Source organism: Vogesella sp. XCS3 (genome assembly GCF_020616155.1).
Lineage (GTDB): Bacteria > Pseudomonadota > Gammaproteobacteria > Burkholderiales > Chromobacteriaceae > Vogesella.
On sequence record NZ_CP085530.1, the window covers coordinates 2,602,501 to 2,658,606 of the forward strand.

General features: G+C 63.0%; 51 protein-coding genes. 14 read left to right on the forward strand and 37 right to left on the reverse strand.

The window, feature by feature from the left end; translation table 11 throughout:
* Positions 1–76: 76 nt before the first annotated feature.
* The 8 genes from LCH97_RS12430 to LCH97_RS12465 all read right to left on the reverse strand — a co-directional run bounded on the left by LCH97_RS12430 (position 77) and on the right by LCH97_RS12465 (position 10,507).
* Positions 77–1,057 (reverse strand): carbonic anhydrase, encoded by a 981-nt coding sequence (locus LCH97_RS12430; RefSeq protein WP_227301959.1) that lies wholly within the window; start codon positions 1,055–1,057, stop codon positions 77–79.
* A 138-nt stretch (positions 1,058–1,195) separates the two neighbouring features.
* Positions 1,196–2,074, reverse strand: coding sequence for a DMT family transporter (locus LCH97_RS12435; protein ID WP_227301960.1), 879 nt, complete (start codon positions 2,072–2,074; stop codon positions 1,196–1,198).
* 110 nt (positions 2,075–2,184) lie between these two features.
* The gene (locus LCH97_RS12440; RefSeq protein ID WP_227301961.1) at positions 2,185–3,792 is read right to left on the reverse strand and encodes a methyl-accepting chemotaxis protein; all 1,608 of its coding nucleotides are present in this window, start codon (positions 3,790–3,792) and stop codon (positions 2,185–2,187) included.
* A gap of 98 nt (positions 3,793–3,890) precedes the next feature.
* Positions 3,891–5,210, reverse strand: a complete 1,320-nt coding sequence (locus LCH97_RS12445; protein WP_227301962.1) for a sigma-54 dependent transcriptional regulator — start codon at positions 5,208–5,210, stop codon at positions 3,891–3,893.
* Positions 5,207–6,991 carry an ATP-binding protein gene (locus LCH97_RS12450; protein ID WP_227301963.1) on the reverse strand — a complete coding sequence of 595 codons (1,785 nt, stop codon included), beginning with the start codon at positions 6,989–6,991 and terminating at the stop codon, positions 5,207–5,209. The genes LCH97_RS12445 and LCH97_RS12450 overlap by 4 nt, the downstream gene beginning before the upstream one ends.
* A 3-nt stretch (positions 6,992–6,994) precedes the next feature.
* Complete coding sequence (locus LCH97_RS12455) at positions 6,995–7,363, reverse strand: DUF1850 domain-containing protein (protein WP_227301964.1); 369 nt, start codon at positions 7,361–7,363, stop codon at positions 6,995–6,997.
* Complete coding sequence (locus LCH97_RS12460; protein ID WP_227301965.1) at positions 7,363–9,390, reverse strand: TRAP transporter permease; 2,028 nt, start codon at positions 9,388–9,390, stop codon at positions 7,363–7,365. Before LCH97_RS12460 ends, LCH97_RS12455 begins: the two co-directional genes overlap by 1 nt.
* A gap of 175 nt (positions 9,391–9,565) precedes the next feature.
* Positions 9,566–10,507, reverse strand: coding sequence for a TAXI family TRAP transporter solute-binding subunit (locus LCH97_RS12465; protein WP_227301966.1), 942 nt, complete (start codon positions 10,505–10,507; stop codon positions 9,566–9,568).
* 274 nt (positions 10,508–10,781) lie between these two features.
* Here LCH97_RS12465 and LCH97_RS12470 point away from each other — a divergent pair, with 274 nt between their 5' ends.
* Positions 10,782–11,873, forward strand: a complete 1,092-nt coding sequence (locus LCH97_RS12470) for an NAD(P)/FAD-dependent oxidoreductase (RefSeq protein ID WP_227301967.1) — start codon at positions 10,782–10,784, stop codon at positions 11,871–11,873.
* Here the strand turns inward: LCH97_RS12470 and LCH97_RS12475 are convergent.
* From LCH97_RS12475 to LCH97_RS12485, 3 genes are read right to left on the reverse strand one after another with little or no spacing between them, the layout of a single operon-like run.
* Positions 11,823–12,407: a hypothetical protein gene (locus LCH97_RS12475; protein ID WP_227301968.1), complete on the reverse strand. Its 585-nt coding sequence runs from the start codon at positions 12,405–12,407 to the stop codon at positions 11,823–11,825. The two genes, LCH97_RS12470 and LCH97_RS12475, sit on opposite strands and share 51 nt — an antisense overlap.
* Entirely contained in the window at positions 12,404–13,183 is a 780-nt protein-coding gene (locus tag LCH97_RS12480) for an ABC transporter substrate-binding protein (protein WP_227301969.1), read from the reverse strand. The genes LCH97_RS12475 and LCH97_RS12480 overlap by 4 nt, the downstream gene beginning before the upstream one ends.
* Entirely contained in the window at positions 13,176–13,976 is an 801-nt protein-coding gene (locus tag LCH97_RS12485) for an MOSC domain-containing protein (protein ID WP_227301970.1), read from the reverse strand. Before LCH97_RS12485 ends, LCH97_RS12480 begins: the two co-directional genes overlap by 8 nt.
* Before the next feature lie 228 nt (positions 13,977–14,204).
* On the opposite strand from LCH97_RS12485, the gene LCH97_RS18805 reads away from it, so the two are divergent.
* Positions 14,205–15,509 (forward strand): PAS domain-containing methyl-accepting chemotaxis protein, encoded by a 1,305-nt coding sequence (locus tag LCH97_RS18805; RefSeq protein WP_304956714.1) that lies wholly within the window; start codon positions 14,205–14,207, stop codon positions 15,507–15,509.
* A 53-nt stretch (positions 15,510–15,562) separates the two neighbouring features.
* Here the strand turns inward: LCH97_RS18805 and LCH97_RS12500 are convergent, their stop codons facing one another.
* Positions 15,563–16,516 (reverse strand): questin oxidase family protein, encoded by a 954-nt coding sequence (locus tag LCH97_RS12500; RefSeq protein ID WP_227301971.1) that lies wholly within the window; start codon positions 16,514–16,516, stop codon positions 15,563–15,565.
* Positions 16,517–16,668: 152 nt separating this feature from the next.
* Positions 16,669–17,469: a helix-turn-helix transcriptional regulator gene (locus LCH97_RS12505; RefSeq protein ID WP_227301972.1), complete on the reverse strand. Its 801-nt coding sequence runs from the start codon at positions 17,467–17,469 to the stop codon at positions 16,669–16,671.
* A 93-nt stretch (positions 17,470–17,562) separates the two neighbouring features.
* Between LCH97_RS12505 and LCH97_RS12510 the strand changes: the two genes are divergently transcribed.
* Positions 17,563–18,777, forward strand: coding sequence for an MFS transporter (locus LCH97_RS12510; RefSeq protein ID WP_227301973.1), 1,215 nt, complete (start codon positions 17,563–17,565; stop codon positions 18,775–18,777).
* A gap of 96 nt (positions 18,778–18,873) precedes the next feature.
* On the opposite strand, the gene LCH97_RS12515 is transcribed toward LCH97_RS12510, so the two are convergent.
* The 8 genes from LCH97_RS12515 to hutC all read right to left on the reverse strand — a co-directional run bounded on the left by LCH97_RS12515 (position 18,874) and on the right by hutC (position 29,768).
* Complete coding sequence (locus tag LCH97_RS12515) at positions 18,874–19,575, reverse strand: BPL-N domain-containing protein (RefSeq protein ID WP_227301974.1); 702 nt, start codon at positions 19,573–19,575, stop codon at positions 18,874–18,876.
* A gap of 93 nt (positions 19,576–19,668) precedes the next feature.
* Positions 19,669–20,991, reverse strand: coding sequence for a hypothetical protein (locus LCH97_RS12520; RefSeq protein ID WP_227301975.1), 1,323 nt, complete (start codon positions 20,989–20,991; stop codon positions 19,669–19,671).
* Positions 20,992–21,604: 613 nt separating this feature from the next.
* A complete protein-coding gene (locus LCH97_RS12525) occupies positions 21,605–22,609 on the reverse strand; it encodes a hypothetical protein (protein ID WP_227301976.1) in 1,005 nt (334 codons plus the stop codon).
* A gap of 341 nt (positions 22,610–22,950) precedes the next feature.
* Complete coding sequence (hutH, locus tag LCH97_RS12530) at positions 22,951–24,486, reverse strand: histidine ammonia-lyase (RefSeq protein WP_227301977.1); 1,536 nt, start codon at positions 24,484–24,486, stop codon at positions 22,951–22,953.
* Positions 24,487–24,720: 234 nt separating this feature from the next.
* Positions 24,721–26,409 carry a urocanate hydratase gene (hutU, locus tag LCH97_RS12535; protein WP_227301978.1) on the reverse strand — a complete coding sequence of 563 codons (1,689 nt, stop codon included), beginning with the start codon at positions 26,407–26,409 and terminating at the stop codon, positions 24,721–24,723.
* Between the two features lie 204 nt (positions 26,410–26,613).
* Positions 26,614–27,546, reverse strand: coding sequence for a formimidoylglutamase (gene hutG, locus LCH97_RS12540; protein ID WP_227301979.1), 933 nt, complete (start codon positions 27,544–27,546; stop codon positions 26,614–26,616).
* Between the two features lie 75 nt (positions 27,547–27,621).
* Positions 27,622–28,857, reverse strand: coding sequence for an imidazolonepropionase (hutI, locus tag LCH97_RS12545; protein ID WP_227301980.1), 1,236 nt, complete (start codon positions 28,855–28,857; stop codon positions 27,622–27,624).
* Positions 28,858–29,039: 182 nt separating this feature from the next.
* Positions 29,040–29,768 carry a histidine utilization repressor gene (gene hutC, locus LCH97_RS12550; protein ID WP_227301981.1) on the reverse strand — a complete coding sequence of 243 codons (729 nt, stop codon included), beginning with the start codon at positions 29,766–29,768 and terminating at the stop codon, positions 29,040–29,042.
* Between the two features lie 113 nt (positions 29,769–29,881).
* Between hutC and LCH97_RS12555 the strand changes: the two genes are divergently transcribed.
* Positions 29,882–30,748 carry a D-hexose-6-phosphate mutarotase gene (locus LCH97_RS12555; RefSeq protein WP_227301982.1) on the forward strand — a complete coding sequence of 289 codons (867 nt, stop codon included), beginning with the start codon at positions 29,882–29,884 and terminating at the stop codon, positions 30,746–30,748.
* A 39-nt stretch (positions 30,749–30,787) separates the two neighbouring features.
* Positions 30,788–31,369 (forward strand): hypothetical protein, encoded by a 582-nt coding sequence (locus tag LCH97_RS12560; protein ID WP_227301983.1) that lies wholly within the window; start codon positions 30,788–30,790, stop codon positions 31,367–31,369.
* 78 nt (positions 31,370–31,447) lie between these two features.
* Here LCH97_RS12560 and LCH97_RS12565 read toward each other — a convergent pair whose 3' ends face one another.
* The 3 genes from LCH97_RS12565 to waaC form a co-directional block, all read right to left on the reverse strand.
* Positions 31,448–31,978, reverse strand: coding sequence for a GNAT family N-acetyltransferase (locus tag LCH97_RS12565; protein ID WP_227301984.1), 531 nt, complete (start codon positions 31,976–31,978; stop codon positions 31,448–31,450).
* A 76-nt stretch (positions 31,979–32,054) separates the two neighbouring features.
* Entirely contained in the window at positions 32,055–33,302 is a 1,248-nt protein-coding gene (waaA, locus tag LCH97_RS12570) for a lipid IV(A) 3-deoxy-D-manno-octulosonic acid transferase (RefSeq protein ID WP_227301985.1), read from the reverse strand.
* Complete coding sequence (gene waaC / locus LCH97_RS12575) at positions 33,302–34,261, reverse strand: lipopolysaccharide heptosyltransferase I (RefSeq protein ID WP_227301986.1); 960 nt, start codon at positions 34,259–34,261, stop codon at positions 33,302–33,304. The genes waaA and waaC overlap by 1 nt, the downstream gene beginning before the upstream one ends.
* A 415-nt stretch (positions 34,262–34,676) precedes the next feature.
* Here waaC and LCH97_RS12580 point away from each other — a divergent pair, with 415 nt between their 5' ends.
* From LCH97_RS12580 to LCH97_RS12600, 5 genes are all read left to right on the forward strand, one after another.
* The gene (locus LCH97_RS12580; RefSeq protein ID WP_227301987.1) at positions 34,677–34,856 is read left to right on the forward strand and encodes a hypothetical protein; all 180 of its coding nucleotides are present in this window, start codon (positions 34,677–34,679) and stop codon (positions 34,854–34,856) included.
* On the forward strand, positions 34,849–35,607 hold the full coding sequence (locus LCH97_RS12585) for a glycosyltransferase family 2 protein (protein ID WP_227301988.1): 759 nt from the start codon (positions 34,849–34,851) through the stop codon (positions 35,605–35,607). The genes LCH97_RS12580 and LCH97_RS12585 overlap by 8 nt, the downstream gene beginning before the upstream one ends.
* A 298-nt stretch (positions 35,608–35,905) precedes the next feature.
* Positions 35,906–36,922 carry a S66 peptidase family protein gene (locus LCH97_RS12590; RefSeq protein WP_227301989.1) on the forward strand — a complete coding sequence of 339 codons (1,017 nt, stop codon included), beginning with the start codon at positions 35,906–35,908 and terminating at the stop codon, positions 36,920–36,922.
* Positions 36,919–37,362, forward strand: coding sequence for an inner membrane protein YiaA (gene yiaA / locus LCH97_RS12595; RefSeq protein ID WP_227301990.1), 444 nt, complete (start codon positions 36,919–36,921; stop codon positions 37,360–37,362). The genes LCH97_RS12590 and yiaA overlap by 4 nt, the downstream gene beginning before the upstream one ends.
* Positions 37,359–37,862, forward strand: a complete 504-nt coding sequence (locus LCH97_RS12600) for a GNAT family N-acetyltransferase (protein ID WP_227301991.1) — start codon at positions 37,359–37,361, stop codon at positions 37,860–37,862. The genes yiaA and LCH97_RS12600 overlap by 4 nt, the downstream gene beginning before the upstream one ends.
* 67 nt (positions 37,863–37,929) lie before the next feature.
* On the opposite strand, the gene LCH97_RS12605 is transcribed toward LCH97_RS12600, so the two are convergent.
* Positions 37,930–38,658, reverse strand: coding sequence for a 16S rRNA (uracil(1498)-N(3))-methyltransferase (locus tag LCH97_RS12605; RefSeq protein ID WP_227301992.1), 729 nt, complete (start codon positions 38,656–38,658; stop codon positions 37,930–37,932).
* A 115-nt stretch (positions 38,659–38,773) separates the two neighbouring features.
* Here LCH97_RS12605 and LCH97_RS12610 point away from each other — a divergent pair, with 115 nt between their 5' ends.
* A complete protein-coding gene (locus tag LCH97_RS12610; RefSeq protein ID WP_227301993.1) occupies positions 38,774–39,565 on the forward strand; it encodes an inositol monophosphatase family protein in 792 nt (263 codons plus the stop codon).
* Between the two features lie 148 nt (positions 39,566–39,713).
* Here LCH97_RS12610 and LCH97_RS12615 read toward each other — a convergent pair whose 3' ends face one another.
* The 5 genes from LCH97_RS12615 to LCH97_RS12635 all read right to left on the reverse strand — a co-directional run bounded on the left by LCH97_RS12615 (position 39,714) and on the right by LCH97_RS12635 (position 45,560).
* On the reverse strand, positions 39,714–40,529 hold the full coding sequence (locus tag LCH97_RS12615) for a hypothetical protein (RefSeq protein ID WP_227301994.1): 816 nt from the start codon (positions 40,527–40,529) through the stop codon (positions 39,714–39,716).
* Positions 40,530–40,543: 14 nt separating this feature from the next.
* On the reverse strand, positions 40,544–42,109 hold the full coding sequence (locus LCH97_RS12620) for a hypothetical protein (RefSeq protein WP_227301995.1): 1,566 nt from the start codon (positions 42,107–42,109) through the stop codon (positions 40,544–40,546).
* Positions 42,110–42,118: 9 nt separating this feature from the next.
* On the reverse strand, positions 42,119–43,999 hold the full coding sequence (locus tag LCH97_RS12625; RefSeq protein ID WP_227301996.1) for an OmpA family protein: 1,881 nt from the start codon (positions 43,997–43,999) through the stop codon (positions 42,119–42,121).
* Positions 44,000–44,148: 149 nt separating this feature from the next.
* On the reverse strand, positions 44,149–45,039 hold the full coding sequence (locus LCH97_RS12630; protein WP_227301997.1) for a DMT family transporter: 891 nt from the start codon (positions 45,037–45,039) through the stop codon (positions 44,149–44,151).
* A complete protein-coding gene (locus LCH97_RS12635) occupies positions 45,039–45,560 on the reverse strand; it encodes a MarR family winged helix-turn-helix transcriptional regulator (RefSeq protein WP_227301998.1) in 522 nt (173 codons plus the stop codon). Before LCH97_RS12635 ends, LCH97_RS12630 begins: the two co-directional genes overlap by 1 nt.
* 93 nt (positions 45,561–45,653) lie before the next feature.
* Between LCH97_RS12635 and LCH97_RS12640 the strand changes: the two genes are divergently transcribed.
* Entirely contained in the window at positions 45,654–46,529 is an 876-nt protein-coding gene (locus tag LCH97_RS12640; RefSeq protein ID WP_227301999.1) for a carboxylate/amino acid/amine transporter, read from the forward strand.
* A gap of 5 nt (positions 46,530–46,534) precedes the next feature.
* Here the strand turns inward: LCH97_RS12640 and LCH97_RS12645 are convergent, their stop codons facing one another.
* From LCH97_RS12645 to rarD, 6 genes are all read right to left on the reverse strand, one after another.
* Positions 46,535–46,903, reverse strand: coding sequence for a VOC family protein (locus LCH97_RS12645; protein WP_227302000.1), 369 nt, complete (start codon positions 46,901–46,903; stop codon positions 46,535–46,537).
* A gap of 115 nt (positions 46,904–47,018) precedes the next feature.
* Positions 47,019–47,672, reverse strand: a complete 654-nt coding sequence (locus LCH97_RS12650; RefSeq protein WP_227302001.1) for an alanyl-tRNA editing protein — start codon at positions 47,670–47,672, stop codon at positions 47,019–47,021.
* Positions 47,669–48,544 carry a GNAT family N-acetyltransferase gene (locus tag LCH97_RS12655; protein ID WP_227302002.1) on the reverse strand — a complete coding sequence of 292 codons (876 nt, stop codon included), beginning with the start codon at positions 48,542–48,544 and terminating at the stop codon, positions 47,669–47,671. Before LCH97_RS12655 ends, LCH97_RS12650 begins: the two co-directional genes overlap by 4 nt.
* Positions 48,545–48,553: 9 nt before the next feature.
* Positions 48,554–49,834 (reverse strand): GNAT family N-acetyltransferase, encoded by a 1,281-nt coding sequence (locus LCH97_RS12660; protein WP_227302003.1) that lies wholly within the window; start codon positions 49,832–49,834, stop codon positions 48,554–48,556.
* Entirely contained in the window at positions 49,828–50,034 is a 207-nt protein-coding gene (locus LCH97_RS12665) for a hypothetical protein (protein ID WP_227302004.1), read from the reverse strand. The genes LCH97_RS12660 and LCH97_RS12665 overlap by 7 nt, the downstream gene beginning before the upstream one ends.
* 253 nt (positions 50,035–50,287) lie before the next feature.
* Positions 50,288–51,196 (reverse strand): EamA family transporter RarD, encoded by a 909-nt coding sequence (gene rarD, locus LCH97_RS12670; RefSeq protein ID WP_227302005.1) that lies wholly within the window; start codon positions 51,194–51,196, stop codon positions 50,288–50,290.
* A 416-nt stretch (positions 51,197–51,612) separates the two neighbouring features.
* Between rarD and LCH97_RS12675 the strand changes: the two genes are divergently transcribed.
* Positions 51,613–55,104 (forward strand): indolepyruvate ferredoxin oxidoreductase family protein, encoded by a 3,492-nt coding sequence (locus LCH97_RS12675; RefSeq protein WP_227302006.1) that lies wholly within the window; start codon positions 51,613–51,615, stop codon positions 55,102–55,104.
* A 56-nt stretch (positions 55,105–55,160) separates the two neighbouring features.
* Here LCH97_RS12675 and LCH97_RS12680 read toward each other — a convergent pair whose 3' ends face one another.
* Positions 55,161–55,478, reverse strand: a complete 318-nt coding sequence (locus LCH97_RS12680) for a hypothetical protein (RefSeq protein ID WP_227302007.1) — start codon at positions 55,476–55,478, stop codon at positions 55,161–55,163.
* A 117-nt stretch (positions 55,479–55,595) separates the two neighbouring features.
* On the opposite strand from LCH97_RS12680, the gene LCH97_RS12685 reads away from it, so the two are divergent.
* Positions 55,596–56,057 carry a GNAT family N-acetyltransferase gene (locus tag LCH97_RS12685; protein WP_227302008.1) on the forward strand — a complete coding sequence of 154 codons (462 nt, stop codon included), beginning with the start codon at positions 55,596–55,598 and terminating at the stop codon, positions 56,055–56,057.
* Positions 56,058–56,106 lie beyond the last annotated feature (49 nt).

Below are 56,106 nucleotides of genomic sequence, written 5' to 3' on the forward strand. Positions count from 1 at the left end.
GATAAGCGGTAGCACAGTAGCCTGGGTGCCGGCTGTACACCGCCGCTTATCTGGTCAAATGATAAAACTACCCCGATTAGTGGCCGCCTGCCGGTGCTGCGCTCATGCCGGTAGCGGCATTGAAGAAGTTGCCGGCCTTGGTTAGCGCTGCCAGCTTGGCCGGGTCGGTCTCACCGTTGATATTGGTGATGATGAGTTTGCCCTTGCCTTGCTTGTAATCATTGCGGAAGTCGTAAAAGGCACCGATAACGGCGAGCTTGCCGGATTCCACTTCGCCACCGAATTTCAGCATGGCGGATTCCACCTGGTTGTTCACGTTCATCAGTACGCCTTCGTTGACGTTGATGCCTTTGGGGATATTGATGGTGAGCAACTCTTTCTGGATGGGGCGCTCCAGTTTGCTGAAGTCACCGCTGGCCGCCGCCACGGCACCGCAAACCGCGTGGCCAATGAACATCAGCAGCGGGGTGTTGAGGTGGCGTACGCCATATTCGATCGAGCCTTCCGAGGTAGCCAGCTGGTTACCGATATTGCGCACCATGAACAGGTCGTTAACCGCATCAGGGTGGAACGCATTGCTTTGCACTCGGGAATCGGCACAGGTCACCACGGTGGCGCGCGGCGTTTGCTTGCTGGCGAATTTGTCGAAATAGCTGCTGTTATTGCGCTTCATGTAATTGGTGTTGGCCGCCAGCATGGCTTTTACCAGGTTTTGGACTTTGCCGGCTTCGCTGTCATGGCCGTGGCCATCGTCCTGGGCATCACCATGCCCTGCAGCAGCACCGTGCGCACTGACTTTGCCATGGCTGGCCGCAGGCTTGTGGCTGCTAGCCGGACGGGCGTGGCCGGTGGTCGTAGCTGGCTTATGCACCGCCGAGGCTGTATGGATAGCCGGGCGGCGCAGCGGATGGATGGATGGTGCCAAGGCTTCGGGTGCTTTGGCCTCTGCCGGTGCGCCATGGCCAGCCGCCTCTGCAGGCTTGGCGGCCTCGGCAGGGGCGGCGTGGCTGGCCGCTGCTTTTGGCGGGGCGGCGGGGGCATGCGCGTCGTTTGCCATGGCCGCTGTGGTGCCGAGTGTAAGTAGCGCGCCAAGCAGCGCTTTAACCATCCCCTTGTATTCCATATGGACACCTTGCAAATTTATGTGAGCTTTTAACAGTATCGGCGTTAGCCGGGAAAACTCAATTGTCTGATATCAGTCTTTTGCCGTGCGTGGGCGCATCTGGCTAAGCAATACGCCGCCTAACACCATGGCGCAGGCAAACGCCTGGGTAGTATTAAGTGTTTCGTCCAGATACAGCCAGGCCAGTACCAGCGTAAACAGCGGGATGAGGTTGATAAACGCACCGGCCAGCGCAACGGGCACTTTGCCCACCGCCCAGGTATACATGCCGTAAGCGCCCAGCGTGATACAGGCGCCCAGGTATAGCACCCATAGCATGGCGTCCAGCGGGTAGTGTTGCGGCCAACTACCCCATGGCGTGAGCAGCGCCGCGCCAAACCATACACTGCCCATCAGGGTTTGCGTGGCGGTGATGACCAGCGCGGAATAACGGGTAGAGAGCTTCTTGGCAATCAACACGTAGCCGGTTGCGCAGAGCATGGCGAGGAACTCCAGCAAATTACCCAGTACCGGGTTGGGGGCGCTCGCCTGCGCTTCGCTACCGCCGGTCAGTACCAGCACCCCGCCCAGCGATAGCGCCAAGCCCAGCCAGACCGTACGCGGCTGCCGGTCTTTCAGCAGAAAATGCGCGCCGACCGCCACCAGTAGCGGCAAGGTGGCCGTAATCATGCCGGCTTGCGATGCGCTGGTATGCAGCAGCGCTTGCGCCTCGAACAAGAAGTACAGGCAGGGCTCGCACAGCCCCATCAGCAGTAGCCAGCGCCAGTCGCCGGCCTGGTAGCGCCAGCGTTGGCCGCGACGCAGCAGAAACGGCAGCATGCAGACACTGGCGATGATCATGCGGCAGAACAGCACGAATAGCGGGTCGAAGACGGCAAACACCGTCTTGAGGGCGATAAATGAGCTGGACCACAGCAGCATGGCTGCGGTGAGGGCGATATAGGGCAACATGGTGACGCCTGTCATGCGTAGAGCGAGCGGGCGAGTGTGACGCAGCGGCATGCTGGCGTCAAAACGACTGCGGCCAACCCCAGGGTTGGCCGCACACGGGATGAATAGCCTTACAGCTTATAAGCGGAAACGGTTTGCTGCATGCTGGACGCCAGCTCGCGCAGGCGCTGCGCCTGGCTGGATGCCTCGCCGGCAGCGACCGCGTTGTCGGTAGCCATGCTGGCTACCGCCTCTACCTGATGGGCAATGCCATTCGTGGCAGCGCCCTGTTCGCGGATGGCCAGGGTAATTTCCCCTACCAGCTCACAGCTTTGAGTGGCACTGCTCACGATATCGCCCATCACTTCGCTGGCACGCCCGGCTTCGGCCACGCCGCCATCCACCCGCTCGACCGCCGCCTGCATGCGGGAAACCGCGCTGCCGGACACACTCTGGATGGCACTGACGCTGGCTTCGATTTCCTGGGTAGACAGCGCGGTACGCTCGGCCAGCTTGCGCACCTCGTCGGCCACCACGGCAAAACCACGGCCCATTTCGCCGGCGCGAGCCGCCTCGATGGCCGCGTTCAGCGCCAGCAGGTTGGTCTGGTCCGCCACATCGCGAATCACCGATACCACACTGGCGATTTCGCGGCTTCGCTCGTCCAGCTGCGCCATATTGCCCGACGCCTCACCCACGGCGGACGAAATGGCATGAATGCTGCCGACGGTGCTGTCGATCACCTTGCGGCCACCGCCAGCGCTGGCACCCGCGCTACGTACCAGCTGGTCGGCTTCCTGCGCCCGGTCGCCAACATGGTTGATACTGACCGTGATTTCTTCCAGTGCCGCCGCCATCGCTGCCGCCGATTCAGACTGTACGTCCGAGCCGTGCGCTACCTTGTGCGCCGCCCCTGCTACGGCTTCGGATGCTTCGTTAATCTGGCGGGCACCATCCATGATCCGGCTCAGGCTGCCACGCAGGCTGTCGATCAGCTGGTTGAAAGCCGTGAGCATTTCCGCGATTTCATCTTTGCCCTGGACCTGGGCACGGCGGGTAAAGTCCAGGTTACCGGCAATGTCCTGCATCAGCTGGCGTGCGCCACCCAGGCCACGGTTCACCTGGCGGTACAGCGTAAAACCGATAATGCCCACCAGCAGCGCGCCCAGCGCGGTCAGCGCGATGGTGATTCCCAGCGATTGGCCCTGGATGGCAGCCGAACTCACTCGGTTTTGCTCTACATAGGTATTGTTGTACTTGGCGTGCTTATCCAGCGCAGCCACCGCTTCATTGATTGCTGGCAGATTACGTTCGTACAGTACACGGGCTTCTTCGGTACGCTGCTGGCGCGACAGATCCAGAATGTTTCCATAGAAGCTCCATACCCGCTGCAACTTCTGGCGCTCGTCATCCAGCAAGCGTTTGTCTTCCGGGTCTGCTACCAACTCTTCATAAGATTTGAGCGATGCCTCGGTCAGGTTACGCTGCTCTTTCATTTCGGCTTCAATCGCCTGCAGACGGCTAGCATCGGTATTGATGACGTGCAGCAAGACCAAGCCGTTGTAATCCAGAAAATTGGCACGGGCATCGGCCAATAACTGAATGCTGGCAATGGTGGTTTCCGAGTCGTCCAGTAGCCCCTGGAAGCGCTTGAGCTGCCAGATCGCACCGCTACCCAACACCAGCATGCCCAAGACAGTGATCGATACCAGCAGGCCGAGTTTATGCGCAATTTTCATTACTTCCCCTTATGCAGATTCTTATAGATTTACACTTTAGATAGTATGCGCATTTTTGCGGGGCAATGATGAAATCTGTGCGTCCGCCAGCCTCTTGTTTACGGCCGGCGATAATCCGCAGGCTGGATGCCGTAGCGCACCAGCTTGTCGTACAAGGTTTTGCGGGCAATGCCCAGCGCTTGGGCGGTAGCGGACACATCCCCCGCCAGGCTTTGTAAAGCCGCAACAATGGCACGTGCCTCGAACTGCTCTACCTGCCGTGGCAGGCTGGCGTTGCTACACGGGGCGTCATCGTCCAGCCCCAGCACCCAGCGCTCGGCCGCGTGCGCCAGCTCGCGCACATTGCCCGGCCAGGGGGCCGCCATCAGGGCGGCCAGGTTGGCCGCAGACAGCGCGGGTGCCGGGCGGGCAAAACGGGCGGCGGCCCGCTGGGCAAAATGGTGGAATAGCTGCGGGATATCCTCGGCACGCTCGCGCAGCGGCGGCAGGCGCAGGGTAACCACGTTCAGCCGGTAGTACAGGTCGGCACGAAAACGCCCGGCCGCACTTTCCGCTTTCAGGTCCAGCTTGGTGGCGGCCACCACCCGGCACTGCACCGGGTGGGCACGGTTGCTGCCCAGGCGCTCCACACTGCGGGTTTCCAGCACACGCAGCAGCTTGGCCTGCAGCGGCAGGGGCATGCCTTCTATTTCATCCAGAAACAGCGTGCCGCCGTGCGCGTACTCAATCTTGCCGATGCGGCGTTTGCTGGCGCCGGTATAGGCACCGGGTTCGGCGCCGAACATCTCGCTTTCAAACACCGTTTCCGGCAAGGCGGCACAGTTGATGGCCACAAACTCGCCACGGGCACCCGGCCCGGCCTGGTGCAGGGCGCGGGCCACCAGCTCTTTGCCGCTGCCGGTCTCCCCCAGTACCAGTACGTCGGCGTCGGTACCGGCTACCGTGGCCAGCCGGGCCTTGAACTGCAGCATGGCCGGGGCGTCGCCCAGTAGCAGGCTGTCTATGCCGTTGCCGGACAGGCTGGCACGCAAGCGGCGGTTTTCCAGCTGTAAACGCCGCTGTGCCATAGCCCGGCTCACGGCGTCGATCAGGCGGTCGCGCGGCCAGGGTTTTTCCAGAAAATCCCAGGCACCATCACGCATGGCTTGTACCGCCATGCCGACGTCGCCATGGCCGGTTACCAGTAGCACCGGCAGCTCGGCATCTTGCTGGCGCAAGCTGGCAAACAGCTGCAAACCGCTCATACCCGGCAGGCGTACATCGCTCAGCACGATACAAGCAGGGTTGGCCGCAAATTGTGCGAGCGCGGCTTCGGCACTGCCGCAGGCCTGCACGCTAAAGTCGGCCAGCTCCAGCGTCTGGGCACAGGCTTCGCGCACGGAGGCATCGTCTTCTACCAGCAAGATATAGGGTGTCATGGGGTATCAGTATCCGTTTGCGGCAGGTGCAAGGTAAAGCAGGCACCGCCTTGCGGCAGGTTTGCCGCCTCTATATTGCCACCAGCATCGCGCACGATACCGGCCACAATCGCCAGCCCCAGACCCAGGCCGTGGCCATAGGCTTTAGTAGAGTAAAACGGCTCCAGTACCCGTTGCGGGTTATCCGCGGGCAGGCCGGGGCCATTGTCGCGCACGTGCAAAATGGCCTGCCCAGGCGCGGATTGCAGGGTGATGTAAATGTCGCGCTGCGGCTGCTGGGCCATGGCATCGGCAGCATTACGCAGCAAATTGCCCAGCAGCTGTTCTGCGGCCAGCGGGTCGAGCGGCAGGCTGGCTGCGGGCGGGTACTGCCAGTGGCAATGTACACCGCTATTGGCCAAGGCCTGCTCCATCACCTGCTGCAGCTCGGCCAGGGGGGAGTCGCCATGTACCGGGCGGCGGGTGGCAAACAGCTTGAGTTCTGCCGTCATGGCGGCCAGCTTGTCTGTTTCACGCAGGATGCGCCCCAGGTTGCCATCTGCCTCATCCAGACGGCTACGCGCCAGAAACAGCCGCGTGTTGTCGGCAAAACTGCGCAGTGCCGCCAGCGGCTGGTTCAGCTCGTGGGCAATACCGGTGGCCATGCGGCCCAGTGCAGCCAGCTTGCCGGTACGGATAAGCTCGGCCTGGGTGTCGCGTAGTGCCTGCTCGGCTTGTAGTCTTTCCGAGACTTCGTCCTGCAGGCGCAGGTTGGCCGCAGCCAGCTCGGCGGTACGCTCGGCCACGGTGCGCTCCAGCGTGAGCTGGGCGGCCAGCCGCTCGCGCACGCGGCGCAAGCGCAAACGTGCATACAAGGCTGCCAGCGTCAGCACCAGCAAGGCCAGGCCGCTGACGGCTCCGGCCAGCCAGGCCTGCTCGCGCGCGGGCCGGGTATCGCCGAGCAACATCATGCGCCAGCCCAGGCGGCCAACCTGGCGGCTAACGATCAGATAATCTTGTCGCCCCAGGCTGAGGCTATCGTTGCCGTGCCAGATGAATGGCAGGGTTTGCAGGGGTGAGGTGTAGTACTGGCGGGTATTGGCCAGCCGGGTACGCACATCCTGTGGCAAAGGGGCCAGGGTGGCAAACTTCCAGGCGCTACTGGCGGCCAGGGTCACCACGCCTTGCAAGTCGGCTACCAGCACACGCTCGCCACTGCGCGCCCAGGCCGACTCCAGCGGGGACAGGTCGATCTTGGTTACCACCACGCCTTGTACCTCGCCTTGCAGCCACACCGGGCGGGCAATGAACATGCCGGGCTGGCGCGTGGTGGCACCCACACCAAAGAAGCGGCCGGTTTCCCCGCGCAGCGCAGCACGAAAATAAGGGCGAAAAGCGTAGTTATTGCCTATCAGGCTGTCGCCGCTTTGCCAGTTGCTGCTGGCCAGCGTCGTGCCCTGGCGGTCCAGGACAAACAGCTGGGCGGTACCGGCTTCGCCATTCACATCGGCCAGGTAACGGTTGATGCGCGCTTGCAGCGCAGGGTTGGCCGCATCGCCCAGTAGCTGGCTTACATTCGGGTCGCGCGATACCACATAGGGCAAGGCTTCAAAGCGGTCCAGCTCGGCGTCCAGCGCCGTGGCGTACAGCGCCAGCCGGTGCGACAGCACCTCGCGCAGCTCGCCTTGCGCCGTACGCCAGCTGGCCCAGCCACTCAGTGCCGCGATCAGGGCGATAAGCAGCAGGCCAAACAGCAGACGCGCGGGCGCCCGCTGCGGCGGGGGGGCTGGCTGGGTGGTCACGGCTTAATCCTTGCAAGGTGCTACGGTGGTGACAGTATCGTCGGCGGGCAGCCAGTGCCACAAGGGCTGGCAAGGCTGGCCGGGCAGGCACAAGCGGTAGTCCGGCACGTAGGCGCTGCGCGTCAGGCGCAGCGCCGGTACCCGCAGTGGCAGGGTGTAGGTCCAGGCACCGTTTTGCCACACGGCCCCGTCGGGCACCTCCATGCCGGCACCGCTACCTCGTACTGTCGCGGCGGCAAGCAGCAGGCCATCCGGCGCTACCTGCCATTGCTCTTGCCAGTCTATCTTTTCGATAGAGTGCGTCCACACCAGGGTAAAAGCCGTCACCAGCAGCTTGATGCTGGTGACGGCGGTCGTCAGGCACAGTGCCATCAGGCTTGCTGCAACACGGGCTGACGACGGTGGCGGTACAGGTGCCAGGCCACGAACACGGCGCTGGCGGCAAAGCCCAGCTCGTCGGTCAGCGGCAAGGCCGCCACCAGCAAGCACGCGGCCAAAAAGGCCAGCACCCGCTCGCCCAGCAGCAGGTGGCGCAGCCAGAAACCGATGGCCACCACACCCCATAGCGATACCGCCAGCAGCGCCTTGCCAAAGGCGTAGCCTGCGGCCAACCAGTCAGCCTCGCCGCTGAACTGCAGCATCAAGGCCGGCGCATACACCGCCATATACGGCACGATAAAGCCGGCAATGGCGATCTGCACCGCACGGATACCGATCTTCAGCCCCGACTCGCGCGCGATGGGTGCGGCGGCAAAGGCGGCCAGCGCTACCGGCGGGGTCAGGTCAGCCATGATGCCGAAGTAGAACACGAACATGTGCGACACGATCAGCGGCACCCCCAGATCCAGCAGTGCCGGTGCCGCAATGGCACTGGTAATGATGTAGTTGGGGATGGTGGGAATGCCCATACCCAGCACCAGGCAGGTAATCATGGTGAGGACCAGCGACAGGAACAGGCTATGGCTGCCCAGCGCCACCACATAACCGGCAAAGGTCGTGGCAATACCGGTCAACGTGATACTGCCGATGATCACCCCCACCAGCGCGCAGGCCACCCCTACCGGCAGGGCGTGCATGGCGCCGTCCACCAGGGCGGTGTAAGCAGTACGCAATACCGGGCGGCCATCCTGGCGCAGCCACAATGCCACGGCCAACACGGCAATTACGGCGATGGGCACAATAATGCCGCCCTTGGCAAAGCCCGCCGTGAGCAAGCCCAGACCCAGCCAGAAGATAACGCGCAAGGCCGTACCGCGAATGCGCAGTGCCAGCGCCGAGCCAAAGATCAGGATCACCGTCAGTACCAGACCCATCATGCCGGAGAACAGCGGCGTGAAACCGGCAAACAGCAGGTAGACCAGGCCCAGTAGCGGCAGCAGCAGGTACCACTGTTCGCGCACCGCTTTCCACGGGTCGGGGCATTCCGCCTTGGGCAGGCCCACCAGCCCGGCGCGGCCGGCCTCCAGATGCACCATCCAGAAGGTAGTAAAGAAATACAGCACCGCCGGCAGCAAGGCCGCCTTGCAGATATCCACGTACGGTACGTTGATGGTTTCGGCCATGATGAAGGCCACCGCGCCCATCACCGGCGGCATGATCTGGCCACCCATGGAGCTGGTGGCTTCTACCGCGCCGGCAAAGTCGGCCTTGTAGCCGAACTTCTTCATCAGCGGAATGGTGAACTGGCCGGTGGTCACCACGTTGGCCACACCAGACCCGTTAATCGTGCCCATCAGGCCGGACGAAATCACCGCTACCTTGGCCGGGCCACCACGGGTATGCCCCACCGTGCCCAATGCAAAGTCGTTGAACAGGCGAATCATGCCGGCTTGTTCCAGAAAGGCACCAAACAGGATGAACAGAAAGATATAGCCGGAGGACACATAGGTCGGCGTGCCATAGATGCCTTCGGTGCCGAATGCCAGCTGGCCGACGATCTGGTCCAGCCCGTAACCGCGGTGCGCCAGATCGCCAGGCAGGTATTCACCAAAGGCGGCGTAGCCCAGAAAAGTCAGGCAGATCAGCGGCAGCGCCAGGCCCATCACCCGGCGGGCACCTTCGAACACCAGCAGCAGGGTAACAATACCCACGCCCATGTCCAGCGAGGTCATCTCGCCGGCGCGCTGGATCAGGTCGGCCTCGAATACCCAGTGATAAAACGCCAGCGCAAACGACAAACCGGCCAGCGCGTAACCCGCCAGCCCGCCCCCTGCCCCGCGCTGGCCACGGGTGTTATACAGCTGGAACACCAGCAACAGCAAAAAGCCCACGTGCAAAGCACGCACCACACTGCTGGATAGCGGGCTGAACGCGGCAGTAATGATCTGGAAAACAGAAAACAGCAGTGCTGTCAGCAGAATGCTGCGCGGCAAGCTGCCCTGTTGTTGTGAGTCACTCATGAAACCTCTCCTGCAAAAGCCCTGGCGTGGCGCACAGGCCGTGCCGGCAGGCCAACCCCCGTTGTACCTGCCGCCAGCACTGCCTGCGGCCAACCTGGCTAAACCTGAAACCAAGGTAAAACACAGCCACCCCACGCTTGGCGACAGCGCCGGGCTGGCTGCGTATTGGTGGCGCTTATTTCAGCAAACCGGCTTCGCGGTAGTATTTTTCCGCCCCCGGGTGCAGCGGCATCGGCAGGCCTTTCAGCGCGTTGGCCGGGTTGAATGCCTTGATGGCGGAGTGCGCATTGGCCAGTACCGGCAGGTTGGTAAACAGCTGCTTGGTCATCATGTAGACCGTGGCGTCCGGCACCTTGTCGTGCGTTACCAGCAGGTTGTTGATGGCCACGGTCGGCAGGTCGGCCGGCAGGTCGTCATAGGTTTTGGCCGGGATCTTGGCTGGCTGGTAGGCCGGGTCGCCGATGCGGGCTACCACGTCGGCCGGAACCGCCACAAAGGTCACTTTCAGCGCATTGGCCAGATCACGGATGGATGCTACCCCCAGGCCGGACGATTGCAGCGTGGCGTCCAGCTGGCGGTTTTTCATCAGCTCTACCGACTCGCCAAACGGCAGGAACTCCACCTTGGCAAAGTCCTTGTAGCTCAGGCCGGCCGCCTTCAGGATGGCGCGCGCGTTCAGCTCGGTACCCGACTTGGGCGCGCCTACCGAAATGCGCTTGCCTTTCAGGTCGGCCAGGGTTTTTACCCCCGACTCGCTACTGGCCACGATCTGGATGTAATTGGGGTAAATGGACGCCACCGCGCGCAGCTTCTTCAGCGGCTGGGCAAAGCCCGCCTCGGCATCGCCCTTCCAGGCGTCGGCCGCCGCATCCGCCAGCGAGAAAGCGATTTCGCCACGCCCGGCCTGCAGCAGGTTCAGGTTTTCTGCCGATGCCTTGGTGGCCTGTACCGACACCTTGGCATCCGGCATGGCCTTGCCGTACAGCTGCGACATGGCCACCCCTACCGGGTAGTACACCCCGCTGGTACCACCGGTCAGCACGTTGATGAACTCGGCACCGTGGGCAAACGGGCTCAGGGCCAGGGCCAGGCTGAAGGCTGCAATAGGCTTTTTCATGCGGTCTCTCTCCTTTGTCGGGCTGCGTTGCCAGCCCTGTTGTGTTGTGCAAAAGCGCCACAGACAGAGCAGGCCGCGTGCCAAGCCGCCAGAGCAAGCCAAAAAACCATTGAAAACAAGCACCTGGGGCGCCATGCGTGCTCATCCCGCCGCCGCAAGTGTGTAGAAACCCGCACACAGCCCGGTACGCCGTGCGCTTTCCCGCACAGCACGACCAGCCGGGCTTTACCCACCCGGAGCCGCGCAGTACAAAGCCGGCAAGGAGAGCAAACAGATGGACAAAATCGATACGGTGGTCATCGGGGCTGGCGTCGTCGGCCTGGCTTGCGCGCGCGCACTGGCCCAGGCTGGGCAGGACGTGATGATCGTGGAACAGGAAAGCGCCATCGGCCAGCACACCAGCAGCCGCAACAGCGAGGTGATTCACGCCGGCATCTACTATGCACACGGCAGCCACAAGGCCCGGCTGTGTGTCACCGGGCGCGACATGCTGTACCGCTACTGCGCCGAGCGCGCCATACCGCACCAGCGCATCGGCAAGCTGCTGGTGGCGGTAGACGCCGCCGATACCGGCAGGTTGGCCGCATTGCAGCAGCACGCCGCGGCAAATGGCGTAGCACTGGGCTGGCTGGGCCAGGCCGCGCTACGCGAACGCGAGCCGGCATTGCAAGCCCACGCCGCCCTGCACTCGCCCGACACCGGCATCATCGATAGCCATGCGCTGATGCAGGCGCTGCTGGCCGATGCCGAACACGCCGGCGCCCTGCTGGCGCTGGCGTCGCCCATACACGGCGGCCGCGCCTGCGCCGACGGTATCGTGCTGCAGCTGGCTGAGGGCTATGAGGTACTGGCGCAGCGTGTGGTCAACGCGGCCGGCTTGTGGGCACCGGCACTGGCGCAACAGCTGGCTGGCGTTCCACGTGAAACCATCCCCACGCCCTACTACGCGCGCGGCGTGTACTTTGCCCTGGCCGGGCGCAGCCCGTTTTCACAGCTGATCTACCCGCTGCCCGAGCCGGGCGGCCTGGGCACGCACCTGACGCTGGACCTGGGCGGCCAGGCACGCTTTGGCCCGGATGTGGAATGGATTGATGGCGTGGACTACACCGTAGACGCCGGCCGCGCCGAACGCTTTTACCGCAGCATACGCCGCTGGTGGCCGGCGCTGGCCGACGGTGCGCTGGCGCCCACCTATAGCGGCGTGCGGCCCAAGATCGTGCCGCAAGGTGCGGCCGATGGCGATTTTGTGTTGCAGGGGCCGGCGGTACACGGCGTGCCCGGGCTGGTGAACCTGTACGGTATCGAGTCGCCGGGGCTAAGCGCCAGCCTGGCCATTGCTACCGAGGTGGCCAGCCTGCTGCGTTAGGGCCATCCGGGCTACCGCCCGCAATATACGCTGGCGGATCAGCCCGCTCACCGGCCGTATCAGGTACCAGTACGGCAGAAAACGCCGGTAGCTGGCCGGCGTGGGGCAGGCCACCCGTGTTTCGGTGCACAGCAGCGTCTGGCCACCCGGCTGCGCGCTTACCGTAAAACCCAGCACCAGGCGCGGGCAAGACAACGTGGCAAAAGCGGCAGCATCGGCAATGGGTTGCAGCCCGTAGTCGCTACGCCAGAACTCCCCCGCCAGCCCCCATACCAGCTCGTGCTCGCCCTGCGCCAGCAGGGTGAATTCGTGTAGGCCAAACGGCGGCTTGTGCGGCAGGGCATTGGCGTAGCCCAGCCGTGCGGCCAACCTGCCGGGCAACTCGCGCAGCGCGATACAGCGGCTTACCCACGGGTCTTGCCACTGTGGCAGCTGCGCCAGCGCCTGCATCAGCGCGGCAGGGCTAGCGGCCACGCTGCGCTGGTGGCGCTCGGCAAACTGGTATTGCGGTAGCAGCGTGTGCAGCAAGCTCATGGCTGCGGTTCGGCGTCGTAGCGGCGGAAGATGGCGTTGTAGCGGCCGTCGTTCTTCATTTCACGCAGGCGGTAGTCGATGCGCTGGCGCAGTACCGGGTCGCGCCACAGCACGGTGGCCTCGCGCGGGGGCAGAATGGCAAAGAAGTCTACCGCCTGACGGGTATCCACCGCGGTTTCGCCGTGCAAATGCTTGCGGTACCAGTCCAGCACCAGGCGGTCGGCCAGAATCACATCCACGCGGCCGGCGTACAGGCTTTTTACTTGCTGGCGCTGGTCGCCGGTTTCGTTGTAGTGGCCCTGCGATACCGCCTCCAGGCGGTCGAAGCTGTCCGGCATGTCGTTTTGCGCGCCATCCCACGCCAGAATATTCAGGTCGACCAGGTCGGCGGTGCGCTCCAGCTTGAGGTGGCGCTTTTGCAATGCCATGGCCAGGTTATCAAAGGTGTGCAAGGGCCTGCCCAAGGAGCCTGGCAAGTTGGCCTGCTTCTGCGCCTGGGGCGATACATCATAGATGGCGTCTACTTCGTTACGACGGAACAGCGCCATGCGGCGCGCTATCGGGTAGTACACCGGGTGTAGCGCCAGGCCTTCGGCCTGCAAGGCCTCGCGCAGCAGCTCCACGGCAATGCCGGGGCGAGCGCCTGCACTGACCCAGGGTGGGCTGTTTTCGGGAAACGCTACCTTGATCACGGTAGCAGCGTGCGCCGGCCAGGCCAGCAGCAGGGCCACCAGCCCGCACCACGGGGCACGCATGGGGCGAGTGGTGTTAGTCAAAAGCCAGCTTGCTTTCCAGAATGGTCAGTGGGTCACCCAGCTGCAGCACGCCACTATTACGCGCGACCAGGTTCACGCCAAAGCACACGCCCTCTTCCAGGCGGCGGTAGCCTATCAGCGTGGCCAGCGGCTGCTTGTCCGGGTGAGGCTGCGCGGTGTCCGGGTCGATGGTCGTAAAGATGCAGCGCGTGCAGCGGCTGACTACCTCGAACTCTACCTCGCCAATGCGGATGCGCTGCCACTCGTCTTCCTCGAAGGCAAAGGCGTCGTCCACCACCAGGTTGGGGCGGAACTGGCGCATGGACACCGGTGCGGCCAACCTTTGGTTCAAGTCGTCCAGCGAGGCCTGGCTGATCAGCAAAAACGGCGCGCCGTCGGCAAAAGACAGCGGCGTCACGCCGTCCTTGAATACGCGGGTAGTCTGCCCCAGCCACAGCAGTTGTACCGGCTCGGCCAGCAGCTGGCTAAACCAGGCATCGGCCGCCGTATCGCCGCATAGCGCGGTGAACTCGTTTTTCCATACCTGGGCACGGTGCGGCTGGGCAAAGCGGCCGGTATCGGTAAGCAGCGGCGTCAGACCCGGTGCCGTAAACTGCCACGCGCCCTCACCTGCCCCTTCCGCCTCGACCTGTACCAGTGCCGGGTGGGTACGGGCGGTAATCTGGCTGCCATCCGGGCGTACCACCAGCCAGACACGGTCGTCCGCCAGGCCTTGGGCGGTAACCGTGGCACGGCCAAGCGCCTGGCCACGGCAGGATTTCAAAGGGTGGATGAACAGCTGGGTCAGGGCCATGGCGCATGCTCTGTAAAAGGACGCACTAGGCTAGCGCCGCAAGGGGGTTTTAGCAATGCGTAGAAATGCCTGTTTGTCAGGCCGATTGGCCAAGGCACTTTTATTGAAACAATAAAGCCTGCTTAGATGGCGTACATTGCAATACAGCACAGGCTTGGCTTAAATGAAGTCAGCCACACTTACCTTAGCGAATGCCAGCGCACACTGGCTGGAAGGGCTTACTGCACTATGTTCAACAAGCATCTGAAACAGGAAATTGCCGATCTCCAAACCCAGGTCAAGCAACTGCGCGCACTGGAAGCAGCCATCAACCGCTCCACTGCGGTGATCCATTTTGACCTGAACTGCAACGTGACCGCCGCCAACGCCAACTTTCTGCGCACCATGGGTTACGAGCGGCTGGAGCAGATACTGGGCAAACCGCACAGCCAGTTCTGCGACAGCGCCACCAGCAACAGCCCCGATTACAAACAGTTCTGGGACAAACTCAAACGCGGCGATTTTTTCAGTGGCCAGGTACGCCGCCAGAACGCGCAAGGCCGCACGGTATGGCTGGAGGCCACGTATAACCCCATCCTGGATGAGCGCGGCCAGGTAAGCGGCTTTGTCAAATTCGCCACCGACATCAGTGACGAAGTCGATCGCGCCCAGCACGACCACGCGGTACTGCAAGCACTGGACCGCGCCATGGCCACCATCGAATTCAATATCGATGGCACCATCGTCACGGCCAACCAGAACTTTCTGCACACCATGGGTTACCGTCTGGAAGACATCCGCGGCCAGCACCACCGTATCTTTTGCGATAGCGCATTTGCCGGCAGCAGCGAGTACGAGCAACTGTGGCACACCCTGCGCCAGGGCCAGTTTTTCAGCGGGCGGGTACAGCGTGTGAACAAGCAGGGCCAGCCGGTATGGCTGAATGCCAACTACACCCCGGTAGTGGACGCGCACGGCAAAGTCAGCCGGGTCATCAAGTTTGCCAACGACATTACCGAGCGCATCCTGCAGCAGCAGCGCGAGCTGGACAGCGCCATGTTTGCCTACCAGACCTCGAAAGAAGCCCACGGCCAAGCCAATGAGGGCGTGCAGTACCTCCAGCAAAGCGTGGCCGAAATCCGCAATATGGCCGGCAGCATCGACACGGCCAGCCGTAATATCCAGAGCCTGGGCGAACGCTCGCAGGCCATTACGTCCATTGTGCAGACCATCCACGATATTGCCGACCAGACCAACCTGCTGGCGCTGAACGCCGCCATCGAAGCCGCCCGCGCCGGGGAAATGGGCCGCGGCTTTGCCGTGGTCGCCGACGAGGTACGCAAGCTGGCAGAACGCACCTCGGTATCCACCACCGAGATTACCCAGATGGTGAAAGACATCCAGGTACAAACCGGCACCGCCGTACAAAACATGGCGCAGGCCAACGATAGTGTTAGCAAAACGCAAAGTGCCGGCGACAGCATGCAGCAAATACGCGAAGGAGCCGAAAAGGTGGTGTCGGCCATCGAGCAGCTCACCGCCAGCCGCCACTAAGCCACCACGGCAACACCCTACCGGCTCAGTCAGCTTCTGACCGGGCCGGTTTGCTATTGGCCTTGCAAGCTGGCAGCCAGGCCCAGCCAGCGCGCGTCGTCGTCCAGTGCGGCCAACTGCAGCACGCTGAATAGCAGCTTGCAGTCGTGGTCGCCGGGCAAGGGCTGCAGGGGCATCAGTGCAGCCGGCTCGCACGGCGGTGGCAAGGCAGGTTGGCCGCAGCGTAGCCACAGCGCCAGCGTGGCCGCCTGCAACTGCCGCGCGGTGGCTACCGGTACCTCGGCCAGGCCCAGCGCCCGCGCTACGCTCAACGCTGCCTGCCAGCCGGTAAGCAGGTGCAATACATCAAAATCGCGCGTGGCCAGATATAGCCGTGCCGCACGCCAGCGTGCCTGCGCGGCCGGCTCCGGCGGCCAGTGCGCCGGCAATTGGCCACTGGCGTGCAGCTGCTGCAGCACGTCGACAATATCCTCCGCGATCAAGCCATAGCGGCTGGCCAAGGGCTGCCAGCCGGCCAGGCGCTGGTACAGTGCGTCCAGCGTGGCACACGGCGGCGCGGTGCCCGCCAGCACGGGCTGCGACCGCGCACAGGCCAGGCCGTAAGCCAGCGCCGCCACGGTTTCATCGTGTACCCCGGCACGCAGCGCGTAAGCCAGGCGGATCACGCCGTGAAAACTGCCGCCCAGCGGCTGCGCCAATACCGCGTGCATGGCCTGCGGCCAACTATCGGGCTGGGCGGCCAGGTAACGGCGCAGCGCCGCTTCGGCATCGGGGTCGCCCACGCCTTCCTGCCAGTGGCCGATGGGGCGCATATCGTCGTGCAGCGGTGCCAGCCGTGGCAAACCGGCCTGCAAGCAGGCCTGCAGCGTGTCGGCGTCGGCCCCCAGCGCGGCGCGGGCGTGCAGCACCATGGGCAGGTGGTTGCTCAGACCCTGATGGTGGCTGCCGGCGTAGGGGTACAGGCTGGATAGCAGGCCAGGCAACAGGGACAGTGTGGGCGGGTTCATGGCGGCACCATTAAGTAAACATATTTATTTACATAATAGGTTATTTCCGACTAAATCAGTCAACAATTTTATCCCCAGCCCCGCGCAGCGCCTGCCCCGCTGCGGCCAACCCTGTGGATAAGTTGGCCGCCCTGCCCTGCTGGCTGGCCAGCTCAGCGCTCGCCGTCACCCGGCAGCGGGTTGGCAAAAAAGGCGCTGGGTGCCACGCCAAACTGGCGGCGGAACATGGCGGTAAAAGCGCTGGGGCTGGCGTAGCCGGCAGACAGCGCCACGTCCAGCACGCGGGCGCCGGTGGCCAGCTGCGCCAGCGCGTGCATCAGCCGGGCCTGGCGCCGCCAGGCGCCAAAGTTCATGCCGGTAGCGCGCTGGAAGCGGCGCTGCAGCGTACGCACGTCCACCCCCAGCCAGGCCGCCCAGTGTTCGCTGCTGCGTTCGTCGTCCGGCTGCGCCTGCAGCTGGCGGCACAGCGGCGCCAGCAAGTCGTCGTCCGGCGTGGGTAGCGCCAGCGGTAGCGTTTCCAGCACTTCGCACTCCTCCAGCAGCAAGGCCAAGAGGCGCGCGGCGCGGGTATCGGGCAACACCGGCGGCGGGATGCGCACGGCAGCCAACAGCAGCTCGCGCCACAGCGGCGTGACCGCCAGCACGCAGCACTGCTGCGGCATGCCGGCCAATGCGTACGGCTGCACGTACACGCTGCGCACCTGCGCCGGGCTGAGCATGTGCACCTCATGCCAGTGGCCGGGCGGAATGTAAATGGCGCGGCTGGGCGGCACGATCCACTGCCCGCGCGGAGTGAGGATGCGCATCACGCCGGCAATGCCGTACAGCAGCTGGGCCGTGCTGTGGGTGTGGCGCACGGTGGCGTAGCCGGCCGGGTAGTCCTGGGTTTTGCCTATCATCAGCGTGGCGCTGGTGAGCAGCGGCGGGTTGATGTCTTCGACTGGGGCGTGCATGCCGTTTTCTCGATAGTTGATGCCCGTACGCAGCAGGACAGGCAGGAGCAGCCATTCTAGGATGGGCTACCTTCCCCCCACAAGGAGCCTGTCATGAACACCACAACTTCCGCCGCCCCGGCTGCGGCCAACCCTGCCGGCCCCGGCGCGCAACCGCACTGGCGCGTGATCGGCGCCGTGAGCGTGGCGCACTTTCTGAACGACATGATGCAGTCGCTGATCCTGGCCCTCTACCCGCTGCTGAAAGGCAATTACGCGCTGAGCTTTGCCCAGATCGGCCTGCTTACCCTGGTGTACCAGTGCACCGCCTCGCTGCTGCAGCCGATGGTGGGTATTGTTACCGACCGCCGCCCGCAGCCCTACGCCATGATGCTGGGCATGCTGTCCACACTGGCCGGCCTGCTGCTGCTGTCGCAGGCCACACAATACGGCTGGCTGCTGGTGGCCGCCGCGCTGGTAGGTACCGGCTCGTCCATCTTTCACCCCGAATCGTCGCGCGTGGTGCGGCTAGCCTCGGCCGGGCACAAGGGCCTGGCGCAGTCGGTCTTCCAGGTGGGCGGCAACGGCGGCACCGCCACCGGCCCGCTGCTGGCCATGCTGCTGATCCTGCCCTACGGCCAGGGCAGCCTGGCGTGGGTGGCGCTGCTAACGCTGGTGGCCATGCTGGTGCTGTGGCAGGTGGGCAACTGGTACCGCGCGCAGCTGGCGCACGCGGCGCAGCGCAAGGCCAGCGTGGCGGCCAACCCGCTGTCGCCGGCCGACACGCGCAAAACGCTGGCGGTGCTGATGGCGCTGGTGGTGACCAAGTACACCTATATGGCCAGCCTGCACAGCTACTTCACCTTCTACCTGATCGAGCGCTTTGCCCTGCCCACCGCCACCGCGCAGCTGTACCTGTTTGCCTTCCTGCTGGCCGTGGCCGTGGGCACCCTGCTGGGCGGGCCGCTGGGCGACCGCATCGGCCGCCGCCGCGTGATCTGGTTTTCCATCTTCGGCAGCGCGCCGTTTGCGCTGGCGCTGCCGCACGTGGGCCTCACTGCCACGCTGGCGCTGGTAGTGGTGATCGGGCTGATTCTGTCGTCGGCGTTCTCGGCCATCCTGGTGTACGCGCAGGAGCTGCTACCGCAAAAGGTAGGCACCATCTCCGGCCTGTTTTTTGGCCTGGCGTTTGGCGTAGCCGGCCTGGCCGCCGCTGCCCTGGGCCAGCTGGCCGACCACGCAGGCATCCAGGCCGTGTACCAGTGGTGCGCGTGGCTGCCGCTGGCCGGCATCGTGGCGGCGCTACTGCCCGAGCTGCGCCGCCGCTAGCCACACCGCCGCCCGAAACAAGGTTGGCCGCACACCATTACGGCGTGCGGCCAACTGTGGTGAAAGCCTGTGGCGCTTGGCAGTGCCAGCCAGCGGCTATTTCAGCGTACGGATAAGCTGGCGGAACAAGTCCTGGTTCAGCCCGTACTGCTGGCTGAGGCCATCTTCCTGATACCAGCTGCTATCGGCCTCCAGATGGGGGCCGATCAGCAGCACCTGCCCGCGCCCAAAGCGGGCCGACAAGGCCGCAATGCGCTGCGTTGCGCTGTAGCGCGCCAGCACACGGGCACCGGCAGGTGGCTGCCGGTACAGATGCGGGCCGCTCTGGTTGTACACCATGCGCGGCGTCGCGCCCCAGCGTATAGCCAGCAGCGACGGTGCCGGGTCGGCAGTTTCCGCGTGCAGCTCGTCTATGTCCACCAGGCCAAAGGCACGCCGCCCCGCCGCCTTGTCGCTGTACTGCGCGGCCAGATACGCCCCCGCGCAGATACCCAGATAATGCCCACCCTGCGCCACAAAGCGCCGCAGCGCCGCCACCTGGCCGGGGCGCAGTACATCCAGGGTTTCATCGATATCGTCCGAGCCGCCGGGCTGTACATAAACCTGCACCTTGCCCAGCGTTTTTGCGCCAAGCGTATGCTGATCCACGTACACCACGCGGTCGCCGGCAGCACGAAACAGCGCCGCCACCGTCTGCGGGCAGCCCTGACACGTGCCGGGGCCATTAAAAATGGCCACCGTTCTGGCCTGCGCCAGCCCGGACAATAACAGCAGCCCTAACACCGCCAAGCGCTTCATCCATACCCCCTTGAGCAAGATGCGCCCACCGGCCGGCAGGTGCAGCCCGCTACGCTGTCATGGCCCACACCAAGCAGCAAGCTGGCCGGCAGGTCAGGCCAGCGCCACCCCTGCCATCAGCAGCGCATAGCACGCCAGCGGCAGCTGCAAAAACCACCAGCGCGCACGGCGCTGATCCACCGCAAAGCTGCACGCCGCGCGGTACGACACCACGCACGACCACAGCGTAAACAGCAACATCAGCAAGCCCCAGCCCGCAGCGGCCTGATGCGCAGCCACAGGCCCGGCGTACAGCGCCGTCTGACATAGCGCCAACAGCAACAGCGGCAGGCTCTGTACCAGATCCTGATACACGTATACCAGCCGCGCCTGCGCTACCGGCACCTCGCCCGCGCCGCACCAGCGCAGCCGCCGCCGGAACCACCAGCCACCCAGCCAGCGCAGGATCACGCCATTCAGCGCCCCCACCGCCAGCACCAGCAGCCAGTACCGCCCCCACGACTCCGCCAGCCAGCTCGCCAGCGCCGACGCCTTGTCCGCCGCCGCCTGGCCCAGGTATTTGTCTACCCGCGCCATGGCATAGCTGATGCCACACAGCCACGCCACCGCTAACGCCTCCGGCCGCAGATGCAGCCAACCATGGCTGGCAAAAAACGACGTTGGCCGCATGAACAGCACCAGCAAGGCGCGCGGTGACAAAGGCGACAGCCGCGTGGCCGCCGGCTGCGGCGTAGCCGACGCCAGCGCATCGCCCAGCTGCGCCAGCACCGCCTCGGCGTACAGCAGCGCACCGTCCGGCTGGCAATTGAGCAAGCGCGAGCGGCTACGGCTGGCGTTGAGGTCCAGCGGGTTCGGCTCCACCACCTCGGACGCCTCCATCAAACCCATGCCCTGCGCCAGCGCCGCGTCCACCGCCTGCCAGAACACCGCCAGCCGGCCATCGGAAAACTGCTGCTCCAGCATGGCACGCACGTGCGGGTCGCTATCGGCATCGCGGCGCAAAGCCTGTAGCGAGGCATAAGGCAGGTACACCCCCGCGCAGTAATTGTGCGTAAGCACATTATCAAACTGGCCCTGCCGATACGCTGGTGGCACCAGCGTGCGCCAGTCGCCGATATAGCGCGCCATCACCGGGTCGTCGGCCAGAAAGGAAAACGCGCCGCCACGAATATAGTGATGCTGCCGCAAAAAGCCGGTGACGATGGCCACATAGAACGCGTGCCCGCTATTAAACGGCACATCCGGCGGCAGGCTTCTGGCCTCGTCCAGCCGCAAGGCCAGGTGCGCGGCATCTTCTTCGCCCAGCCCGGCCTGCACCGCCAGCTGTTGCGCCGCCTGCGGGTTATCCAAGGCGGCGAAATACAGCTCGCTGACGTCGTTTTCACCCAGCGGGTGATAGCTGATATCCCAACCCATGAACTGGCCTTTGCTGAATATGATTGGACAATGCGGCCAACTATTGGCCGGTGGTGGTGGTTAAAAAGCGAGGCTGGGGTAAGCCGGTGGTGCATCCGGGAACGGGGCAGTGAAAGAATTGGCTGCCTATTCCGGCATTGAAAAGCACCCTGAATGCGGCTTTGCCTTATCTGGGCCACGACCTGCTTTTTGAGCAGTAGCGCGCGAGTGAAGCGCCCTATCCCGTTGGCGCGAGCCGGGCAAAAGGGTGCGCCCCAGGTTTTAAGACGCCGATTTGTTTGAGCCGCGTGACGTTAGCACGCGGCGAGTTCGGCGGCGCCTGGGGCGTGCCCTTTTGTACGGGGTTTCGAGCAGCCCCGGGGCGCGGGGGAATGAAAAGGGGGCGGCGACCCGCCCCCTTTCCCGTTTGCCGGGCGGAACCGGCATACAAACATCGTCCGCGTAGCGGACACAATACCGAGCTAATATACGGCACCTAAGGAATTTGGTGAAAAATTATCAACTCATTGGGACTTTATATAAAAATACTGGCGGTATATCCTACCCTCAAATTTTGTATTTTAACTGGAGAATACCAGGCTTAATTTCTCCAAAACAAAGCTACCACACCAACTTATATCTTAATACTTAACGCAATAAATTTTGCAGCAAAATTTAAAAGAGCCATAGCCATTGACCCAAATACTGTCTTGACTATCGCCATTTTATTTGATGCTTCCACTTCATTAATTAGTTTTTTATCACCATTAGTTATGTCAAGATAAGAAATTTCACTAGATGCATCTATTGATCTCTCTACAAAACGCCCAATTGCAGCAGCTAATTTATATAAAATAAATATAAAAACAAACAAATAAACCCCAAACTGAAAAAATTGTGGGCCATTAGGACTATTGCTGACTAATGTCGGCATAAGATTTGCAAGTACAAAAACACTAATCAACAGAGTGGTGTACTTAAATATAGACGGTATAAAATGTGAATTTTTTCTCGCAAAATTTAATAAGCCACTCTCTTTTGACTCATCCAGCGAATCAACCCACTCATCAAAAACTGAAATTACTGTCCTTGCAACAACATAATCAACATAAGAGATGGTTATTTCACAGGTTTTAGAGGTAAACATGTTAACAACTGCAGCAGGAATTCCATTAGGCAACTCCTCAACTAGCTTCTTTTGACTAGTAATTCTATTACTAAGCTTGACTGCTATAGTGTAACTCTGAGCTCTTGATGTTTGCGGAAGTATAATGGCAAAATTATATTTTATAAAAACACTCTCAGTACAATTAGAAATTGCATTATTTAGACTCATAAATTTTTCTATGGAACTATGTGTCTCTTTTTGATTTTTATCGTAAATAATAGAAAAAGATGAATTAAAGGAAACAATCTTATACTGTTCTAAAACTTGCTTTATTTTTATATCAAACTGCCTAACATCTTCTAGTTTGACTTTAATTGATTTCTTAGAAAACTGCTTAATCTCCTCAGATTTTCCAGTTATCTGATTATATAAATCTTGATACAATTGCATACTTATAGATGCTGGACCATCTCGCCCCTCGATGATCACATTACTTTCACTCTGTCCATTCTCAATAACAGCACCCGACATAATGACTCCAATAAATTTAGTTTTTTAAATGACCTTAGCTAAATTGCTACGGCTTTAGCTTTTCCTACGCTTCATAAAGGTATAAATACTGTGCCTACTCACGCCCCGCCTACTCATCCACACACACAACGCATAAAAGAAGTTGCAGTGTAAAAACAGCGAGGTGACTCGTGCAATGAAGCAGCCCCGCAGATACTGCTTCATCTTCTCCACTCTGCGCTCAGCACCAACCTACAAGCCAACATCATACACAACACCCATGACAAAAGGGCAAGCCCTCATCAGGCTTGCCCTTGTTTACGTCTGGTTGCGGCCAACCTTGGCCGCATTCCGCTCTCTGCTTACAGCGACGGCAACAGGCCGGGGATGGCGAAGCGGTTGTATTCGGCGCGCTGGATCAGGGCGCAGGCTTTTTCGATGTCGGGCGCGAAGTAGCGGTCCTTGTCGTAGAAGCTTACCTGTTCGCGCAGCACGGCCTTGGCGTCTTCCAGCGCGTCGGCGGCTTTGTTCGGGGCGCGGAAGTCCACGCCCTGGCAGGCGGCCAGCAGCTCTACCGCCAGGATGCCGGCGGTGTTGTCGGCCATGTCGCGCAGGCGGCGGCCGGCGAAGGTGGCCATGGACACGTGGTCTTCCTGGTTGGCGCTGGTAGGCAGGCTGTCTACCGAGGCCGGGTGGGCCAGCGACTTGTTCTCGGACGCCAGTGCGGCGCCGGTAACCTGGGCGATCATGAAGCCGGAGTTCACGCCGCCGTTGTTCACCAGGAACGGGGGCAGCTTGGACAGGTTGCTGTCGATCAGCAGCGCCATGCGGCGTTCGGACAGCGAGCCGATTTCGGCAATGGCCAGCGCCAGGTTGTCGGCGGCAAACGCTACCGGCTCGGCGTGGAAGTTGCCGCCGGACAGGATGTCGTTATCGTCGGCAAACACCAGCGGGTTGTCGGATACCGAGTTGGCTTCCACCAGCAGCACGTCGGACGACTGGCGGATTTGCGTGAGGCAGGCGCCCATCACTTGCGGCTGGCAGCGCAGGCTGTACGGGTCTTGCACCTTGCCGCAGTTGGCGTGGCTGTCGGCGATTTGCGAGCCGGCGCCCAGCAGCGCGCGGTATTGCGCGGCGGCGTCGATCTGGCCTTGGTGGCCGCGTACCTGGTGGATGCGGTCGTCGAACGGGGTGCGGCTGCCCTGGGCGGCTTCTACCGACATGGCACCGGCCACCGAGGCGGCCACGTACAGGTCTTCGGCGGCAAACAGGCCTTCCAGCGCAAAGGCGGTGGACGCCTGGGTACCGTTCAGCAGGGCCAGGCCTTCTTTCGGGGCCAGGGTAATGGGGGCCAGGCCGGCGCTGCGCATGGCTACATCGCCCGGTACGCGTACGCCGTCCACAAAGGCTTCACCTTCGCCGATCAGCACCGCGCTCATGTGCGACAGCGGGGCCAGGTCGCCGGAGGCGCCGACGGAGCCCTTCTGCGGAATCACCGGGTAGATGCCCTTGTTGAACAGGGTGATCATCGCGTCCAGCACCACGCGGCGGATGCCGGAGAAGCCGCGCGACAGCGAGTTGATCTTCAGCGCCATCACCAGGCGCACGGTGCTGTCTTTCATCGGCTCGCCAATACCGGCGGCGTGCGACAGCACGATGGAGCGCTGCAGCAGTTCCAGTTCGTCGGCGGCGATCTTGGTGTTGGCCAGCAGGCCAAAGCCGGTGTTGATGCCGTATACGGTGCGGTTTTCTGCCAGCACGCGCGCCACGGTGGCAGCGGAGGCGTCGATGGCGGCGTGGGCGGCCGGGTCCAGCGCCAGCTGGGTGGCCGGGTTGCGGGCGATCTGGCGCAGCTGGGCCAGGGTGAGCTTGCCCGGGGTAATGGTGATGGTGGTCATGGTGGTACCTTTTCTGTCGGCCACGAAAACCACGAAAAAAACACAGAAAAAACCTTTTTTGGCCACGAAATTCACGGAAAACACGAGAAAAACAATCTACGCGCGATGGCGGCTGTCCGTGTTTTGCTTTGCCTTGGATAGTGGCTGTTGCTAAAAAAGGTTGTCGTGCCCTTTCGTGGTTTTCGTGGCAAAAATTCTGGCCCCTGCGGCCAAGGTTGGCCGCAGGGTACGGGTTTACTTGATCATCGGCAGTTTGAGGCCAAAGCGCTTGGCAGCGGCCACGGCTTGCTCGTAACCGGCGTCGGCGTGGCGCATTACGCCGCTGCCGCAGTCGTTCACCAGCACGCGGGCCAGGCGCTCGGCGGCGGCGTCGGTGCCGTCAGCCACGATCACCATGCCGGAGTGCTGCGAGTAGCCCATGCCCACGCCGCCACCGTGGTGCAGCGATACCCAGCTGGCGCCGCCGGCGGTGTTCAGCAGCGCGTTCAGCAGCGGCCAGTCGGACACGGCGTCGGTGCCGTCCTTCATGGCTTCGGTTTCGCGGTTCGGGCTGGCGACCGAGCCGGTGTCCAGGTGGTCGCGGCCAATCACGATCGGCGCTTTCAGCTCGCCGTTCTTCACCATTTCGTTAAATGCCAGGCCGGCGAGGTGACGCTCGCCCAAGCCCAGCCAGCAGATACGCGCCGGCAGGCCCTGGAAGGCAATGCGCTCACGCGCCATGTCCAGCCAGCGGTGGGTGTGTTTGTTGTCCGGGAACAGTTCCTTGATCTTGGCGTCGGTCTTGTAGATGTCTTCCGGGTCGCCGGACAGCGCTACCCAGCGGAACGGGCCCTTGCCTTCGCAGAACAGCGGGCGGATGTACGCCGGCACAAAGCCCGGGAAATCGAAGGCGTTGGCCACGCCCTGGTCGAACGCCACCTGGCGGATATTGTTGCCGTAATCGACGGTGGGGATGCCCATGGCCTGGAAGTCCAGCATGGCCTGTACGTGCACGGCGCAGCTCTTGGCGGCTTCGGCGGTCAGGCGGGCGTGCAGTTCCGGCTTGGTCTGCGCGTCTTTCCATTGCTCGACAGTCCAGCCCAGCGGCAGGTAGCCGTTGATCAGGTCGTGGGCGGAGGTCTGGTCGGTTACCAGGTCGGGCTTGATGCCGCCGGCCTGGGCGCGGCGTACCAGCTCCGGCAGTACCTCGGCGGCGTTACCCAGCAGCGCGATGGACACGGCTTCCTTGCGCGCGGTGTGTTCCTTGATCAGTTCCAGCGCGTGGTCGATGTCGCGCGCTTGCTTGTCCACGTAGCGGGTGCGCAGGCGGAAGTCGATGCTGCTCTGCTGGCATTCGATGTTCAGCGAGCAGGCACCAGCCAGTGTGGCGGCCAACGGTTGCGCGCCGCCCATGCCACCCAGGCCTGCGGTGAGGATCCAGCGGCCGGACAAGTCGTTGTTGTAGTGCTGGCGGCCGGCTTCGACGAAGGTTTCGAAGGTGCCTTGCACGATGCCCTGGCTGCCGATGTAGATCCAGCTACCGGCGGTCATCTGGCCGTACATGAACAGGCCTTTGCGGTCCAGCTCGTTGAAGTGGTCCCAGTTGGCCCATTTCGGTACCAGGTTGCTGTTGGCAATCAGCACGCGCGGGGCGTTGGCGTGGGTCTTGAACACGCCCACCGGCTTGCCGGACTGCACCAGCAGGGTTTCGTCTTCGTTCAGCTCTTTGAGGCTGGCCAGGATCTGGTCGAAGCACTCCCAGTTACGCGCCGCACGGCCGATACCGCCGTACACCACCAGACCTTGCGGGTTTTCCGCCACGTCCGGGTCCAGGTTGTTTTGCACCATGCGGAAGGCCGCTTCGGCAATCCAGTTCTTGCAATGCAGGTCGCTGCCGTGCGGGGCGCGGATAACACGGGAAGCATCAAAACGCGGGTCGTTCATGGGAGTCTCTCCTCTAAAAATCTCTAGTTGGCCGCGAAAAAACGGTAAAAGCCTTTTTTGGCCACGAAAGCACACGAAAAGCACGAAATTTTTTAATAGCCGCCACTGATTTGGATTCGTACAAGGTTTTCTAATCAGGTTTCGTGTTGTTTCGTGGTTTTCGTGGCCAATCGCTGTTAACTGTTTTCGTGGCTAAAAATCAAATCAACGGCGCAGCTGGCGGGTAATGCCCCAGGCCAGCCGGGCGGCGGCTTTGGCGCCGTGGCTGTCCTGGTCGAAAGCGGGGTTGAATTCCACCAGGTCGGCGCCAATCAGCTTGCCGCTGCGGGCCAGCTTGGCCACCAGCGCGTCCACCACGGCGATGTCCACGCCGTAACCGGCCGGCGCAGACACCGCCGGCATTTGCGCAGCGGGCAGCACGTCCAGGTCGATGGTGAGGTACACCGCGTCCACGCTGTCGATAAACTCGGCCAGCTGCTGGCGCGCCTCGGCCAGGTGCCACGGCGTCATGTCGCTGTCCAGCCGCCATTCGGCGCCCAGACGGGCGGCGGTATCGAACAGCGCGCGGGTGTTGGCGGTTTCGGCCACGCCCAGGCACAGGTAGCGGAACGGCTGGCCCAGCGTGTGGCAGGCGGCGGCGATCTGGGCAAACGGCGTGCCGCTGGTGGCGGTGTCGGACTGGCGCAGGTCGAAATGGGCGTCGAAGTTGACGATACCGATGCGCTTGCCGGCGTGGGCACGGGCCAGGCCCAGCCAATGACCGTAAGCGGTTTCGTGGCCGCCACCCAGTACCAGCGGCAGGTGGCCGGCTTGCACGATGGCGGTAACGGCTGCGGCCAAGCGTTCGTGCGCGGCGTCCAGGTCGCCATCGTCGCAGCGCACGGTGCCAGCGTCGTACAGCGGCTGGGTGGGGTGCCAGGCCAGGTTGGCCAGCGCACGGCGCAGGGCCAGCGGGCCGTCCACGGCGCCGGTACGGCCCTGGTTGCGGCGCACGCCTTCGTCGCAGGCAAAGCCGAGGATGGCAATGCCGGGCGCGGCGCCGGCTGCCAGCGGCTGTACTGCCTGGTGCCAGCGGCGAGCGGCGTCGCCTTCGGCGGCGTCAATGCGGCCGGTCCACATGCTCATGTCGATAGACATTTCGGATTCCTTTCAAACCGCCTTGCCGCCAGCGGCAGGCAAGACGTCAACATCAGGGTTTGCCGTTACCGGCGTTTATTCAATGCTTTGCACCACGCCACGGAACACGCGCTGCTTCAGCGGGTTGGTGCCCAGGCCGTACACGATTTCGGCCGGGTGCTCGATATCCCACAGCAGCAGGTCGGCCACGCAGCCTGCGGCCAACTTGCCGTGGCTGTGGCCGCGCCCCAGCGCCTGCGCCGCGTGGCGAGTGGCGCCCAGCAGGGCTTCTTCCGGCGTCAGGCCGAACAGCACGCAGGCCTGGTTCATCGCCAGCCGTAGCGAAGCAAACGGGCTGGTGCCGGGGTTGAGGTCGGTAGACACCGCCATCGCCACACCGGCAGCGCGTAGTTTGTCCACCGGCGGCTTCTGCGTTTCGCGCAAAAAGTAATACGCTCCGGGCAGCAGCACGGCCACGGTGCCGGCCTGCGCCATGGCGGCCACACCCGCGTCGTCCAGGTATTCGATATGGTCGGCCGACAGGCCACCAAACTCGGCCACCAGCGCAGCGCCGTGCAGGTTGGACAGCTGCTCGACGTGGCCTTTCAGCTGCAGGCCGTGGGCGCGGGCGGCGTCGAACACGCGGCGGGTTTGCGCCGGCGAAAAGCCCACGCCTTCGCAGAACACGTCCACCGCTTCGGCCAGACCTTCGGCAGCAGCGGCCGGCACGATGGTGTGGCATACGTAATCGATATAGGCGTCGGCCTGGCCGGCGTACTCCGGCGGCAGCGCGTGCGCTGACAGCAGCGTGGTGGCCACTTCTACCGGCAGCGCGGCAGCCAGACGGCGCGCGGCGCGCAGCTGTTTCAGCTCGTCGGCCAGCGTCAGGCCGTAGCCGGACTTGATCTCGACGGTGGTGACGCCTTCCTTCATCAGCGCTTTCAGCCGTGGCAAGCTGGCCAGCGCCAGCTCGTCTTCGTCCAGGCTGCGGGTGGCGCGCACGGTGGAAATGATGCCGCCGCCTTCGGCCGCGATTTGCTGGTAGGGCACGCCGGTGAGGCGCTTTTCCCATTCCGCGGCGCGGTTGCCGCCGTACACCAGGTGGGTGTGGCAGTCGATAAAACCGGGCGTGACCCAGCGGCCTTGCGCGTCGTGCACGCTACCGGCCTGGCCAAAAGCCTGCAGCGCCTCGGCTTGTGGCAGCACGGTGTGGATACGGCCCTCTTTCAGCCATAGCGCATGGCCTTCCAGCGCGCCGTAGGGCGCGGGGTTGGCCGCGTCGCAGGTGGCGAGGCGGGCGTTGATCCACAAGGACTGGTCGGGCTGATGCATGGCTGAATCCGGTTGTGCGATTAATTGTATATACATTTAGACCATGCACGCCGCAACGTCAAGCAGCTTTTATTGCCGCGCTGCAGCAAGACAGCCGTGCCTTTGCATAAAAAACCCATAAAAAACAACAGGCCACGTCAAAACGTGGCCTGTGGCGGGGTGTGGCTTAAATGTATATACAATTATGTTTTGCGTACCCGCGTCTGCGAGCGCAGCTTGTACTTGCTGCCTGGGTGCAGCAGACGGGCAAAGCTGACCAGGTGCTTGCCGGACCAGGTGCGGCGCAGCACGCGCAGGCAGGGCTCCGGCTGCGCCAGCGCCAGCAGCTGCTGTTCGTCGGCGCCAGGCAGCACCGCTTCCACCGTGTGTTCCACGTCGGTAAGCGGGCAGGTGCGCATCAGGTAGGCGTTGGGGGTTTCCTGCTCGAAGGCCTGCGCCAGGTAGTCTGGCGCCCACTGCGGGTTCACGTAGCGGTCTTCGATCTGGATCGGGCTGTCGTCTTCGTGGTGCACGATCAGCGAATGGAACACCGCGGCGCCGGCAGCCATGCCCAGGCGCAGCGCCACTTCTTCGCTGGCCGGCTCGGCGCGGGCAAACAGCACCTGGGCGCGGTAAGCGTGGCCGCGCAGGGCGACTTCCTCGGCGATATTGTTCACGTCCAGCAGCGGCGACTCGGCCTTGCGCTCGGCTACGTAGGTGCCATCGCCGGCGTAACGCAGCAGCACGCCGGCCTCGGCCAGGTCGCGGATGGCCTTGTTCACCGTCATGCGCGACACGCCAAACTGGCGCGCCAGCTCTACCTCGGGCGGGATCTTGGCACCGGGGGCGAAGGTGCGCTGCTTGATACCGTCGAGAATGTAATCGCGGATACGCAGGAAATGGGGCTTGGCGGCGGGTTTGGGCGTGCTCATGCGCTGATTGTAACGCGGCACTGGTCAAAGCGCTTGGCAGCAGTTAGCTTAGAGCCGTATGGCATGCGTCACCCGCCTGCCGCGCCCACCCCACCTTTGCTGATGGAATTGCCATGAGTCACCCCGTTCACCCCGATCTGTTACCCGCTGGCGTACGCGCCATCGAGCTGGCCCCTGGTGTTCCCGGCCTGGCATTTACCCACCCCGCCTTTACTGCCACCTTGAGCCTGTACGGTGGCCAGCTACTGGGCTACACCCCGCACGGCGGCCAACCCTTGTTTTACCTGTCACCCACGGCGCTACTGCAGCCGGGCAAGGCTATTCGCGGCGGCGTGCCGCTGTGCTGGCCGTGGTTTGGCAAGCACGCTAGCGACGCCAGCCAACCGCAGCATGGCGTGGCGCGTACCGCGCTGTGGACAGTCAACGCCATCGCGCGCAGCGAGCTGGGGTTTCACGTGAAACTGAACGGCCCGCGCCACGGCGAGCTGTCGTCCAGCCTGAGCCTGGTACTGGGCGAGGCTGTCGACATGGCGCTGACCACGCGTAACCACGGCAAGACCGTGGCCACCGTCAGCGCCGCGCTGCACAGCTATATCGCGGTAGGCGACCTGCGCCAGGTGGCGCTGAGTGGCCTGGAAAACGCCAGCAGCCACGACAAGCTCACCGACACCCACGGCACCCTGCCCGCCAGCCCGTGGCGTTTTGATGGCCCCACCGATGCCGTGGTCGCCAGCGGTGCCGCCTGCACCCTGCACGATGCCGCCTGGCAACGCAAAGTAGCCATCAGCAGCAGCGGCTCGGCCAGCACCGTGGTATGGACGCCGTGGGCCAGCGGTGCGGCGGCGCTGGCCGACATGCCGGACGACGGCTGGCAGCACTTTTTGTGCGTGGAAGCGGCCAATGCCGGCGCAGACAGCCGCCAGATTGCCCCTGGCGACAGCCATACACTAGGCCAGCATTTGCACCTTACGGGGGTATAATCAGCCTTTGCTTCACAGCCGGATACCACGAGTAACAGCATGATCCAACCCGACCGCCTGGACCGTTTCTTTCCCATTACCTACCCCAATGGCAATACGGTGAGCCGTTTTGCCAAGCATTGCCCGCACTGCAAACAGCTGGTGAAAGCGTCGGCAATGGAGGGCATGGCCCTGCTGCTGAAAGACAAGGTATTCGTGCTGGCCGACGGCCACTGCCCGCATTGCCAGCACCGTTTTGTCGTGAAGTGCGTCATCGACGAATACAAGCAGGTGCACGCGGTGGGCCTGCCGGTATTCCTGTACCGCATGATGTTGCAATGGGGCGCGCGCAAGCAGGTGCAAACGTTCCGCCAGCAAAGCGACTGGCGCACCGCGCAGCAGGAAGCCAGCGAGCAGGCAGATAGCGCGCCGGTATCGCGCGGCACCCAGCTGGCGGACAGCGCCATGGTGCAGAAATCGGAAGAAATCCTGGGCAATTTCATGGGCCAGCCCATTCACGCCTGGATCATGAGCAATGGCCAGCGCCTGGTATACGAGCGCGCGGTGCCACCAGGGGGCAGCTTTCAGCTGGCCGAGCAGGAAGTACTGTTTGAAAACCGCCTGATCTACCGCCCGGCCTGATACGGCCACGCATCAAAAACCCCCGTCAGCTTGCTGGCGGGGGTTTTACGTTGTGGCAGGCGCTGGCGACAGCGCTGTTCAATTCAGGCGGATGCGGTAAATGCAGCTGGCGTCATCCGGCCAGCTCTGTACCATGCCCAGGCGCTGACACACGCGGCGTGCCGCATGGTTGGCCGCATCGGTAGAGGCGTAGACTTCCTGCGCGCCGTAGGGGCCGAACGCCAGCGACAGCATGCTGTCTGTGGCCTCGGTATACAAACCCAGCCCCAGCCAGTCCGGGTGGCCCCAGAACCCCAGCTCCCAGCATTGCGCACTGCGCAGGTGCAGCTCGCAGCAGCCGACCACCTCTTCGCCCAGCCATAGCAGCGCAATCTTGTCCTGCGCCTGTGGCCACACCAGCGCCACCTTGCGGCACCAGGCTTCGCAGGCCCCGGCGTGTTGCGGCGGTTGTGCCCAGGGCAGGCTATCCGGAAAACAGCGCAGCAGCGGCAGGCTGGCCTCGATGGCGGCATACAGTGCGGCGCCATCGCCCGGCTGCGGCGCGGCCAGGCGCAGCCGGCTGGTGTAGACCCCGTCCAGCAAGGGGTCGGCTAAGGGGTAATCCTGCATGCCATCTCCCATCGCGCAGTGCGGCGGCCACACTGCGCCCAATCCTGCCTGCCACGCAGGCCAACGATACCAGGCCCTAGCCCAGGGTTGCTGCAATCAGGCTGGCAATACGTTCACTGGCACCACGGTGGGCGGCGGTAAACGCCAGCCCCGCGTCGCGCATGCGCAGGCGTGCGTCGGCATCGTCCAGCAGCGCCAGCGCCGCTGCCACCAGCTGCGGCGCATCGGCCACCTGACGCGCGGCACCGGCTTGCCGTGCCAATGCACTGGCCTCGGCAAAATTATAGGTGGACGGCCCCAGGAGTACAGGTACGCCGACGCTGGCCGGCTCGATCATGTTCTGCGCGCCAAAATCCAGCAGCGAACCACCGACAAAGGCCACATCGGCGGCAGCGTAGTAGGCAAACAGCTCGCCCATGCTGTCGCCCACCCATACCTGGGTATTGGCGGCCACCGCCACTTGGTCGCTGCGGCGCTGCACGGCAAACCCACGGTCTGCGGCCAACTGCGCCACCTGGGCAAAACGCTCCGGGTGGCGTGGCACCAACAGCAGCAAGGCCTGCTGCGGGCCGGCGGCGCGCCAGGCGTCCAGAATCAGCGCTTCTTCGCCGTCACGCGTGCTGGCGCACACCCACACCGGGCGCGTACCGATGCGGGCACGGAACGCCTGGCCCAACGCCAGCTTGTCCGCCGGCGGCGTGAAATCGTACTTGGTACTGCCACACACCAGCGGCTGCGGCGTACCCAATGCGGCCAACCTGGCGGCATCGTCCGGGCTTTGTGCTGCCACCGCGTTCAGGCGTTGCAGCGCCGGGCGTACCAGGCGTGCGATGCGGCGGTAACCGGCGGCCGATTTTTCCGACAGCCGCGCGTTTACCAGCAGCACCGGCACGCCGGCGTCGCGGCAGGCGTGGATCATCGCAGGCCAGATTTCGGTTTCCATCAACAGCAGGCAGGCCGGCTGCGCGGCGGCGACAAAACGGCGCATCCAGCGCAGGTTGTCGTACGGCAGGTAGTGCACCTGGGCGTCGGGGTACAGCTCCTGGGCAATAGCGCGGCCGGTGGGCGTCATCTGGGTAATCAGCAGGCTGGCCTGTGGATAACGCGCGCGCAGCGCTTTCACCAAGGGCAAAGCGGCGCGGGTTTCGCCCACGGACACCGCGTGCAGCCAGAACTGCTGCCCGCGTGGCTGCGGCTGGCTGCGGCCGAAACGCTCGTCCCAGTGCTCAAGATACGCCGGTGCCTGGCGGGCACGCTTTTTCAGGTAGCGCTTGATCAGTGGCGTCAGCAGCGGCCACAGCGCGGAATACAGGCGCAGCAGCATCAGGCCGCCCCCTGCACACGCGTCAGCAGGGCCAGCACCGCGTCTACCGGCGGGATCTGCCCTGCCCGGCCGATGTTGGCCGCACGCGCGGTTTCCACCACGCCGGTCAGCGCCGGGTCGGTATCCGTATAAATAGCTACCAGCGGTACATCCAGCGCATTGGCCAGATGGGTCAGGCCGGTATCCACCCCTACCACGGCAGCAGCTTGGCCCAGCAGCGCGGCGGCTTCGCGCAGTGGCACACGCGGCGCCACTACCGCGCCCGGCATGGCCGCGGCCAACCTTTGCGCCCGCGCCTGCTCCACCGCATTGCCCCACGGCAGTACCGCGTACAAGCCTTGCGCCGCCAGCTCGGCAGCCAGCGCCAGCCAGTGCGGCTCCGGCCACAACTTGCTGTCGCGGCTGGTGGCGTGCAACAGCACGGCGTAAGGGCCGGCCGGCAGCCAAGCCGGGCGGGCACCGGCACGGATGCCGAACACCGGCACACCGGCTACTTCATAACCGAATGCCGCGGCAAACAGGCGGCGGTTGCGCTCGATGGCGGAAAGCTGGCGGCTCACGGTGTAGTGCTTGTCGTAAAACCGTGCGGCCAACGGTTCACGGATGCTGGCGGCGTCGTAACCAGCCAGCGGGCCATTGGCCAGCCAGCCCGGCAAGGCACTTTTCAACAGGCCCTGCGCGTCCAGCACCAGATCCCAGCGCGTACCTTGTAATGATGCTTTCAGCGCCGCCATCTGCTGCCAGGTATCGCGCGCCAGCAAATGCTTGCGCCAGCGGCGCCAGGCGATGGGCAAAGTGGCCTGTACCTGCGGGTGCAGGCCAGGGATATCCACAAAGGCTTCTTCGGCCAGCCAGGTAATGCGGGTATCGGGCTGGTGTTGCGCCAGCTCGGTTAGCGCCGGCCAGGTGTGGATAAGGTCGCCCATCGACGATGTGCGCAGCAGAAGGACATTTTTCATGCGCGGAATTCTACGGCTGCCCCTGTGGTTAACCAAGTAAAATCGCGGCTACCCGAATGTGGATAAGGCGCTGTGGATAAAGAAGTGCATAGTTATCCACAAAGGCTCCCGCCAGCACGACCTGGGTTAATGGGGTAGCCACACACATGGCAAGCTGTTGAAAAAATAGTTCTTTTACTACTTATCCACAGCAAAGTCCGCTGTATATCATTGTCTTCAAATAAGTAATGTGAAAACAATGAAAGAGTGAGGTGCGAAACAGTTTGCCCATGTTTCAGCAAAAAAACGGCTGTCTGCAGCAAGTCGAGACTTGGCCACTCACGCAAGACGCTTCGCTGCAGACCCCATGCCATGGCACACTTGATGCACAGCCCGCGGGTAAAACCAGGCTTGGCGATGTGGACAAGCAGGCTTCATGACAAAACCGGCAATTTATCCACAAAGCTTGCACCACAAAACAGGCGTAGCAGGCACAGCTGTTCAATCAAAGCAATGTATTGAAGTAAAAAAGAAAAAAGTACTTATCCACAGCCGGATAGCTACTTCATCAGCCCTTATCAATTTAATTACTGGACAGTCTAGAAAGTATGTCTGAAGCGCTAAGCGTGGTGCTTATCACCAAAAATGCAGAAACCCAGCTGGAAAAATGTCTGCAAAGCTGTGCTTTTGCTGACGAGATCGTGGTGGTGGATTCGGGGAGTACAGACAGGACATTGGCAATAGCTTCTGCCTATAAGGCAAAAGTTATCCACCAGGACTGGTTGGGATTCGGCCCGCAGAAGCAATTTGCCGTAGCACAAGCCAGCCACGACTGGGTGCTGTGTCTGGATGCAGATGAGTGGCTGTCTGATAAATTACGTCATGAAATCATGCATTTACTGAAAAACCCCGGCGCCTACGCCTGGCGTTTTGCCCGTAGTAACAAGTTCATGGGGCGTTTTCTGAAATTTGGCGAAGGCTACCCGGACTACAGCCTGCGCTTGTTCCACCGCCAGCACGCCCGCTGGTCGGACGATGTCGTGCACGAGTATGTGCAGACAGATGGCAAGGTTGGCACCCTGGCGGGTGACCTGATGCACGAGTCCGGTGAAGACATCGCCCTGTACCTGAGCAAACAGAACCGCTACACCAGTTTGCAAGCCGAGGCGCTGTACCAACGCGGCAAAAAATGCGGCTTGGCCAAGCTGGTGTTCAGCCCGCTGACGCGATTCATCAAGTTTTACCTGGTACGACAGGGTTTTCGTGATGGCTTGCCAGGCTTGGTGCACATCAGCATTGGCTGCTTCAACAGCTATATCAAATACGCCAAGCTGATCGAGCTGCACCGGCTGGGGAAAACTCGCTAGCCCAGCGGCAAGCTGTGGATAAACCGGCCTGTGAGGCCGGTTTTTTGTTGCTGCACTTTTAAACGCGGTATGCGCAATCGGCATCGAGCCGGCTAGCAGGCTGTGGGTAAATCATGCTTGCCGCGTAAGTAACTGTTTTTATTGAAAAGCGGTGCCAGCATCATGGCCAGCTTGGTTTATCCACAAGTGACCGCCAAGACGGCGTGGTTGCCCGTATCGATAAGCACAATTCGCCAAGCTTTTGTCATGGCTGGGGATTGCTGCTGTAATGGTGGGCCGATAACCTGCTGGCCCTGCCATGAACTTGCGCTTTCCTGCCCCTTTACAGCCCGGTGACACGCTTGCACTGTGCGCGGTGTCCTCCGGTGTGCCGGAAGTGATGCACGCCCGTCTGGATGCCTCTATCGCCGCGCTGCGCGCTGCCGGCTACCTGGTGGTAGAAGGCGACACCCTGCGCCGGCAAGAAAAAAACGCCAGCGCCAGCGCTGCCACCCGTCTGGCCGAGCTCAACCACTTTCTGTACGACCCTGCCATTAAGGCCGTTCTGCCGCCCTGGGGCGGCGAGCTGGCCATGCAGCTGCTGGCCGGGCTGGACTGGCCAAGGTTGGCCGCATTACCGCCCAAATGGCTATGCGGTTTTTCCGATATTTCCACGCTGGCGGTGCCGCTGACCCTGCGCGCCGGCTGGGCCACACTGCACAGCCCGAATGTGTTTGATATCAGCCACCCGGATCGCCAAAGCGAAATGCAAGCGCTGTGGTACAGCTGGCAGCACGGTTTGCCGCCCCGCCAGCAGGCCTTTACGCACTTTTGGCCGTTTGGCGACCCCGGTGTGGCCAAAAGCAGCCGCGTGCGTGTGGCGGGGGCGGCGCAGGCCAGCATGAGCGGGCGCCTGATCGGCGGCTGCCTGGATACGCTGTCGCGCCTGGCCGCCACGCCTTATTTCGACCTGCAAGCCTGGCGCGGCCAACCCGTGTTGCTGTACCTGGAAAACTGCGAACTGGCCCCGTGCGAGCTCGCTCGCGCCCTGACCGCCATGCGGCTGACCGGGATATTCGACGGCCTGGCCGGCTTGATACTGGGGCGCAGCAGCGGCCCCGAGGCACAACAGGCACACGAGCTGCAGTACGAAGAAGCCGTCATGCAAGCGCTAGGCGACCTGCCCTGCCCGCTGGTACTGGATGCCGATATCGGCCACGTGCCCCCGCAATGGACGCTGATGAACGGTGCCTGGGCCACGCTGCACGTACAGCATGGCCACGCCACCCTGGAACAGTACTACCACCCCGCCACTACCGCAGGAGATACACCATGAAACCCCGCATCGCCCCGCCCTCGGCCGCCTTTGTCGGCGTGTCCTGGGTCGCCTTGTTTGCCGGCATGCTTACCTACCTTGTCGGGCTGTGGAACGCCACCATGCCGCTGAACGAAAAAGGCTATTACTTCACCGTGCTGCTGTACGGCCTGTTTGCCGCCGTGTCTCTGCAAAAAAGCGTGCGCGACCGGCTGGAGAACATCGCCGTCAGCGGGATTTACTATGGCCTGTGCTGGTTGTCGGTGGGCATCAGCCTGTTGCTACTGGGTGTGGGCTTGTGGAACGCCACCTTGCTGGGCAGCGAAAAAGGCTTTTACGCCATGGCCTATCTGCTGAGCCTGTTTGCGGCGGTGGCGGTACAGAAAAATACCCGCGACCAGCTGGCCAGCCAGCCCGAGCCTGGCAGCTTTGTGCCGGAACATGACGGGGAGCAGTCGTGAGCATCGTGCTGCGTGACGCTACCGCCTTTGACGCGGACAGCGTGCAGGCGCTGCTGTTCGACCACGGCCCCAATCCCTGGAACTGGCTGCCACCGGAAGGTGTGGCGCGGACCATCCAGCAGCTGGTGGCCGGCCTGGCTGGCGCCGTGCTGGCCGAGGACGGCAGCGTGCTGGTAGGGGCGGTGCTGTACCGCCATGCCGACCCCTACCCCAGCCTGCGGCCCGACGATATCAGCCCGCCGCAGTGCAGCTATATCGTGGAGGCGGTAGTGCACCGCGACTACGCCGGCCAGGGTATCGGCGCCCGCTTGCTGAACAGCGTGTGCCAGAAGCTGGCAGCACAGGGCCAAGCCTGGGTGGTAGCCGACCGCCACGAAGAAAACGGCCCGTCTGCCAGCATGATGCGCAAAGCCGGCTTGCAACAGCTGGGCGTATACGACGACCCGGCGCGCCGCCCCCACGGCAGCGGCCGTACCGCGGTGTGCGGGCGCCGCCTGTAGCAGGCCGTACCCAAAAGCAAAGCGGCCAGGCTGTTATCGCCTGGCCGCTTTGCTTTACCTGGTGGGGCTATACGCTGTAATCGCCCCACACCGTCTGGATGGCACCGACTGCCGCCAGTGCCGCCGTTTCGGTGCGCAGGATGCGCGGCCCCAGTTTCAGCGGCGTCCAGCCTGCGCTAATGGCTTGCTGCTCTTCGGCGGCCGATAGCCCGCCTTCCGGCCCGGCCATCAACCACGCCTGCTGCGGCGCACGGGCGATGTCTACCAGCTTTTGCGTACCCAGCGGTGACAGCAGCAAGTGGGCGTCGGCCGGTGGCAAGCTGGCCAGCCACTGTTTCAGCGTCAGGATGGGGCGTACCTCGGGTACGGTGTTGCGGCCACTTTGCTCGCAGGCGGCAATCACGATCTCCTGCCAGCGCTGCACACGCTTGTCGGCGCGGTCGCCGGCCAGTTTGACGATGCTGCGTTCGGTGGCCAGTGGCTGGAAGGCGCTCACGCCCATTTCCACGCCTTTTTGCAGGGTGAATTCCATGCGGTCGCCGCTGGAAATCGCCTGCGCCAGGCCCAGCCATACCGGGGATTCGCGGCTGGTGTCGTCAAATGCCGTAATCGTGCAGCTAACGTCGCGTTTTGCCAGCTCGGTAACGGTGGCGTGGTATTCGCCGCCTCGGCCGTTAAACAGCGTAATGGCATCCCCTTCGCGCAGGCGCAAAACCTGCACATGGCGCACCACCGTATCCGGCAGCGCCAGGGTTTGCCCGGCAGCCAGAGCAATATCTATAAAAAACCTTGGCATGGTGTGTTGATCGTTCGTGTTGATAACGGTATTTTGCTTGGTTTGCTGCACGTGCAACAACATAAACATTACACGGTGGTAAGCGGGCCTGCCCGCAGCGCGAGAGGAGAGATGGATGCAAGTGGTCGATCAGGTAATACAGGTCGTACGCGACGTGGCCCGTTACGAGGTCATGCCGCGCTTTTTGCGCGTGGGCAAGACGCGCAAAGAGGACGGCTCGCTGTTTACCGAAGCCGATCTGGCCTGCCAGCAGGTACTGCAGCAGCGCCTGCCTGCCATCCTGGCCTACCCGGTGTTAGGCGAAGAAATGACTGTGGCCGAACAGGACGCCCTGTGGGCGGCCAACCAGGCCGGCCTGTGGGTGGTCGACCCGATCGACGGCACCACCAACTTTGTGAACGGCCTGCCCTACTTTGCCGTATCGGTAGCGCTGATGATCAATGGCGTCAGCGAGCTGGGCGTGATCTACAACCCGGTGTCCGACGAAATGTTCTACGCCCGCCGCGGCTGCGGTGCCTACCTGAACGGGCAGCGCCTGCCGCTGAAAACGGTGGCCAACAGCATGGGCGACGCCATCGCTGCTGTCGAAATCAAATACCTGCGCTCCGGCAAGCTGGCGGCGCGCATGGGGAGTGTGGCGCCGTTCGGCAGCCAGCGCAGCATGGGTTCCAGCACGCTGGACTGGTGCTTCTTGGCAGCCGGCCGCTACGACATCTACCTGCACGGCGGCCAGCGCCTGTGGGACTACGCCGCCGGTGCGGTGATCCTGGAAGAGGCCGGCGGGCGCATCGCCAGCCTGAATACCGACGACTACTGGGCCGACACCATCTGGAAGCGCTCCGCTATCGCCGCGCTGAACCCCGAGCTGTTTGCACAGTGGCACAAGTGGGTGCGCGCCAACCAGTAAGCAGCGCTTGTTAAAAAAAGAAGCGGCCAACCTTGGGCAAGGTTGGCCGCTTGGCCTTTGGCAGAGCGTTTAGCTCGATGAGCAAAACAAAACAGCCAGGCAGTTGCCTGGCTGTTGGCATGCACCCGGTGTGTATTGGCAGTGAGCGTTACTGCACCGGGTTCAGCAGGGCGGGTTTACCGAATTCAACCAGTTTAGCGTGACTCTTGTAGAAATATTGCTGCCAGAAGCCCTCTAGCGCTTGCATGGTTTTCGGGTCGCGATAGCTGCCCTTTGCATCTTCCACGACCAAGCCCGCCCCCATCACGTAGACGCGGGCACCGCCGAAATCTGCCAGCATGTTGTTGCTCTGGGCATTTTTCAGCTCGGTCGCCACGTCCAGCTGGCGTACCCCCTGCTTGCTGTAGAAGCTGCTGATGCTGGAGTTTTCCAGCATGTCGGAGCTGAGCAAGATCACCTTGTTCTTGGCCGAAGAGGCTTTCACTTTGACGGCGACTTCCTTCAGGGTGGACAAGATGTCAGACCGGCTTACCCCGTTGCTGCTACCCGCCAGTGCACTGGACAGCGCATCACCCAGTAGTTTGCTACCAGCTTGCTGTTGCTGTTTCAGGCATTGGTCAAATGCCTGTAGCTGTGGTTTGCCGGTATCGGCGCGTTGCGCTTCCGGCAAGGGTGAACTAAAGCTGGCACTCGTCAGTACGCTAGCGTAATGGCCTTGGGTATAGGCAGAAAACTGTGTGACCGAAAATGCATTGCCCGGTTTGATAAATGGGCGAATGTTTTCTACCAGCGAGGCGCGTAAGGCCTTGTCCAGTACGACGGTCTGGTCAATGACGATGAACAGTTCACTGTCTGTCTTGGTGGCCGGTGCGCTGATGTTTACCGCCTCGTAGCAGCTTTTCAGGGCATTTTGCGATGCGCAGGCAGCACCGCTAAGCAGGGTAAGGGCAATGAGTTTTTTCATATGGTTTCCCCCGGTTACAGCAAGTCATTCAGCTCGGCGTTTTGAGCTTCACGCGCACGGCGTGCTGCGTCGTCCTTGCGTTGTTTCAACGCGGCAGTAATGTCTTTGCGCAGGGTTTCCGGCTGACTATTAATCCACTCCAGTTTTTCTTCTTTGCTGTCCAGCCTATCCAGGTGAGCCAGTACTTCATCCAGTGTCAGCGGCAAGGTTGTTGCGGCAGCAGGCTCGGCAAAGTCCAGCGCCGGTTCTGCAGGAGCGGCATGTGCAACGGGCGCTGCTGCTGCCAGTGGCTGGCGTTCAATGTCACGGCGTGCGCTGGTCTGTACACGTTCGTCACGGCGGTTATCGGTGGCTTCTGCGCGGCGTTCTGCCAGGAACTGGGCAAAGGTTTTGTTGTTTTCCTTGGCTTTCACATCACGGATTTTCATGATGCGTTGCTGTAGCTCTGCCAGCATCGCCTGGGCGGTATTGCGGATTTCTTCGTAGTGGGCGCGTACATCGGCGTAGGTGGCATAGCGGCCGTTGCCGATGGCTTTGTAGGCTTTTTCACTTTCCTCGCCGGCAAAACCGTATTTGTAGCCGAACAGTGTGCCCAGAATCTGCAAGAACACAAAAATGAAGGCCAGTACGATGAAGGTGCCCCAGCCACCTTTCTTGTCGGTAGCGATGCCTTCCTTCACACCCTCGCTGACGGCTTTGTCGTGCATGGCTTTATCGGCATCGGGTACCTGCAGCTCGCCATTGGCTACCGCGTTCAGCGGGTCTGCAGCAGCAGACGGTTGTTCTACCAGGCTGCTCATGGCCGGGTTCATGGTTTCTTGCAGTAACTGTTTATCCAGTACCTGTCCACGGACATAGGTAGCACCTACGGCCACCGACAGTACCAACAGTGCTGTGGTGATCATGATCTTGTAGCTGGGATATTTGTGCTCGAAACGGTTGAGCATGCGCGAGTAGGCAGGCTGGCCTGCATCGCTATCCTGTGGCATGTCCAGCGATACTTTGTCGCCGTACAGGTCGGTTTTTTGTCCCGACTCCTGCCATTCGCGGCGCGCACTCTTAATTTTGCTGGAAGCGTACATCTCGTGGCCGGCCCAGTGGGTAAACGCCACCAGCATGACCGAAATCAGAAAGGCAATACCGTAGGCGCCGGTTTGTTGCAGGTTTTCGCTGGCACCGGGAATGGTGTAGCCAGCGAGCACATAGGAGAACCCCATCGCTTCGACAAATACCAGCATGCAAACCAGTACCCACAGCAGTGGCGGCATGTTTTTGCGGCTGTTTTCCGTTGCAAGGCGCAGGTAGGTTTTTTTCTCGTTGAAATCATGCTCGTCCTGGATTTGCATGAATCTCATGTAGTCGTGGCACAGGATGCGTTCTGCACGGCTCCAGCCGTCTTCATCCTTGCCGCTACGGTCGCGTGCCAAGGCGGCAAGCTTGCCCACCAGTGGGGCTTTGTACCAGGTGTTCAACCACCACCATTTTACTTTTTCCCAAAGCAGGGCAATGGCGGCCAGTGCCAGCAGCAGGCTGACAAGACTCCAGGCCAGGGCTGGCGAGGCGGCAAAAAATGCTTGCATGATGTTCTCTTATAGCGATTTTGGTTGGAAAGGAGCGATCAGGGTGCTGCCTTGGCTGTCGTAAAGAATTAACCCGCTTTGTGCTTCACGCCCGCCGTTTACCGGTAGCAGGACATCCATGCACTGCAGGTTTTTTCCCTTACCGGTAAACATGCGATACAGGATGCCTTTGTCACCCCGGTAGGTATTTACCTGGGGGGTGAAACTGAGGGTGGCTTGCGGGTTTTTGTTACGGGTCGGGTCGTAGTCTTTGTAGACATTGACTTGTGGCAATACATCAACCATGGCGCTGTCACGTAGCAGGCTGACTCTGTTCAGTACCACCAGGTGGCCATTCACTTTGTCGGCCCACGTTGTGCCATACAGACCTGGCAGATGCTCACTTTTGGCGTAGACCTTGCCGTCTTTCAGCTGCTTTACGTTACCGCTGACGCGTGGACGGTCGCGGTTGCAGCTTTGCAAGATGGCCATATCACTGGCGTAGGCCTTGCCAATAAAGCTGAAGCCAGCCTGGTCGCTGACTTGCTTGCCGATACTCAGCATATTGTTGCGGTCGTTGGCCGGCTGGCCGCCGAAATTGATGCTTTCTGCCGTGTTGGCCACAACCGGTACGGGCTTTTTGCTTGGTGTGCTCGTCGGTTGTGCAGGTTTTTTTGTGGCGGCAGGTGCTTGGGCTACGGGGGGAATGCCATCCGTGCTCTTGCCAGGGCCGGCAGCATGGTTGGCTACACTGCCTGTGCTTTTGCCCGCAGAAGGGGGGCCATTGCCAACATCCTGCTTGTTTGGTGTAGGGGCTACCGGTTTGCTGGCAGTTTGCACCGGGCGTTTGGCAGTTTCTGTGGCTACTGTGTGGCTGCTGTTGTTAGCCGGGTTGCCAGCGTTGGCCACGGCACTGGGTTCTATGCTGGTGTTGGCCGCTTTATCACCGGTACCGGGGGATGTACGGATTTTGGTATTGGCGACTTTCGTTTTCTGTACCGGTGCATCATCAGGCTGTACTGCTTCCGCCTGTACTGCGCTCTCTGCTTCAATCCGATAGAAAGACAAATTAGGGCGGCGCCCAGCGAGGTAACTTTGCAAGGCGGCTTCATCGTTGACATCAATGATCTCAACACGGCGGTTGGCTTGCCGCCCATCGGCACTATTGTTATCGGCTGCCGGTAGGGTTTCACCTGCGCCTTGGTATAACAAATTGCCATCCGGCACCCCGGCTTCGCGGAACAGCGCAGCCACGGCTCGCGCGCGCCGTTCGGATAATTCGGCATTGTTGGCCGACTCCCCCGTGTCATCCGTATGACCGACTAGCAGGATTTTCTTGTCGCTTAGCTGTTTGCGTAGCGCCTGTTTTTCGTTTTCAGTCGCATTTGGCTTCAGGTTATCCAGCTGGACCGACAAGCTGTATTGGCGTGCGATTTCGGTAAAGTACTTGCGAGCCGGTGCGCTGAGCACATCGGAGCCGCTGGCAAAGTGGCCATTCTGGGTATTTTCCGGCAGGGTAATCGCCAGACCTATCGGTTCGGCTTGGCCCTCGACGGAAATAGGTGTGGCATGCAGGCGGATATGGTAACGCTCGGCAATCTTGTGCAGTTCACAGCGTCGTTGGTCGATATTCTTGCCGACAAACCAGCCACTGGCCGCTACGGCACCAGCACCCAGCATCGCGCCCGTCAGCAGTGCTTTTTTGCTATCCCCACCTGTCGCTTTACTGATAATGACACCCAAACCGGTGCCTACCACCGCCCCTGCCGCCAGGCCGATATTACGGGCATTGTTGGAGCAAGGGTCTTCACTGGCAAAGGTGTCGCTAACGGTCTGGCGAATAGGTTGTAGCGTGCTGCAGCCATTCATCAGCAGGGTACTGCTGATGACGACGGAGAGCGTTTTCTTCATTTGATAATTATTTGTCAGAAACGGGAACTAATTATTAATGCATTTTATGCCAATAGACAATGACGATTGCAAAATTTGGCAATCTGCAAAATAAATCAGTTTGTTCTGATGTCCTAACCACCAAGAAGCATGCTGGGGCTACTACTTGTTTAGCGCCCCAGCAACAGCACGGTGCCGGCTACGCTGATGGCGGCACCCAGCCAACCCAGCAGCGGCGGTGCCTGCCGCGTCACCGCCCACAGCATAGGCAGGATCAGCACCGGGCTGAGCGCCGACAGCATGCCCACGGTGGCCACGTTGCCGCCTTGCAGCGCCACCATGATCAGCGTCATGCCCAGCCCCAGTGCCACCAGGCCGTTTAGCGCCAGCTGGGCCAGCATGCGCGGGGTGGGCGGGTTGGCCATGCGCGCCAGGCGGCTGCCACTGGCCCACAGCAGCCAGTTGGCCGCACAGCCTATCGCCATGCGTAGCGCGCTGGCGGTGAGCGGGTCCAGCCCGCTGGCCATGGCCGGTTTGGCAAAGAAGGTGCCGCATGCCTGGCACAGCGCGGCGGCCAGGCCCAGCGCCACACCAGCTTTCACACCGTGGCTTTGTTCCCAGTGGTGGGTGCTGCCGTCGCGGCGGCCAAACGCCACCGCCACCAGTACGCCGCCAAACACCAGCACGCTACCGGCCAGCGCCTGCAGGCTGAGCGCCTCGCCCAGCAGCAGCACGCCCAGCGCCACCGAAAACACCGAGTGGGTGGCAAACAGCAGGCCGGTGCGGCGCGGGCCTAGCCGGTTCATGGCGGCGAACATCAGCGCATCGCCCAGAAAGATGCCGAACAGCGCCGACAACGTCAGCGGCAGCAGCGCGGCGGCGTGCAGTGTGGCCCAGCCACCCAGCGCCAGGCTGGCGCTGCCCAGTAGTACGGTGAGGAAGCTCAGCCGCAGCCGGCTGAAGGCAAACGGCCCAAAGTGGCGCGCCGGGGTGGCGCCGATCAGGCCGCCTGCGGCCCAGCAGGTGGCGGCGCCGACGGCGGCCAGGTCGTACAGCAGCATCAGCGCCCCGCTTTCGTTACCGGTTCCAGCGTGGCCAGCAGCGCGCTCATCGACGCGTCCAGCGCGTCCAGCTGCGCGGCGTCCAGCGGCGCCAGGATGCGCGCCATATTATCCACATGTGCCCCCACTACCTCGTTGACCAGATCCAGCCCCTGTGGCGTTAGCTGCACCAGCAGGCTGCGTGCGTCGTCGGGGTTGGGCAGGCGGCATACCAGGCCGCGCTCGGCCAGCAGCTGCAGTTGGCGCGTCATGGTGCCGGACGACAGCATCAGGCTGGAAAACAGCGCGGTGGGCGCCAGGCAATACGGTGTGCCACTGCGGCGCAGCGTGGCCAGCACGTCGAATTCCCAGTTGCTGATGCCGTATTGGCCGAAGGTGTCGTTCAGCCGTTTTTGCAGCTGGATGCTGCAGCGGCCCAGCCGGCCGATGATGGCCATGTGGCGGGTCTCCAGGTCGGGGCGTTCGCGCTGCCATTGCGCGCGGATGGCGTCTACGGCGTCGGGGGTGTTCGGGGTATCCATGCCGGCTCCTGATAGCTCGGGTTCAAGATAAATATCTTGAGTTGAAGATAAATTATCGATACGATAATTATATCTTGAATTGGAGATATCTTCGTGACGACTGCTTCCCGCCTGTGGCGCGACACCCTGCTCACCGCCGTGGTGCCGCTGATCTGGGGCTCTACCTACCTGGTGACCACGCAATGGTTGCCGCCTGGCCTGCCGTTCAGCGCCGGTGTGCTGCGCGTGCTGCCGGCTGGCTTGCTATTGCTGTTGTGGACGCGCCACCTGCCGCAACGGCAGGAGTGGCCGCGTTTGCTGCTGCTGTCGCTGCTGAATATCGGTGCCTTCCAGGCGCTGTTGTTCATGGCGGCCTACCGCTTGCCCGGTGGTATCGCCGCCGTGCTGGGCGCGATCCAGCCGCTGTTGATGATGAGCCTGTTGTGGCTGCTGGAGCGGCAAACCCCACGGCCGCTGGTGTTGCTGGCGGCGTGTACGGGGCTGGCCGGCATGGCGGTGTTGCTGAATGCCGGCAACGCGCAGTGGGATACGCTGGGCGTGTTGGCGGCGGCCGGCGGCGCCATCGTGATGGCGCTGGGCATGTACCTGGCGCGGCGCTGGGGCAGCAGCCTGCCGCTGCTGGCGCTAACCGGCTGGCAGCTGACGCTGGGCGGGCTGATGTTGCTACCGGCCGCGCTGTGGCTGGACCCGCCGATGCCGGCGCTGTCTGCGGCCAACGTGGCGGGCTATGCCTACCTGTCGCTGGTGGGCGCGCTGCTGGCCTACGGCTTGTGGTTTCGTGGCCTGCGCCTGCTGCCGCCGGTGGCGGTGTCGGCGCTGGGGCTGCTCAGCCCGGTGGCAGCGGTCATCCTGGGCTGGGTGGCGCTGGGGCAAAGCCTGCACGGCTGGACGCTGGCCGGCATGGTAACCGTGCTGGCCAGCGTGCTGTGCGTGCAGCTGGCCAGCAGCCGGCGCGTGGCGCGGGCTTAGCGCTATCAATCGCGCTGGCAGACGCGGATCAGGTGCCCGTCCGGGTCGGCCAGGACAAAAGTCTGGCCGTAGGGCTCCTCGCGTAGCGGGGTGACGATGTTCAGGCTGCGGTCCTGCTGCCAGCGCGCGTACAGCGCCGCCACCGCGCTGCCGTCTGGCAGCATGATGCCGATCTCGCCACGCGGCGCGGCGGCAGTATCGGGTGCGGTGCCGGACCACAGCGCAAACAGCGCGTCGCCGCTACCGGCAAAGGCCACGTACTGCGGGCTGCTGAAAACCGGCTTGGCGGCAAATAGCTGCTGGTAGAAGGCGGTGGAACGGGCGATGTCGCTGACGTAGATCAGCTGCAGGTTGGCAACGATGGCGGTGGTCATGGCAGGTTTCCTCTGTAGAGTGAAACCGCAGGCTACGCGCCCCCTGCTGCCAGCCTGCTGTCAGTAGCGGCTCAGTTTTTGTCGGTGTGCTGCGAGCCGGCAAACTGCCGAGTCGTCATGCAGGCGTGTCGTCCAGCAGGGTGATTTCCACCCGCTCCTTGCCGCGGCCCACGTTCTTGCGCTTCAGTGCGATGCGGCCAACCTCGCCGCTGTGGCGCAGGTGGGTGCCGCCGCAGGGCACGCGGGCGATGCCGGGTAGCTCCCAATAGCGGCGGCCGGCGTCGGCGTCGGAAAAGGCGCTGGTAATGGCCAGCTTGGCCGCAATCAGCGCGTCGATGCGCGTTTGCAAGGCGGGCAGGTGCGGGGTGATGGCTTGCGGCAGCGCAAAGTCGATGCGCGCCTTGTGCTCGGCGATGTGGGCGCCGATTTTTTCCACGTCCGGCAGGGTCTGGTAGATGGTTTCCAGCACTAGCTCGGCGGCAAAGTGCAGCCGCATCAGCCGGTAGCGCCGTGGCCAGTCCAGCTGCAGCGTCACCGCTACGCCGGGCTGCAAGCTGTGTTGCGATGGCAGCGTGTAGACGATGTCCTGCCCCTGCTTGCGCGCGGCCAGCACCGGCCAGCCGGCTATGCTGCCGTGGTCGCTTTCCTGGCCGCCGCTTTCGGCGTACAGGATGGTGGCGGCCAGCGTCAGCTCAGCGCCGGCCACGCTGGCTACCGTGGTGTCTAGCGTGCACAGGTAGGGGTCATCCCAGAATACCTTGCGGGTCATGCCCGGCCCCGCTCTGCGGCCAACCTTTGGTAAATGGCCGGCTCTACTTTTTCCATGATGCGTTCCGGCTTGCCCAGTGCGCCAAAGCCGAACTGCGCGTACAAGCCGTGGGCGTCGGCGGTGGCCAGCATGAAGCGGCGCAGGTTTTGCAGCCGCGGGTGCAGCTGGATGTAGCGCATCAGCGCCTTGGCGATGCCCTGGCCACGCGCGCTGTCTACCACGAATACGTCGGCCAGGTAGCCGAAGGTGGCGTAGTCGGTAATCACGCGGGCGAAGGCCAGCTGCTGGCCGTCGGCGTTGTAGCCGCCGATCACCAGCGAGCCCTGCAACGAGGCTTCGAAAATGTCGCGCGGCAGGCCGGCAGCCCAGTACGACTCGCGGCTCAGGTACTGGTACACCAGCTCGCGGTCCAGCCGGGCGCAGTCGGTACTGAAGACGACGCCTGGCTGCGGCCCCTGCAGGCGTAGCCAGCGGTGGCCGGCGGCGTCGACGCCCTCGCCTGCCGGTTGCCAGCCTTGTTGCCGGTAAAACGCCAGCGCACGCGGGTTGGCCGCAAAGCATTTCAGCGAGGGGGTGGCGGTAAAGCGCAGGGCGGCGGCCTGCAGCAGGGCCTGGCCTATGCCCTGGCCTTGTGCGGCCGGCTGCACGTACAGGTGGTGCAGAAAGTTTTCTTTTTCGTATACCCCGGCAAAGCCCAGTACCTGGCCGTGCTCGTCTTGCGCTACCAGCAGGCTTTCGTCGGCGGTATCGCGGGCAAAGTCGCCCAGCTGCATGGCTTGGCCATCCAGCCAGGGAAAGCAGCTGCGGCGCGTGTCCAGATAGAGCTGCGCCAGCGCGGCGTGCTGATGCGGGGCGTAAGGCAGGATGGTCATACGGACTCCTTAGTGACGCGGCCACCAGCACAGCGAGGCTTCGCGGCTGGCGTGGACGAAACCCAGCTTACGATACAGATCGATGGCGTGGTAGTGGGCATCGGCCACAATCACCAGGCGCGGTACCCGCGCCAGCCCCCATTCGGCCAGTGCGCTGATCAGGCCGCTTGCCAGCCCCAGGCGCCGTGCTGCAGGCGCGGTGGCCACCATCTGGAAGCGCCCGAGCGCCTGCCAGGTAAACAGGCCGGCGCTGGCCTGCAGTTGCCCGCCGGCAAACACGCCCCAGACATGGCCGTGGCCGCTGTGTTCCAGCTGCAGGTAACGCTGCTGGAGCCCGCCCAGAAAGCGGCGATAGCCTGCTTCGTCGTGGCCGGGGTCGCGGCTGGCGGCCAGCAGCGACGCCCATTGCTGCCAGTCGTTTTCGCTGGCCAGCGGCCGCAGCGTGTGGCCGGCAGGTAGCCGGGTTGGCCGCAGGCTGTCGCGGGTAAGCAGCAGGGCAACGGTTTCCATGTACTGGTAGCCGGCGTCCAGCCACGGTTGGTAACGCGCGGCGCAGTCTTCGTCTTCCATCGCCCATAGCAGCGTGCGGTGCTGTACGCCGGCGTGGCCGGCAAAGGCGGCGTCGAAGCGGGCTTCCCATACATCGCGCTGCAGCGGCGCCTGGTCGGGCAGCAGCAGGTTGCCAAAGTAGAAATCGGGCTGCGCGGGGGTGGCCAGTTGCCAGTAGCCGGCATGACGGTTTAACCGGGCTTGTGCGCCCAGCAACTTGCGCTCGCTGAGCACACCCGGCATATCCAGAGACAGCGCCAGGATGTGGCGGTCGCCTTCCTGGCGGCTGGGGACAAAGCCCAGGCTGGTGGCCAGCCGCTGTGCCGGCAGGTTGGCCGCATGGGTGTCGGCTTCTACACGATGCAGGCCCAGCGGGTTGAAACCGGCGTGTAGTAACGCGGCACCGGCTTCGCGGGCGTAGCCCTGGCCCCAGTAGGCTTCGCCTAGCTCGATGCCGAACTGGGCTTCGCCGGCCAGGCTGGTGTAACGCAGGCCGACCGAGCCGACGAGCGTACCGCCATCGGCCAGCGTAATGGCCAGCTGCCACGCCCGGCGCGGTGTGGCCTGCTGCTGGGCGATGAATTGCTGCAGCAGGGCGTCGCTAAAGTCGGGGCTGAGCTGGTGTGCGGCGTAGTGTTGCCCGAAGGCGCTACCCAGGCGCAGCTGGCGGTAGGCGGCCTGGTCGCTGGCGCAAAAGTCGCGCAGCTGCAGGCGTGGTGTTACTAGTGGCAGGGTCAGCATCGGTGTGGGCCTTTCTCCATTAACCAGCGCTGAACATAGTGCTGGTGCGAGTCGGGTAGCGCGGGGCGGTGGCTGGGCTGCACCAGGCTGCAAGCCTGGCTGCACAGGGTGTGCCACAGGCTATGGTGGTGTGGCGGGGGGAGCTCGTCGGCGAGCACGTCGCGCGCGAGATGGCGCGACAGGATAAAGAGCGATGCCATGATGGCGTTTCCTTGAAAGAGCGTGGCCCGGTGCATGCAGCACGGTGTGGGCCGGTATGAATAAAGAGCGAATGCCGTCCGCGGGGCGGAGGACAGCGGCATTGTGGTGATGTGGCGTGGCGGCGTCAATGGCCGAAGGGGCAGACTGCAGCCAGCTTGCGGCTGGTGTGCGGTTTTATTGCCACGGGCTGCGTGAAAGAACAAGGGCAAGCCATGCGGCTTGCCCTTGTGGTGTTGTGGCCAACGTTTGGCACTAGGCGGTGGCCGCGCGCCGTGCTTTGAGGTAGCCCAGCAGGCCGTGGCCGGAGTACAGCGCCAGCGCCGCCCATATCAGGCCAAAGCCGATGGCGCGGCTACTGCCGAATGGCTCGTGGTACAGCCATACGCCCAGCAGCAGCTGGATGGTGGGCCCCAGGTACTGGATCAACCCTACCGTGGCCAGCTTCAGCCGGCGCGCGCCGCTGGCAAACAGCAGCAGCGGGATGGCGGTGACCACGCCGGCACCCATCAGCAGCGCGTCGGTGGCCAGGCCCAGCTGGCCAAACGCGCCGTCGCCGCGTACGGCAAACCACAACAGCGCCGCCAGCGCCAGCGGCAGCATCAGGAACGTTTCCAGCGCCAGCCCTTCCAGCGACGGCAGCGGCGCTTTTTTACGCAGCAGGCCGTACACGCCAAAGGTGGCCGCCAGGCTCAGCGCCACCCACGGCAGCGTGCCCACCGATAACGTGAGCCACGCCACGCCCAGCGTGGCCAGGCCGATGGCGATGCCCTGGGTGCGTGTCAGGCGTTCGCCCAGAAACAGCCGCCCAAGCAGCACGTTCACCAGCGGGTTGATGAAATAACCCAGGCTGGCTTCCACCACGCGGTTTTCGTTCACCGCCCAGATATAGATCAGCCAGTTGAACGACAGCAGCAGCGACGACAGCGCAAACACGCGCAGGCGGGCTCCGTCGCGCAGGCTGTCGCCCAGCCAGCGCCAGTTGCGCTGCACCAGCAGCAAGATGGCCACGAACAGTGCCGACCACACAATGCGGTGACACAGGATTTGCAGCGCCGGTACCGCGTGCAGCGGTTTCCAGTACAGCGGGAACAGGCCCCAGATAAAGAACGCGCCGGTGGCGTACAGCACGCCTTTGCCGGTTTCGTTGGGTGCAGATGACATGGATACGTCTCTAAGGTTGGCCGCAAACAGCGGGTAGCCGCTAGCAGCAAGGATTCAAGCCAGCACTGTAGCGGTGCGGTGGTGGCGGGCTCAACCATGGCGGCAGAACGCAGTGTTTCCGCCTGTGGGGCCAGGGCCTGGCCAGTATGCCATGCGGCTGGCGGCGGCGATTTTGCTGCACTGGCACATTTGCCGCACTCGCCCGCGCGCGAGGCTTGAAAAAACGACAAAGCTTTTGACGTTTACGTTTGCGTCAACTAGTGTTCGCACAAAGCGGTAGCACGCCTGCCGACACACTATAAAGAGACAGAGACACCGCCCGCTGCCTACCGCTGCCGGGCTACATCACCAGGACGGGACGGCTCACAAGGCTTCACCCGACCCGCTGCGACAAGCACACAGATGGAGGAGACACCATGTCGATTCGCCACGTCGAACTGGAAGACAAATACACGGCACCTACCGGGCAGGTATTGCTCAACGGTATCCAGGCGCTGGTACGCCTGCCGATGATGCAGCAGGCGCGCGACCGCGCCGCCGGGCTGAACACCGCCGGCTACGTTACCGGCTACCGCGGCTCGCCGCTGGGCAACGTGGACCAGACCATGCAGAAGGCCAGCAAGCACCTGGCCGCGCATAATGTGGTGTTTCACCCGGGCCTCAACGAGGACCTGGCCGCCACCGCAGTGTGGGGCACGCAGCAGGTGAACATGTTCGAGGGTGCCAAGTACGACGGCGTGTATTCGATGTGGTACGGCAAGGGCCCCGGCGTGGACCGCTCCGGTGACGTGATCAAGCACGGCAACGTGGCCGGCACCAGCAAGTTCGGCGGCGTGCTGCTGATCTGCGGCGACGACCACGCCGCCAAGTCGTCCACCTTCCCGCACCAGTCCGACCACATCCTGGCCGCCAGCATGATTCCGGTGCTGAGCCCGTCCGGCGTGCAAGAGGTGATCGACTACGGCCTGCATGCCTGGGCCATGAGCCGTTATTCCGGCTGCTGGGTGTCGATCAAGGCCATCTCCGACACCATCGAAAGTGCCGCCGTGGTGGACATCAGCCCCGAGCGCGTGCAAACGCTGATCCCCGAAGACTTCCCGCTGCCGCCGGACGGCTTGTCCATCCGCTGGCCGGATACCCCGCTGGCGCAGGAAAAGCGCGTGCTGCACCACCGCCTGTACGCCGCGTTGGCCTACGCCCGCGTCAACAAGCTCAACCACGTGACGCTGGATTCGCCGAAGGCGCGGCTGGGTATCATCACCTGTGGCAAGAGCTACCTGGACGTGATGCAGGCGCTGGACGACCTGGGTATCGACGAAAAACTGGTCGCCGATATCGGCCTGCGCATTTTCAAGGTGGGCATGGTGTGGCCGCTGGAGCCGGAAGGCGTGCGCCAGTTTGCCGAGGGCCTGGAAGAGATCATGGTGATCGAGGAAAAACGCCAGATCATCGAATACCAGCTGAAAGAACAGCTGTACAACTGGCGCGACGACGTGCGCCCGCGCGTGGTGGGCAAGTTTGCCGAAAAAGGCGAATGGGCGCTGCCGCACGGCGACTGGCTGCTGCCGGCTGCTGGCGAGCTGACCCCGGCCATGATCGCCCGCGCCATCGCCAAGCGCCTGGCCAACCTGTACGACAGCCCGGTGATCCACGATCGCCTGAAGTTCTACGACGACAAGGAAGCCCAGCTGGTGAAACCGCGCGAAGCTATCGCGCGCATTCCGCATTACTGCAGTGGCTGCCCGCACAACACCAGCACCAAGGTGCCGGAAGGCAGCCGCGCCGTGGCCGGCATCGGTTGCCACTACATGGCGCACTGGATCGAAGGCGACAGCACCAAGACCTTCACCCAGATGGGCGGCGAAGGCATTACCTGGCTGGGCCAGGCGCCGTTTACCACCACCAAGCACGTGTTCACCAACCTGGGTGACGGCACCTACTTCCACTCCGGCCTGCTGGCCATCCGCGCCGCGGTGGCAGGCAAGGTCAACATCACCTACAAGATCCTGTACAACGACGCGGTGGCAATGACCGGCGGCCAGAATGTGGACGGCTACCTGGACGTGCCGATGATTACCCGCCAGGTACACGCCGAAGGGGTTGGCCGCATCGTCATCACCAGCGACGACCCGGACAAATACCGCACCGCGCACGGCCTGAAAGAAGGCCTGGCACCGGGCGTGGAGGTATTCCACCGCCGCGAGCTGGATCGCCTGCAAAAAGAGCTGCGCGAGCTGCCCGGCGTCACCATCCTGATCCACGACCAGACCTGTGCCGCCGAAAAACGCCGCCGCCGCAAACGCAAGGAGTTTCCCGACCCGGACCGCCGCGCCTTCATCAACGAACGCGTGTGCGAAGGCTGTGGTGACTGCGGCAAGAAATCCGGCTGCCTGTCGGTACTGCCGGTGGAAACCCCGCTGGGCCGCAAGCGCAAGATCGACCAGAGCAGCTGCAACAAAGACTTCTCCTGCGTGGAAGGCTTCTGCCCCAGCTTTGTGTCGGTGGCCGGCGCCAGCGTGAAAAAACCGGGTGGTGCCGCCGCCAGCCTGGACAGCATGGGTGCCCTGCCGGCCCCGCAGCTGCCCGGCTTGCACGAGCCGTTCGGCATCATGGTCACCGGCGTGGGCGGTACCGGTGTAGTGACCATTGGCCAGGTGCTGGCCATGGCCGCACACCTGGATAACAAGGGCGTGACCGTACTGGATATGGCCGGCCTGGCGCAAAAAGGCGGCTCGGTGTGGTCGCATGTGCGCATTGCCGATAGCCAGGAAAAACTGCACGCCGTGCGCATTGCCGCCGGCGACGCCAACCTGGTGCTGGGCTGCGATCTGGTGGTGACCGCCGCCGAGGAAGCGCTGGCCAAAATGCGCGAAGGCTTCAGCCACGTGGTGGTGAACAACTACGAATCGCCGACCAGCGCCTTCCTGAAAAACCCGGACGTGCGCTTCCCGGCCAAGGCCATGAAGGAAGCCATCATCGAGTCGGTAGGCAGCCAGCATTTTGCCGAGGTCAACGCCACCCGCATCGCCACCGCACTGATGGGCGACGCCATTGCGGCCAATATGTTCATGCTGGGTTACGCCTGGCAAAAAGGCCTGGTGCCGGTATCGCTGGAAGCCATCATGAAAGCGGTCGAGCTGAACGGTGCCGCCGTGAAGTTCAACCAGCAGGCCTTTGTCTGGGGCCGCCACGCCGCACACGACCCGGCGCGTATCGAGACCCTGGTCAGCCCGTCGGCCGTGGTGCAGTTTGTACCGCGTGATACGGTAGAGGGCGTACTGCACCACCGTAGCAAAGAGCTGGTGGCCTACCAGGACGATAAGTTGGCCGCACGCTACAAGGTGCTGGTGGAGCAGGTGAAAGCCGCCGAAGAACGTGCCAAGCCGGGCAGCAGCGCGCTGACACTGGCGGTCGCCCGCGCCTACTACCACGTGCTGGCTTACAAGGACGAGTACGAAGTGGCACGCCTGTATAGCGACGGCGAGTTCCAGCGGGCGCTGCGCGAGCAGTTCGACGGTGACCTCAAGCTCACCTTCCACTTTGGCGCCAGCTGGATGACCGGCCACCAGCCGAAAAAGGTGAACCTGGGCCCGTGGGCACTGAAGGCGCTGGGCGTGATTGCCCGCTTCAAAGGCCTGCGCGGCAGTGCGCTGGACCCGTTTGGCTGGCAGGCCGACCGCCGCCTGGAGCGCGCGATGATAGGCGAGTTCGAGGCGCTGGTAGGCCAGCTCCTGGCGGGCCTGTCTGCGGCCAACCTGGGCACGGCGAGCGAGATGGTAAAACTGTACGAGGGAATTCGCGGTTTCGGCCACGTGAAAGAAGCCGGCCACCAGGCCGCGCAAACCAGGCTGGCCGAGCTGCGCAAAGCGTTCGATACGCCGCCCGCCCATAAGGGTGCGGCTGCCTAACGGGCATTGTTTGAGGGTGTTTGACGGGCCGCAAGGCCCGTTTTTTTATGGCTGGCTCAGATGTGCAGCACCAGGCCTGACGGCGCCAGCAAGCCATAAGCGGTGAGTGCCACACTCCACAGCAACAGTTTGGCACCGAACAGGCGCTGCGTGCAGCGTAGCGTACTGGCCAGACCGCAGCCGTACAGCACCATGGCACTCCACATCGGCAATAGCAGCATCAGCAAGGCCAATAGCCACAGCGGGGTAGCCGGCCACAGCAACAGTATGCTGCCGCATAGCAGCGTGGCCAGCGGTAATGCCGCCAGCGCGGCCAGAGTGAGTGCTCGGTTCAACATGTGGAAAGCGTCGGGTAGTCGATGGCGCGACAGCATGCCAGCCTGCTGTGGCAAACCCATGAACGGTGGGTGACTGGCAGATGACAGTGGCTGCTAGCCGCGACAGGCAATAAGTGGTATCAAACAGGTTTGATATATCCACAGGAAAACGCCATGCCCGCCGACATTCTGGTAAAGCTGTACCAGCTGCCGCCCTGCCCCGCCGCGCCCGACGGCGTGGTGTTACGCCACCCCATGCCGCACGAGCGTGGTGCCATGCGCATGTGGATAAGCCGTGAATTTTCTGATGGCTGGGCCGACGAATTCGATACAGTATTCCGCAGTATGCCGCCCAGTGCCTGGGTATTGCAGCGCGGCGGCGAGCTACTGGGTTTTGCCTGCTATGACGTGACCGCACGCGGCTTTTTCGGCCCCACGGGGGTAAAGGAAAGCGAGCAAGGTCAAGGATTTGGACGTTTACTGCTGCTGGCATCGATGCATGCGCTGCACCAGCTGGGGTACGCCTACGCCATCATCGGCAGCGCCGGGCCGGTGGACTTCTATCTGCGCACCTTGCCGGCCATGCTGATCCCCGACAGCCACCCCGGAATTTATCCACAGCCTGTTGATAAGTAGTGGAAAGCCAGCAATGGCAAGGGGCGTGCCCAGCCCGCCCGCGGCGGCG

Excerpts from the sequence above, each read along its gene's own strand:
- LCH97_RS12430 (WP_227301959.1), bottom strand. The coding sequence starts at position 1,057 with ATGGCAAACGACGCGCATGCCCCCGCCGCCCCGCCAAAAGCAGCGGCC.
- LCH97_RS12435 (WP_227301960.1), bottom strand. The coding sequence starts at position 2,074 with ATGTTGCCCTATATCGCCCTCACCGCAGCCATGCTGCTGTGGTCCAGC.
- LCH97_RS12440 (WP_227301961.1), bottom strand. The coding sequence starts at position 3,792 with ATGAAAATTGCGCATAAACTCGGCCTGCTGGTATCGATCACTGTCTTG.
- LCH97_RS12445 (WP_227301962.1), bottom strand. The coding sequence starts at position 5,210 with ATGACACCCTATATCTTGCTGGTAGAAGACGATGCCTCCGTGCGCGAA.
- LCH97_RS12455 (WP_227301964.1), bottom strand. The coding sequence starts at position 7,363 with ATGGCACTGTGCCTGACGACCGCCGTCACCAGCATCAAGCTGCTGGTG.
- LCH97_RS12460 (WP_227301965.1), bottom strand. The coding sequence starts at position 9,390 with ATGAGTGACTCACAACAACAGGGCAGCTTGCCGCGCAGCATTCTGCTG.
- LCH97_RS12465 (WP_227301966.1), bottom strand. The coding sequence starts at position 10,507 with ATGAAAAAGCCTATTGCAGCCTTCAGCCTGGCCCTGGCCCTGAGCCCG.
- LCH97_RS12470 (WP_227301967.1), top strand. The coding sequence starts at position 10,782 with ATGGACAAAATCGATACGGTGGTCATCGGGGCTGGCGTCGTCGGCCTG.
- LCH97_RS12475 (WP_227301968.1), bottom strand. The coding sequence starts at position 12,407 with ATGAGCTTGCTGCACACGCTGCTACCGCAATACCAGTTTGCCGAGCGC.
- LCH97_RS12485 (WP_227301970.1), bottom strand. The coding sequence starts at position 13,976 with ATGGCCCTGACCCAGCTGTTCATCCACCCTTTGAAATCCTGCCGTGGC.
- LCH97_RS18805 (WP_304956714.1), top strand. The coding sequence starts at position 14,205 with ATGTTCAACAAGCATCTGAAACAGGAAATTGCCGATCTCCAAACCCAG.
- LCH97_RS12500 (WP_227301971.1), bottom strand. The coding sequence starts at position 16,516 with ATGAACCCGCCCACACTGTCCCTGTTGCCTGGCCTGCTATCCAGCCTG.
- LCH97_RS12505 (WP_227301972.1), bottom strand. The coding sequence starts at position 17,469 with ATGCACGCCCCAGTCGAAGACATCAACCCGCCGCTGCTCACCAGCGCC.
- LCH97_RS12510 (WP_227301973.1), top strand. The coding sequence starts at position 17,563 with ATGAACACCACAACTTCCGCCGCCCCGGCTGCGGCCAACCCTGCCGGC.
- LCH97_RS12515 (WP_227301974.1), bottom strand. The coding sequence starts at position 19,575 with ATGAAGCGCTTGGCGGTGTTAGGGCTGCTGTTATTGTCCGGGCTGGCG.
- LCH97_RS12520 (WP_227301975.1), bottom strand. The coding sequence starts at position 20,991 with ATGGGTTGGGATATCAGCTATCACCCGCTGGGTGAAAACGACGTCAGC.
- LCH97_RS12525 (WP_227301976.1), bottom strand. The coding sequence starts at position 22,609 with ATGTCGGGTGCTGTTATTGAGAATGGACAGAGTGAAAGTAATGTGATC.
- hutH (WP_227301977.1), bottom strand. The coding sequence starts at position 24,486 with ATGACCACCATCACCATTACCCCGGGCAAGCTCACCCTGGCCCAGCTG.
- hutU (WP_227301978.1), bottom strand. The coding sequence starts at position 26,409 with ATGAACGACCCGCGTTTTGATGCTTCCCGTGTTATCCGCGCCCCGCAC.
- hutG (WP_227301979.1), bottom strand. The coding sequence starts at position 27,546 with ATGTCTATCGACATGAGCATGTGGACCGGCCGCATTGACGCCGCCGAA.
- hutI (WP_227301980.1), bottom strand. The coding sequence starts at position 28,857 with ATGCATCAGCCCGACCAGTCCTTGTGGATCAACGCCCGCCTCGCCACC.
- hutC (WP_227301981.1), bottom strand. The coding sequence starts at position 29,768 with ATGAGCACGCCCAAACCCGCCGCCAAGCCCCATTTCCTGCGTATCCGC.
- LCH97_RS12555 (WP_227301982.1), top strand. The coding sequence starts at position 29,882 with ATGAGTCACCCCGTTCACCCCGATCTGTTACCCGCTGGCGTACGCGCC.
- LCH97_RS12560 (WP_227301983.1), top strand. The coding sequence starts at position 30,788 with ATGATCCAACCCGACCGCCTGGACCGTTTCTTTCCCATTACCTACCCC.
- LCH97_RS12565 (WP_227301984.1), bottom strand. The coding sequence starts at position 31,978 with ATGCAGGATTACCCCTTAGCCGACCCCTTGCTGGACGGGGTCTACACC.
- waaA (WP_227301985.1), bottom strand. The coding sequence starts at position 33,302 with ATGCTGCTGCGCCTGTATTCCGCGCTGTGGCCGCTGCTGACGCCACTG.
- waaC (WP_227301986.1), bottom strand. The coding sequence starts at position 34,261 with ATGAAAAATGTCCTTCTGCTGCGCACATCGTCGATGGGCGACCTTATC.
- LCH97_RS12580 (WP_227301987.1), top strand. The coding sequence starts at position 34,677 with ATGACAAAACCGGCAATTTATCCACAAAGCTTGCACCACAAAACAGGC.
- LCH97_RS12585 (WP_227301988.1), top strand. The coding sequence starts at position 34,849 with ATGTCTGAAGCGCTAAGCGTGGTGCTTATCACCAAAAATGCAGAAACC.
- LCH97_RS12590 (WP_227301989.1), top strand. The coding sequence starts at position 35,906 with ATGAACTTGCGCTTTCCTGCCCCTTTACAGCCCGGTGACACGCTTGCA.
- yiaA (WP_227301990.1), top strand. The coding sequence starts at position 36,919 with ATGAAACCCCGCATCGCCCCGCCCTCGGCCGCCTTTGTCGGCGTGTCC.
- LCH97_RS12605 (WP_227301992.1), bottom strand. The coding sequence starts at position 38,658 with ATGCCAAGGTTTTTTATAGATATTGCTCTGGCTGCCGGGCAAACCCTG.
- LCH97_RS12610 (WP_227301993.1), top strand. The coding sequence starts at position 38,774 with ATGCAAGTGGTCGATCAGGTAATACAGGTCGTACGCGACGTGGCCCGT.
- LCH97_RS12615 (WP_227301994.1), bottom strand. The coding sequence starts at position 40,529 with ATGAAAAAACTCATTGCCCTTACCCTGCTTAGCGGTGCTGCCTGCGCA.
- LCH97_RS12620 (WP_227301995.1), bottom strand. The coding sequence starts at position 42,109 with ATGCAAGCATTTTTTGCCGCCTCGCCAGCCCTGGCCTGGAGTCTTGTC.
- LCH97_RS12625 (WP_227301996.1), bottom strand. The coding sequence starts at position 43,999 with ATGAAGAAAACGCTCTCCGTCGTCATCAGCAGTACCCTGCTGATGAAT.
- LCH97_RS12630 (WP_227301997.1), bottom strand. The coding sequence starts at position 45,039 with ATGCTGCTGTACGACCTGGCCGCCGTCGGCGCCGCCACCTGCTGGGCC.
- LCH97_RS12635 (WP_227301998.1), bottom strand. The coding sequence starts at position 45,560 with ATGGATACCCCGAACACCCCCGACGCCGTAGACGCCATCCGCGCGCAA.
- LCH97_RS12645 (WP_227302000.1), bottom strand. The coding sequence starts at position 46,903 with ATGACCACCGCCATCGTTGCCAACCTGCAGCTGATCTACGTCAGCGAC.
- LCH97_RS12650 (WP_227302001.1), bottom strand. The coding sequence starts at position 47,672 with ATGACCCGCAAGGTATTCTGGGATGACCCCTACCTGTGCACGCTAGAC.
- LCH97_RS12655 (WP_227302002.1), bottom strand. The coding sequence starts at position 48,544 with ATGACCATCCTGCCTTACGCCCCGCATCAGCACGCCGCGCTGGCGCAG.
- LCH97_RS12660 (WP_227302003.1), bottom strand. The coding sequence starts at position 49,834 with ATGCTGACCCTGCCACTAGTAACACCACGCCTGCAGCTGCGCGACTTT.
- LCH97_RS12665 (WP_227302004.1), bottom strand. The coding sequence starts at position 50,034 with ATGGCATCGCTCTTTATCCTGTCGCGCCATCTCGCGCGCGACGTGCTC.
- rarD (WP_227302005.1), bottom strand. The coding sequence starts at position 51,196 with ATGTCATCTGCACCCAACGAAACCGGCAAAGGCGTGCTGTACGCCACC.
- LCH97_RS12675 (WP_227302006.1), top strand. The coding sequence starts at position 51,613 with ATGTCGATTCGCCACGTCGAACTGGAAGACAAATACACGGCACCTACC.
- LCH97_RS12680 (WP_227302007.1), bottom strand. The coding sequence starts at position 55,478 with ATGCTGTCGCGCCATCGACTACCCGACGCTTTCCACATGTTGAACCGA.
- LCH97_RS12685 (WP_227302008.1), top strand. The coding sequence starts at position 55,596 with ATGCCCGCCGACATTCTGGTAAAGCTGTACCAGCTGCCGCCCTGCCCC.